Origin of the sequence: Desulfurococcus amylolyticus Z-533 (genome assembly GCF_000513855.1) — an archaeon.
Taxonomy (GTDB): Archaea; Thermoproteota; Thermoprotei_A; order Sulfolobales; family Desulfurococcaceae; genus Desulfurococcus; species Desulfurococcus amylolyticus.
This window is the reverse complement of the sequence record NZ_KI911318.1, coordinates 169,549-225,875: the sequence shown is the minus strand read 5'-3', so window position 1 is coordinate 225,875 and position 56,327 is coordinate 169,549. Positions and strand designations below refer to the sequence as shown.

Below are 56,327 nucleotides of genomic sequence, written 5' to 3'. Positions count from 1 at the left end.
TCCTAAGCTCAGGGCGTTTATAAAGCTCTACGCCTTCAATGTACTCTGTGACAATTACATGTCTATTATAGCCCAGGGGAACCGGTACAAGTGCATTTATCGAGGACAGGGTTTTCAATGCTTTGAACTCTCTCTCAGCAGCCAGCTTCGACTCCTCATACCATGTGGTTGAAACCTTGTTGCTACTCCAAGATCTTAGTAGCCTTGTGCGTTGAAAGCTGGTTCTCCCGATCCTAAGTACCTTGACCACTACCTTTAAACCGCCTGGTGCAAGCCCTATGTATATTTCACTCTCCTTGCCAACCCCTATTTTATTTCCTAGTGCCTCAAGTATGTTCTTGTTGACCAGGGTCCTGAAAGCCAGCATATCATAGCCTATATATGTCAACCTATACGCCTTATAGCCTGCTATAGTCTTCCTCCTAACTAACCCAAGCTCATGGAGCTTGCCAAGTACTAGGATTACCTCCCCTTCATGCAGGCCACTGATCCTCTCTATGGTCTCTAGGGCAACATATTCCATTCCCCTCGAAATCCCTTTTTCGATGGCCGCGAGAACCTTGAAGTCCTTGTCTGTGAGCGACTTATATATTTCACCGGGGAGCAAGATTAACCACTTCCATGGATTAATTTAAGTATATTAATAAACTTATCAAGGTGTTGCCGGCTCACATGCGGCATTACGACCACTCGTAAAGCATGTAGAGATGGCGACTTGTACACGTATACCCCTTTCTCAGCTAAAACCTTGAACAGCTCAATATAGCTGTATCTCAGGGACCTAAACACATTTATGGGTAGGATCGGCTTGAATACTACTAGCTCAGGGATATTTTTCAAGCCATTATACAGGTAATAAGAGTTCTCCATCATTTTAACTGCGTTCTCCTCATAACCCTTGATACCCATTGCCATGAAGACGGCTGCTGAAGCAACAACAGCTCCACCAGGCCTCGTGCCAAGGAGCCCGCATGATTTACCAAGCGGCATATACTCCATATCAAAGCAGGCCTGCTCAAGGAAACCACGATTGGAGAAGAAGAGAAGGCCTGAGGGTATCGGCGCACATCCATTCTTATGCATGTCGACGCTTAGGCTTGATACTCCTGGGAACATCCGTAAATCCACGGTAATATACCCCCTCCTATATAGGAATGGTATTAGGAGGCCACCATAAGCAGCGTCGACGTGTAGGTAGACACCATATTTTTCAGCTAACTCCCCGGCTTCTTTAACCGGGTCAATGACACCTGCCTCCGTAGTGCCAGCTGTTACGACTACCGCGAAAGGCTTATATAATCTGATATACTCCTCCAAGATTGCTGGGTCAACCGGTTTCAATGGATCAACTGGTATCTTTACCAGTTTACAACCCATTAAAAGGCATGCCTTATCTATGGATCTATGGATGCTTGACGGCACAACCACTGTATTCTCCTTGCCCTTGTTCACTCTTCTACCAACATATAGCGCCATGATATTTGATTCTGTGCCACCCGAGGTATACATACCGTGCTCAACATCAAATAACCCTCCGATTCCTTTAACAATGATCTCTTCAGCTTCTTTAACAATAGGGAAGACCATGTGATCATTACCATTTATATGAATAAATCTGAGAAAAGCCTCAACACCTAATTCATGCGGCATAGTCGTCATTGAACCAAGTATCGATCCATCCAAGTGGTTGGGGGTCTTAGAAAAAGCTTTCTCCAACCATTCTCTAGCCTTATTAATATCACCAATATACATTTATTACTCATCATCCCCAGTTCATTTACTTCATGAAGAGTCTCTCATATTGTTTTAGATACTCGGTACTTATGGATACATCTATAAAGAGCTTTCTAGCTCTCTCCACATCTTCGACCTCTATCCTGCTTGATCCCCTTTCCTCCGCAATTATTCTAGCTGGCTCAAGTAGTTGCACAGCGTATCTTAGACTTGTCTTACCACCTATTTCGACAAGTTTCTCTAGAGCCTCATTAGATAAAGCTATCTCTTCCTCGCTGGCACGTATCTTGATGATCTCCCTGATCTCATCAGGTGTGTAAGGCCGTGTAGGTATTATTAGTAATCTATCCAGTAAGTCCAATGGTATGCCATGAGGCGACTCTATGTCCGTACCCCGTATCCTTGCAATGCCTCTATTGGTTGCCAGGATAAGTATCGGGGCGAACTCGCTCTCCATAGCTCTTGTCAGGAAGCTGAATGATTCTATATCTAGCATATGTGCGTCATCTATGAAGAGTACACCGGGGAGTAATTCAGCTTTTTTCTCATCGATCCACTTCTTCACTGTTTCATCTACTTGACGCCTTACTTCTGAAGGTATCTCTCTTTCAAAGGTTAACCCGAAGAAGCTGATCACGCTTCTCTGTGCAGCGTATATCATGTCAAGATCATACAGGGTTAACACGTTTACTATTTCCTTTTCCTTCCTCACAGGCCCCTTGGGTATTTCAACGATCCTCTTAGTCTCAACATCATATGTTCTAGCACCCTCCACCTCCCTGGTGCGTCCAACCCTGTGGACCCTACCTGTTTCAGCATCAATCCATATCACGTCGCCTTTACGTATACCCATCTCGAGGAGCTGCTGGGTTACTTCCTCAGGCACTGTCAAAGTCAACTCTTCATCCTTCGTGGCTAGAACCACCCTTGCCTCTACTGGGACTGTTAGATAGGGCACCATGGGGTGTCTCGCTCTACGTATCTTCAACTCCTTTACAACGCCTTCATAGACTTTTCTAACCTCCCTGAGCTTTATTCCAAGCGACTTCCTTAAGGCCTCCATGAGTACTTCGGTCTTTTTCTTTTCCGTACTATATATCTCGCTACCACTCATTATGACAAATGGTGTTTCCTCACCGAGCTCCCTGGCTATTGCCACAGCTATGGCTGTCTTACCTGTGCCGGGTGGTCCCACCAACAGTATCCCTCTTCCAGCTATTCTCCCCTCCCTAATCATCTTGACAACTATGCCGGCAGCCTCCCTAGCCTCCGTCTGCCCTACTAAACCATCACCGATTATTTTAGCCCTACCTTTTTCATCCAAACCTAACCCGGTGATATGGCTGTGCGCACTTATCCTCCTACGAACAGGTGCTTCAACACGTATTCCACTCATCCCATACCACCTTGGCTGATCATCTAACTTAATCTGGTTAAACCTCTACGGGGCAGTATGGATTATCATAGTATAAATAATTATGTAAGAGGGATTTTTAACCAGCTTCCTTGGTATCATCTCTTCTCTACATATACTATCAATGGATTGACTCCTCGATACCACCGGCTACGGTGGATACGAGAGCCCGTTACACTACTTTACAACTGAAAGCCTTCAGGATGAGGAGGTCAGATAACCAAGTAGAACTAGGATATGATTATCTTAGATGAGCTAGGGTAGCGGTGGCTCAGCGCCGCTGAAGTCTTCATAGACCCCAGCCCCTAAGGCCTCGTTTTTCTTCCTCATCATCACTTATAGAATAATGATCCAAGGTACGGTTATTATATTCCACGATAAAAAATAAAATCAGAGCTGAACTAGTATGCCTCGGTATGCTGTTCCTGCTTTCATATAGGTTTGCCATCGAATTCTTTTATTGAAGAACGCAATCGCATGCATAAACCTATTCATAAAGTACTCAAGATGCGCGGGCTCCTTTATTGCTACTGGTTCTCTTGGAGCATCACTACACGTCTTACTGGACGCTCCATTATATAGCGATATAAAACCATTTATCCATTAATGGTAAACCCTTTATACAATCCTTTGTTTGCCTTGCTTGCCTCACATATATACTACATGTTCTTTAATGTTGATTATTGGACTAATATATTACATTGGGCTAGCTACGAAAACCGTGTTTACAAGGTGAAAAAGCAGTATCTATCATACTTTCTTTATGATAATAATGCCGACTAGCCATATTAAGAAGCTGGACCTTCATTCGTAGTTGACTTATATCCTGACCGGTGGATTAAGCTATTTAATCCCCTACTATATTTTGATCCCAAATAGTAAACACGTCTAAGTGAGCCAGAGTGAACCCGGTCTTTGAAACAGTTTCAAAGGAGATAAGTATTCTTGTAAATAGACTCAGAGATCTTAAGGTGCCTGAATACCGTATTTCAAGGATTGAGGAGATGATTAAAGCACTTAACTCCACTAGGACCCCGCAGATAGTTGCAAGAGATCTTTTTAACACGTATGCCGGCTTCATATCACTAGTGAAAGAGCTTGAATCCGGGTTAGATAAAGGGGTTGATGAATTAGAAATATATGTTTTCCTGGATAAAATCGAGGAAAAGCTGGCTGAGTTCATTAATATCACTAGAAAATCCTATGTCAGGGAGAAGATACAGCTTTCACTCCCATTATTAATGACCACGATTTCATTTGCCTTATTCATTTTGATAGACCCAGTTATCCCGGATATTATATCCCTAGGCTTCTCCATCTTGGGCATGTCCATCTTCTATTTCAATTCGACACTAGGCTTGTTAAGTGTTGTAGCTAATATAGTTTTAAACATTATGTTATCCCTCTACCTCAACGAGTTAAGGCTTGACATATTATTCCTAGAGGTAATAATCGCTTTTTCGGCAGTGCTCCACATATACATTATTAGGGAGTCCTCGAGTGTAGGATACATAGACCAGGTAGTTAAATCCCTTAAGGCCGTTGACACGCTTGTGGCATCCTATATTAAACCCATGGATGTCAGCGCCGTGGCAAGCCTATTAAGCACTATTCAGTCACATTATAGCACTGATAAAATAGCTGAATTATTCAGGTATAAGGCCGTCGTTATGCTAATGAATGGCTATAGTATTGAAGAGGTTGAGAAAAGCTTGTTCAGAGCCAGTCCTGAGAAACAAATAACCTGACTACTCAGTTAATGGTCCTTTGGAAACAAATCAGCTTTATATTGCTTTTTAACTAGTTAAAACATATTTGAGGCGATAATCGTTTATGGTGGTTTGAGGCATGCCAAAGGAGAAGAAGGATACTGGTCAACAATCAACTAGTGCTGAGAAAGGTAAGGAGATAAAAATAGTAACAAAACATGTGGTGACGCCAAGCGATCTTGAGAAGGATCCTAGGGCGGTTAAACTACTCTATATAATATCGCTAAGTAATGGAATAAGTGAGAAAGCCTTAATGAGCCTCCTATACTTAATGAAGCAGAATGGATATGATCTAGGCTACTCCTTTACCCTTTTAACTCAGTCACCAACCAGTAGAGACGTCTTGAACGAGTTGACGATGTTAAAGTATCTGGGTTTCGTGGAAGTAGGGGCGAATAAGAAGCTGATCATATCTAGTGCAGGCAAGGAGTTCCTGGAGGCGCATTTAAATATAGTGGGCGGTGACGCTGAAACCATTAAGAAGTTATTCAGTGATTTAAAGCCTAAGATACAACCCCTCGATGTCGAGGTAGATGTAAAAACCAAGAGAAGACTGTAACACAATTATATGGTTGGAGAAACGCCTCTCCTAGTTTCTTTTTCCTCTTTCTCGAATGCAAATAATGGATTCAGCGCGTTTTCCTCCGCTAGTTTTCTTAGATGCTCACTGAACTTGCTGGTGTGCTCGATATCTAGCTCTATTAACTCGTAGAGTATAATCCTTAGCTTAGACCATAGTTCAATCAGCATCTCCCTAGGCATATGGCTGGTTATCATGGGATCTTTTAACCACTGGTCGAATGCCTCAATAGTCTTCCCCATGTGTTGGAAAGCTAGCCTGGAAAGAGTGATCAACGCCAGTCTATCAAGCTCCTTATAATTCTGCTCAGCCTTCTCAAACATCTCTTTTACCATGTTCTGCCTTTTCACCCATGACTCTAAGTTGCTGAAAAACCCATCCATTCCAATTCACCCTTAACATTTTCAAGGTATTAATACTACTTTATATTTTACTATTCCATTATAATCAAGCAGATAATGCAAAAACAGGTTTAATTACTCATTAATACTTTTACAATCGAAAATCCCGTCCTTTAGGGCGGAGATTAAGTGCTTATCTCATAGCCATTAAAGGCATAGAAAGACCTAAACTGGTACAGAAAGCTACAAGCCAATGTTTCTGTCCCGTGATCCCTGTGATGATGAATTATGAAATCGGTGCAATTCTACTGGGAGCCACTTAATCTGAAAAATTAATTAAATATTAAGAGGATGGGGAATAATTAAAATCTCTTAAAGAGGATACAGCAGATAATGGGAAGGAGTAGTGGGTAAGCCTGAGACTATAGAAATAGGTGTTGATGAAGCCGGAAGAGGACCATTTATAGGGGACATGGTGATAGCTGGTGTAATTGGTTTAAGTAGCGCGTTTGAATCGCTGGTTTCTATAGGATTAAGGGATAGCAAGCTCCTCGAACCCTTGAAGAGACTTATGATATTAAATAACATGCTCTCACTGGACATAGATATTGTTGCAACCTATGTAAGCCCTATCCACATAGACAGAAGTAACATGAATATGCTTGAATACACCGTGATATGTAGTATCCTCAAGTATCTATCCTACAGCCATATCCTAAGACAACGCCAGGGTACCGGGGTAAGGATATATATTGATGAAGTGAAGGGCTACAATGATAAAATAGGGGAGTGTGCTAGAGGACTGTACAGGGGTAATGTAGAAATATTCATTGAATCCAGGGCAGATGCGAAATACCCGGCTGTTTCTGCTGCAAGCGTAGTAGCGAAAATACTCAGGGACAGTAATATTAAGGCACTACAAGTAATAGCGGGTGAAACGGGCTCCGGATACCCTAGCGATCCAGTCTCTAGGAGATGGCTTGCTAATATGTATAGAGATGATGGTGAACCCCCTGTATACATCAGGAAAAGTTGGGGCATAGTGAAGGATCTAGCCCCCAGCTGGTACGTTAGTAAACAAGTGAAGCATGGTAAAAAGGAGGGATCCTTACTAGACTATATTAGAAGGGGAGTAACCTATGGTAACCAACCTACCAGCGGAAGCAAAGGCTAAATGGCTAAAGGTAATGGAGGCTAAAACACCAGAGGAAAAGATGAAGGCACTAGAGGACTTCTTATCCAGTGTACCCAAGCATAAGGGCACAGAGAAACTAAGACTTTGGGCGACTAGAAGACTGGCTGAACTCAGGGAAGAGATTGAGGAGAAAAAGAAAAGAAAGACCGGTAGAGGCGTCTCCTTCTTCATCGAGAAGGAGGGGGATGTCCAAGTAGTTGTTGTGGGTCCCCCTAACACTGGTAAAAGCATGCTGGTTAATAGGTTAACCGGGGCTAGAACCATTATTGCTGACTACCCTTACTCCACTACGTATCCGGTACCAGGTATGCTTAAATATAGGGATATATACATACAATTAATTGACACCCCTCCATTAAGCAGGGACAGTGTTTTCACGAATAGGGTTATCGGCCTCGCTAGAAACGCTGATGGCCTTCTAATAATTCTGGATGCAACAATGGATCCCGGGGCTGAATTCAACGAGGTTAAGGAAATACTTAGGGAGTACGGTATAATACTTTCAAAGCCAGCCGGTAGAGTAGTTATCGAGGTATCCAGGAGTGGAAAACATGGGTTAAGGTTTACGTTGATGGGGAGATTACTCAATGCAACACTTGATGATGTACGCAAGCTACTCGAGGAGTACAGGATATATAATGCACATGTAAAGATATATGGAGAAGTCACATTAGATGATGTGGAGCAGGCATTATTCGAGAATACAGCCTATAAGCCCGCTATAGTATATATTAATAAAGCCGACCTGGCGAAAGACATCGATACCGTTATAAAGGCTTTCACGAGTTCATGTAATCTACCTATATTATACGGTTCCGCTATGACCGGGCTAGGCCTCGACAAAATAGGTGAAGCATTATTCAACCAGCTTGAACTAATCCGGGTATACACTAAGTCGCCTAATACACCTCCATCCGAGAAGCCGCTGGTACTTCGAAAAGGCGCTACTATACGCGATGTCGCTGAAAGCATACATAGGGACTTCGTGAAGAACTTTCTCTACGCAAAGATATGGGGTAAATCTGTCAAATACCCTGGTGAAAAAGTAGGTCTTGAACACATCGTTGAGGACGGGGATATCGTGGAAATACATATCCGCGGCTAACTAATCCTTAATTCGAGAGCTGAAGAACATCACTCATTAGCCATCGCATTCCCTAAGAGGTATGTTGAGCCTGGTAAGTAGCGTCGATAACGCATTGAGAGTACCCCTCTGATCACATATAAACGCCTCCACTGGGGTATATAGGGTTATCAGCCTTAGAGAATCCTCCTCGGGGCATCGTTTATTCATCACTATTAGTTCAATACCCCTCCACCTCTTTAAAACACCTGTTTCACGGAGGAGTTTAATGCTCTCCCTATCAGTTACTATTATTTTATCACCTCTTGCAATTGCATCTTCCACGAATTCGACCACCGGCTTACATGGCTTCTCAACGGATAAAACTATCATTGCCAGGGCTCCTCATGGAGTAGATGCAGAAACCAGGTTTTTATATTTTCAAGGAATACAGTTTATAGTAGGGCTAGTTTAACTATAGGGGTTTAAAATGATAAGCGATCTTGCCGAGTTTCTTAAGAGGTATGGCTTCACACCAGTTGTTTACGATAACATAATTCGCGTCTTTGACGAAGAGCTTCCAGTATACATTGAGATAAAACTAGACACCGGCAAAATCTATACATCTATAGGTTTTACGAATGAATTGAGAGAGGTTTTCGATGAAATGTCATCAAGCGGAGAGGACGTGGAGGAAGCCGTGGATGAGGCGTTAAGCCGTTTAAACGAGTGTGCCCTCCTAGTTAAGAAATGGGCTGAGTCGAGAAATCTTATAACTATCTTTGAGTTAAGAGAGGGTAGTGCCGAGTTATTATCTCTCGTAGAGGAATATATGGAGGGGTTAAATGAATGAGCGATCCCCGGAGACTTTTCGGAACCGATGGAGTCAGAGGGGTTGTAAACGAAGACTTAAACCCGGAATTTATACTGAGACTCGGGCTAGCAATAGGCTCCTATTTTGATAAAGGCTCCAGGGTACTTATTGGGATGGATTCAAGGGCTGGGGGCGAGATAATTAAGGGCATTGTTTCAGCAGCACTAATGTCAACAGGTGTAAAGGTATATGATGCTGGATTCACCCCCACACCAGCCCTTCAATACGTTGTCAAATCTAATGGCTTTGATGGAGGAGTTATGATTACAGCCAGCCATAACCCTCCCGAATATAACGGGATAAAGGTGATCGGCCCCTACGGAATCGAGATCGATAGGGATGAGGAAAGAAAGATAGAAGAGATATATTGGGAAAGCAATTTCAGGAGGGTTAACTGGAGTAGTCTACCGTATAGTGTAGAGAAACATAAGATGGTTAATGAGGAATACGTGAAAGCTGTGTTAAGCCATATAGATAAGGACCTTATTAGAGCCAAGAACTATAGGGTACTCATAGATCCAGCTAATAGTGTTGGCGCATTAACAACGCCGCTAATAGTTAAGGAACTAGGTGCAAAACCAGTTGTAATTAATGGAACACTAGATCCCTTATTCCCTGGGAGAAACCCTGAGCCAACAGTTGAAAACCTGGCTGAAACAGCGAAGGTAACAAGGGAGTTAGGAGTCGTATTAGGTATCGCACATGACGCTGATGCCGATAGAGCTATAATAATAGATGAAAAAGGCGTTGTCAACTGGGGGGATCGAACAGCAACGCTTCTAGCTAAATATCTGAAAGAGGAGAAGGGATTAAGTGGGAAGGTCTATACTGCTGTATCATCCAGCATAATGGTGGAGGAGGTTTTGAGACCCCTCAACATAGAGGTTGCCTGGCTTAAAGTGGGTAGTGTCGATATAGCTCACACCATGAGAAGGAATGGTGATGCCTTATGTGGATTCGAGGAGAACGGTGGATTCATGTATCCACCCCACCAATATGTACGTGATGGAGGAATGACCACTGCATTATTTCTCGAGATGATGGCCAGGTACAATGCATCAGCATCACAATTATTCGATAAGCTACCAAAGTATTATACCTTGAAAAAGAAGTATAAGATGGATCGTGAGAAGGCTTTAAGAGTGGTTGAACTAGTTAAAGAAGCGTTTAAGGATAAACGGTTAATAACGATCGATGGTGTAAAAGTCATCTCATCCGATTACTGGTTTCTAGTGCGGCCAAGCGGTACGGAACCCTTGCTCCGAGTAATGATCGAGGCTAAGGATATTGAACGATTGAATGAGATATCATCATTGATTGATTCGATAATAAGGGAGGTGGTAGGTAAGTGATGAGATATTGGGGGCTAGATGTCCTAGTATGCGTGCACTGTAAACATCACCCATTAGAGATTACAGTAATAGAATCCGAAACCCAAGAGATAAACACAGAAAATATTGAGGTACCAGTGTGCAAGGATTACTGTGGATACCTCAAGGAGAAAATAGATAGGAACAAGGTTTATCCTTGCCAGGAGTGCCTCAGGATAGGTATTAAGACAGCAGTACTATATTGCACCAGCTGTGGAAGATGGTATCCTGTTAAAAACGGGATAGTCTACATGCTGACAGACAATAGGAGAAATCTTTCAAGCGATAAAGAATTCCTAAAGCTCCACATGGACAAGATACCTGAACACATATTGAAACATGGTAAACCAGTAAACTTAGAAACGAATAGGGAAGAAGCAAATAAGTAAAAAGGTCTTTTGGTTAAAAACTCATTTCTGTCTAGGGCATACATAGTCTAATTGATATTTACCTCTCTCCATTAGTCGATCCCATAAACGCTCTACAACCCTGTGAACGTATTCCACTGCTTTTTCCTCATCAACCCTGGTTAGCCTGTGGTTCCTCAATATTATTCTACCATTAACTATCACGGTGTCAACGTCTTTACTGCCGAAAGCATTAATCATATGCCCTAGAACAGTCTGTGAGTTAACCGGTGTTGAAGGCGTTTCAGGTCTTAATAATACTATATCGGCTTTCTTCCCCTTCTCTATACTCCCTAATTCATCCTCTACGTGAAACATTTTCGCTACGTTTATGGTTGACATCTCGAATACCTGGAGAGGTGTGAGTATCCTAGGATCCCTGTTCCATAGTTTATGGATGAGGTATGCTGCCCTCATGTTCTCGAATTGATCAAAGACATAGCCATCATTACCTATTCCAACATTTATCCCCAGCCTAAGCATTTCAGGTACCCTGGCTACTCCAACAGCGTTCAACATATTGCTTAAGGGGTTGTGAGCCACATGCGCCCCTGTCTCCCTTATAATGTAGAGCTCATCCTCCGTGATGTTAACAGAGTGCACCAGGTGGACGTCGTCTCTGAGGAATCCGAGCTTCTTCATTCTCTCAACTGGCCTTACTCCGTACCTCTCTATATTATGGTAGACATCTACTAATCCCTCGGCTGTGTGTATCGCTATTAAGGCTCTATGATTATCCGCCATTTCACGGGCCATTCTAAATAATTCATCGGTGACGGTGAAGCTTGAATGAAGATAAATAGCTCCTTTCACCAGCTTGTTGGGATCACTATTATTTTTCATGATGAATCTCTCATTCTCCTTTAACCCCCTGATCCCTTCCTCTATACTTCTCCTCTGCGTTGCTTCATAGGATATTATCCCTCTTATCCCGACTTCACTAACCCCTTTCTCAATATAGTCTAAGACCCCGTTGATCGCGTTTGGACTACTAATGTTATCGAAGAAATTAGTTACACCCGACTTAGCGAACAATATTGAACCCATGAGGGCTGAAGCATATGCGTCTTCATACGTTAACTCGACATCTAGGGCCCACCATATTCTCTGGAGGTTCTGCTGGAAATCCGTGGGAGGTTCTATCCTAGAGAACCAGGGACTCCCCGTCAAAAGGAGTCCGTAGAAGTGGGTGTGTGCACACATTAACCCAGGTATGGCTATCATGCCACGACCATTTATTGTTTCCTCACTGATATACTTATCGGTCCCATCTCCTGCTCCAATATCAACTATTCGATCATCTCTAATAGCAATGTATCCATGGTCTATGATACGTCGCTCATCATTCATTGTTACAACCAGGACATTTGACACCAGTACGTCAACTTTTTCCCTCAAGGAATACCCTCCACTTCTTTGACTTAATATTACCTTAGCTAAGTAAATAAATTTAAGTCGAAACATCGGAATAGCTATACTTAGGTATCCCACTCTTTATTTCGACCAGTTAGAGGATAACTCGGCCATAGATGAGAGGTAGGTGGCTATTACTATTAATCCTCCCCCGATTACTTTATATGGTTCAATTCCCTCCAACCCCATCGCCAGCGAGAAGATTAGGGCAAAAACTGGTTCAAGCAGGAATATTAGTGCAGCTGTTAGAGGGGAAACATATCTCTGACCCCATACCTGGAAAAAAGTTGCCAGAACCGAGCAGGCTACGGCGAGATAAGTTATATAAATCAAAGCCTCAATGCCCACAGCTCCCCCGAGAATTAATGCAAAGGGATAGGTGAGCGCACCCGGTAAGAACATGCCGTACAATATCTCTATTATACTAGAGGATCCATAGCGGGAAACCAGGATTATCTGGGCTGCCCAGGCAATAGACCCCATGAAAATAAGGAGCACACCTATGGTTAACCCACCGCTCGGAGAGGTTAACACATATAGGCCGGAGAGTGCTAAAAGAAGGGCTATACCATCTATTAAACCATAGTTCCTTTCAACGAGTGCGATATATAGGTGGACATGTACAGAGTTAAGCCCGGTTATGAAGGCGCTGAGAGATGGTGTTGTATATACTGTTCCAGCTGCTTGAAGGAATAAGCCAAGGAAATATGCTATGCCCACGATGAACCCCTTATATAGGCTGTTAATGGATAGTACTCCCCTATACATTTTCAATAATATAATCGGTGTCAACAATATTACTGCGATAAATGATCTGAGAGATGAGTAAGTTAGAGGAGATACGTCTGTTACCGATAACTTAATGAATGAGAAGGACGAACCCCAAAGTATAGTCGCAACCACCAGCGATACCACGCCAGCAACTCTCTTATTCATGGAGACACCTATAAGTCTGCTCTAAGTTGATTAAGAGACATCGTGTTTTCACATAATAAATTATATGAAGCACATTTAATTTAAAGTATTAGTCAAGTAGGTAGAATGAGAGATAGGAGAAAAAGGATATAGGTTCTTTAAAACCAACTATGGACATGATTAGTCAGGTATTATTCTTGTACCAGCATTCCCTTTTAACGCTTCATAAGCCTGCTTCAAATGAGCTATTACAGCCATCTTACCCCCGTTTTGGACGAATCTCATCCCGGCAAGTATTTTTGGACCCATGCTCCCTGGCTTGAAGTGTCCTTCCCTATAATATTTTAATGCCTCGCTAACCTTTACCACGTCAAGAGGTTTAGCATTTGGTGTTCCATAGTTTAGAAATGCCTTCTCGATATCTGTCAATATTAATAATATATCCGCCTTCAACGCCGAAGCCATTCTCTCCGCGCCGAGATCCTTATCTATCACACCCTCTAATCCATGTAATAAGCCATTTTCATCTCTGTATACAGGTATTCCCCCGCCTCCATCAGCTATCACGATGAATCCCTGCTCAACTAGCATCTTAATGGCATCTATCTCAATCTGGCCTATGGGATCTGGGGATGGCACAACCCTCCTATACCCACCGCGTGGATCTGGTTTAAATACCCAGCCAAGTTCTCTCGATAATTTTTCAGCTTCCTCCTTGCTATACCATGGACCTATGTACTTTGTTGGATCATTGAAGGCTGGATCATTCCTATCTACAAGCGTCTGTGTGATAATGGTTAATACTCCCCTTACCTTGGAACCAAGTAGCTTCTTCTCGGCTAGCTTATTATATAAAGCCTGCTGTAGCATGTAGCCAAGCCATCCCTGACTCATGGCACCGGCTACATCAAGGGGCATCGGTGGTATGTTCTTCTCCTTTAACCCTAGACTCATCCATTCCGCGATTATACCTACTTGTGGGCCGTTACCATGCGTCACTACGACGCCATAGTTTTCCTCGATGAGTCTCGCTATAAGTTCTGCGACAGTATAGGCATTTCTCCAATAGTCCTCGGCCACGCCTCTGTCTCCTTTGGTCTGGAATGCGTTTCCTCCTAACGCTATTACTATTGTATCCAGTCCTTTCTTCATATGGCTCTTACCCTCCAATGATATGATTATATTAGTTTCGTAGGAAGCGTTTTAAATCTTGACAGTTAGTGGGATAATAACATTATAAAATTTATTTATTAAAATCGATGTATCCCACTAATTTTTAAGGCCTTGAAACATAAAAATAATAACAGGGATTGGAAATGCTCGAGGCATTGAACCTAGTGGTCGAGGTAAACAATAAAATAGTCATTAACGATGTAAGCATTAAGGTGGAAACAGGAAGCATCACTGCCCTAATGGGTCCTAATGGTAGTGGCAAAACATCCCTAGCATACGCGATAATGGGGCATCCATCCTATAGGATCCTTAAAGGGAGTATATTAATAGATGGCTTAGATTACACATTTAAGCCTACACACGAGAGAGCCCTAGCCGGCCTATTTCTCGTGTTTCAAAACCCAATTGAGCTCCCAGGTGTATCGCTTGAATCATTAATAAGGAGTGCAGTAAATAAGAGGCTGGGTAAAAACGACTTATTGGAGCACGTGCCAGGATTACCCGATAGAATACTCGGGGAGGCAAAGCTTATCGGGTTGAAAGAGGAGCTCGTCACTAGGGATTTAAACATTGGTTTCAGTGGTGGCGAGAGAAAAAGAAGCGAGATACTTCAAGCCAGGGTTCTAAAGCCGAAGTACTTGATCCTCGACGAGCCCGATAGCGGTCTTGATGTCGACGGGGTTCGAATAATTGCCGACTACATTAAGGAGGTAGCATACTCTAATGGCGGGGTGCTACTTGTAACACATAACCCTACCCTACTAAGTTACGTTGAACCCAGCATCATCTATGTCATGCTGAATGGAAGGATAGTTGCGGAGGGCGGGTTAGAAATAGCTGATAAAATAGCTAGGGAGGGATACAACTGGTTGAGGTAAAGTAGTATGGCTATTGAGCTATCTAAGAGTCTTGAACACCATGAGATCGAGCCTGTTGAATACAGAAAGGAGATAGAGATCAAGGGCAGACTATCTAGAAGTATTGTAGAGGAGATCTCAAGAGTGAAAAAAGAACCAGAATGGATGAGGCTTTATAGACTTAAGGCGCTGGAGGCATTTGAAAAATTCCCCTCGCCTAGATGGCTTCCTTGGATTGAGAGCATAGACCTCGATGAGATAGCTTCATACTATGTTAAACCAGCAGCTTCAACAGTAAGCAATTTCGATGAACTACCCAGCGAGATCCGTAGAATATATGAGAGGCTTGGATTACCTGAGACATACGCCAAGTACCTGGCTGGGCTTTTAACCGCGCTCGATAGTGAAAACATATATACTGCAATGAAGGACTTACTCAAGAAGCTCGGGGTAATAATGCTTCCTATGGAGGAGGCGATCCAGAAATACCCAGACATCGTTAAGAAATACTTCGGTAGGGTATTCCCGTACACAGACCACAAGTTTGCCGCGCTGCATCATGCCCTCTGGAGTGGCGGAGTATTCGTCTATGTCCCGAGAGGCGTTAAAGTACCCTACCCGGTTGAAGCATTTTTCTTCATTGGAAGCGAGCTAGAGGGGCAGTTCGAGCACACAATTGTAGTTGGCGATGAGGGGAGCGAGATAACGTTCATTGAGGGTTGTAGCGCGCCAAGGCTGAAGAGGCATAGCTTCCATGATGGTATGGTTGAGCTCTACGCTCATAAGGGATCCAGGATAAACTTTGTAACGGTTCAGAACTGGAGCAGGAACATAGTGAACTTCAATAATAAGAGAGGTATTGCAGAGGATGGAGCCATTATAGAATGGGTTGAGGGAAGTATAGGCAGTAAAATAACCGTGACATATCCGTCTACGATATTGAAGGGAAGGGGCTCGAAGACGACGAGCACCGTGATAGGTATAAGTAATGGTAATGTGGTTAAGGACGCCGGGTCGAAGATTATTCATGCCGCACCCTATACTAGTAGCAGGATAATATCTAAGAGTATTAGCAGTAACGGGGGAATAAATATATATAGAGGACTAGTACAGGTGAATAAGGGAGCCCTTAATGTAAAGAGCTATACGCAATGCGACAGCCTCATACTCGACGATAAGAGCTCTAGTAGTACATATCCGATAGAGCACATTATGGAGAAGGATGCTGAAGTCGCTCATGAAGCAACTACGTTCAGGATAACTGAGGATCAGTTATTCTACATGACTTCTAGGGGTCTAAGCGAGAAGGAAGCCGTCTCACTCATAGTACTCGGATTTGTTAAGGATATTTTTCCAAAGCTACCATTCGAGTATGCATCGATGTTGACGAAGGTTATACAGTTAGAATTCAAGGAGATCGGGGGGGTTGGATAATGGCTAAGACGGTTGCAAGAGGGGCAGGGGACTCACCAACCATTAAAAAATATATTGATAAATCCCCGCTTGAAGAACTTGTTCGGAGAGCATTAAACAGAGAAGCCCCCGTCGCTAACATATTAATTAAAGCCTTGAGCCCCAATGCATTTATTGATTCGCTTTCACCAAGTGGTAGCATAGGGTTTAAATCAATCCCGGTAATCACAGTGTCCCAGGGCTTCTACAGGGTTCGAAGCACTGGTGGAGTATTTGATGTAGGTGTAGAGGACTCTGGGGATGGCGTTATAGCTGTAGGGTATATAGAGCTGATCTTAGAGGGTTCAGGTCTCACGATTCTAAGAATACCGGAGAATCCCGTACATAGAATCATGGGTATAAAGGTAACTGTGGTTAAAGGAGTTGATCACGAGGTACTCTTGATTCATAAATCAGGTAAGAGGGCGGTGGATCTCAGCGAAATCATAGTTGAGCAAGGGGATGCAAGTAGGCTAGCCCTCGTAGCATTATTCAACACTGGCTCTATACTACAAGCCAGGGTGGAGTCCATTCAGGGTGCTGGCTCATCAATAGAGAAGACTATACTGGTTAACTCTACACAGGGATCACGTGTAGAGGTAGAGGATTACTCATATATAGATAATCCTAGTGTAAGCGCGGAGTCATATATAAGGTCTAGGCTGGAAGGGGGCTCTATAGCTGTTCTACGTGGCAGAGGCATGGCCTCCAGGAGGGCATCTGGCTCTAGAATAGTGTATGGCATTGAGTCATTGATTAATGATGCTGAGAGTACAGCGTTCATGCATCCATTTCTAGATATACATTCCAATAATATAGTGGAAGCCAGACATTACGCTAGAAACTATTTGTTAACCATGGATAAATTATTCTATATCGAGACAAGAGGACTGAAACCAGATGAGGCGGCCATGTTACTGGTACACGGCTTCCTAACAAGAGGACTGAGTAGAGCTGCGAGAGAAATTATTCTAAGCAATATCAGCTCTTCTTGAAAACATATATTATTCTATTATTCTCAACGGTTTTAACAGTTACTTTATAACCATATCTATTGCCAAGTAGTTGAGCCAAACCCTGGGGTATTATCTCGGGTGTTGTGGTAACCTCCACCTCATCATTTTCCTTTTCCTTTATGATGGATATCAGCCTTGACAATGGATTATCACTGCATCCACCAGCCTTGGTGAGATCGAGTTGTAAAACCACTGTAACCACTGTTATTCTTCTAATTTATTCGACCCTATTAAGAATTGCATTCAGTTGTGACAATGGATATCTAATGTATTTATGAGACGTTATTTACAGTGTAAATAATACAAACAATTTCAATATTAAATATTTATAAGCATCCTTATTGATACTACTCAATTGAACCCTCTACAGGGGATCTGCATGTCCAAGAAGGGTAAGAAGGAAGAGAAGAAACAGGAGCAAAAACCTGAACAAAAGAAGTAATATCCTGCTTGTTAAAACTCTTATTTCAATCACACTTTTTTACCTCACCAACCTTACTCGACGTGATACAGATTTCACCCATAACCTCAATGAACCTATTCTGTGATCTAGCAATGGTAAGCTGATTCATTATTGAATTAACCTCTTCATTTTTAACTAGCTCGGCTTGCTAGGGGGGTAAAATTTATAAATAGGGAGAGGGGGATTTGTTATTGAAGGGGAGGGGGTTGATATGGAAGCGCTTACCATTAAGAAAGTCATAGGGAAACATGTTTACGGCGAACTCTATGAGTGCGACCCAGGGATTTTAATGAATGAGAAGGATTTAGTAGAAATAGTTAAGAAGGCAGCTGAAATAGGTGGTTTCACATTACTTGATGTAAAGGCGTGGAAGATCAACCCTGGCGTAAGCGTTGTTGGCATAGTGTTGGAGAGCCATATAAGTATTCATACGTGGCCCGAATTCGCTTTTGCCACAGTGGATGTATATACCTGTGGCAATAAAGGCGACTCGGTTAAAGCATACAAGTATATTGTTCACGCTTTAAAAGCCAAAAGGCATACATTAAGAGTGGTGAATAGGGACTACGAGGATAATTAATGATTGAAACGGATATATGCGTGATTGGTGCTGGCCCAGCTGGGTTGAGCCCTCTTGTTTTTATTGGGAACAGGGATGCAGTTATTTTCGAGGAACATAGGCAACCCGGAATCCCTAAGCATTGTAGTGGGCTAATAGGGATTGAGACACTCAGGTTAATGAGGAGTTATGTGGGCGATATTACTGATGCATCCTATAATACAATACTATTCCACGCTTTTAACCGAGTATACGAGGTATCCTATAGGGATAAATTCGTATTCCACATTAACAGACCACTGCTAGAAGAGAAGCTTGCCTCACTCGTCGAGGGAAAGGGACATAGAATACTCTATGCTTCTACAGCTAAACCGGTAGGAATCAATACCATATCTATTGGAAGTGTTGAATACCAGTGTAATATGATACTTGTAGCCGAGGGGGCTAGCGGGAGGTTTAGACGCTTTTTCATAAATCCCTATCCTGGATTTATTGTTGGAATCCAGTACTTGTCTAGGATTGAAAATGTTGATGTTGATACTATATATATAAGTTATTCAGAATTCACACCTGGCTTTTTCTCATGGATTATACCATTGGATAAAGACACGGCTATAATAGGAGGAGGATTCGATGAACCCCGCGTAGAAATAATTGAGAAAGCACTTAACCGTATAGCCACTATCTACGGGGTAAAACCAGGGGGAGTGAACGAGAAATTCGGTGGGATAATACCGAGAGACAAGCCATTACTGGATCCAGTCTATGCTGGTAGAGTAGTGTTCCATGGGGATAGTGTCCCATTAACTAAACCATATACGGGAGGCGGGCTCCACTATATTTTTAAACTATCAAAACACCTGGGCGAAGCCATAGATAACAATAGTCTCAGTAGTTATAGGAGAATTTACCATAGTGCTGTCCATAAATTACTTCTAGAGCATCAAGCTTTAAGCATACTTAGAAAGATATCCATGGGGATACCAGTGCCCTTCATAACGGGTTTAAATAAGATGGGGTTCTTCACGCCAAGCGACTACGATAAACATTATGCGCTTATATTTAAAACAATACCACTAGTACTGGGGGGCTTATTCCACTTCCTAGCTAGTCCCCTAAGAGATCATTGGATACATAGAAATCATAAACAAGTGTTCCCAACCTAGGCAAGGTGTTCCAAGGTGATATAATCCACAATACCCGGGATGCTGCGAATTCTTCTGGCCTCCCTGAGTTTAATCTCCGCATAGTATTCCAGCAAGTCCCTTGGGAATATGGGCCTCAAGTACTCATTATCGCTGATAAGGTATTCAACAGCCTCCTCTAAACTCCTCGGAAGCCTCCTCAGTTTTCCCTCTAGGGACAAACGGTAAAGAGGAAAATAGATCCAGGGGACCCGATCAGCTATAATGTATATGAGAAACGGGAGGGTGTTCCAGGCCGCCTTTAGAGGCGTGCAGAGGGCAATAGAGGAGAAGGCGAGGGAGTACGGCGTGCCAGTAATCTATGTAGATCCCAAGAACACCTCTAGGCTCTGCCCGGTTCACGGCTCAAAAATAGTCTACGGGGATGAATCAAGGATAGGCAAGTGCGAGAGAGGCGGTGAAATATGGCACAGGGATGTGGCAGCTGTGTGGAACCTCCTCCTCAAAGCCTGTGCCTCAGCTGGCTGTCCCTTATCTTGGAGACCATCTTCTCACCGGGTCTCCTGCCGAGCTTCTCCATGACTATGGCGTAGCGCCTCTTGAAAGCCTCTCTCACAATAATGCTCGCGATCTTCCATCTTGCGTCGTCTTTCTTTTTCTTTTCCTTAAGCTTCCTCAGGATCCTCTTCTTTCTACTAAAATTAGTCCCGTAGACAACGTCGTACTTCTCCTGCACCCTCTTCCTGCGGTAGTAGTAACCCAGAACAACTTTCTTCACATTTGTCTCAAAGAGAAGCGCTACGCCGTCGAGTAGGACAGTCGTGTTGTTCTCGTTAACATCAACAGGTATGAAGCCGCGTGACCTATGCTCCTCAACATCCTTCACGAAGGTTAGGTAGACTAGCAACTTCCTGCTCTTCTTGTCCAGCTTTATCTTTGCCTCAGAAGCAAGCTTCCAGCCCTTATTCACGTACTTCCAGTACTGCTTGTGCGGTATAACTTCGAGGAGTACCCAGCCCCTATGGGTAGCTACTTCGATAGATGTCAAACTGTTTGCTCTCCACAGGTGGTCGTCCAGCCAAATAGAGACGCTGTTGACTTCTGGGTGCTCTCTTTCAACCAGCCCTTTCTTCTTCAGCCTGAGGAAGCTCTTGGCTCTAGCAGAGGCGTCCTGGCATGCTGTGTAAGCGTAGTGGGAGGGGAGATGGGGGTAGAGACTCCTTAGCTCGCGATACTTCAAAGCTTTCAGCCTTGTGAAAGATGCGACACCCTCCCTCACAGCGTATAACGTGAGTTGCTCGACCATGTTCCGGTACACGCCCTCGAGCTCGGCGAAGACCCTGAAGAGTCTCCTTGGAATGGGCGGCGTCTCGACTACAATGGTTCTAGCTACTCTCGCCAGCGCCCTTTTCGACCTCTTCCACTAGCTTTTTGAAGCCCTCAACGAGCCTCTTTTTTCTGTGGCTCCTCATACCGTAGAGCTTGCCAGCAAATGAGGTGACTATCGATAGTAGATCCTCCACAAGCTCTCGGTGCGCGTCCTTAGGCTCATCACCATAGATGACCTCTATCCTGACCCCGTACTGCCTGAAGAAGTACTCTAGGTACTCGAAGCCGAACCTAGTCAGCCTGTCCCTGTATGTAGTAACCACGACGTCTACCTGCCTGCTAACTACGTAGTTGAAGAGCTTGAGTAGTCCTCTGCGGTCAGTCTTCAGCCCGCTGGCGATGTCTGTTAGGACGTCGACTACTCTGTAGCCCCTAGCAGAGCAGTACTGGGTGAGGTACTGCACTTGCCTCTCGAGGTCGCTCCTCTGGTCGCTGGAGCTCACGCGAGCGTAGACGACAGCCCTCACTTCTTTGGCTTCCGGCCTCCCTCCAAGGATGCGCTCTACCTCAGAGTACGGTACTCTCATCCTGCCACTAGGCGTTCGCACGACGCTCACTCTGCCTTGAGAGACCCACCGCTTAAAAGTCCTGTAGCTAATCCCAACAATCTCGCAGAACTCCCTAGGCTTCAGCAACCTCTCCAACATTCGACCTCAACTGNCTATAAAATTTCCTCAATGACCTTAATAAACGTTTCTGCCCTCTTATAGGGTTTTCCAATATATCTTGGTGCCTGGATTCACCTTCCTTATATGTGATACCTTGTTTAATGACATCTTGAATCCGCAGGATTTATGAACTTTATAGTTTTATATATCTTTATATATCTAGTATATATATATATTTCAATAGGTATTCCATGGATATTCTAAGTGGAAACATTAATTAATGCTGGAACAAATATTTATATACTTGGTGTCGAAATGAATGTACCAATACCCCGGAAGCCCCGTCCTCTCAGGAAAACTGACCCATACAGGCTACTTAGAAGCGATGGTACCCCCAATTTTGATGACAATATCTTCAAGGTAGAGAAGGAGCTTTACTTTATTGCTAGAAGAGAGCCCAGGATAGTCTCTCCCTCAACCGTGATAAGGCGGGCCCTTGAGGAGATATCCACGTATGGGAGAAGCCTCCTTGTTTCACTAAGTGATAGGAGGCTTCACGGTTTACTCACCCTTGGAGACTTAATTAGTTATCTCGGTGGTGGAGAATACTTCAAGATCGTTGCCAACAGGCATAAATACAATATCTACTCAGCCCTTGAGAAGGAAATCGTTGAGACCATAATGGTGAAAAACCCTATTAGCTTATACGTTGACGATACATTAATCAACGTGCTTGAAGCAATGATCGTGCATGGCATAGGCGTTATCCCCATATTGAACAGGGATAACACTATCTACGGCATCATCACCGAACATGATCTCGTTAAATACCTCTACGGCATCATCAAGACCGGTTTAAAAGCCAGGGAAGCTATGTCAACGCCGGTTTTAACAATAAGTATCAATTCAACACTAGGAAAAGCACTGGAAACCATGAGTACCTATGGGTTTAGAAGACTGCCCGTGACAAGCGGCAACACTGTGGTAGGCATCCTGACTGCAATGGATATAGTCAAATACTTCGGGAGCCATAGAGTATACGGGGACACCAGCACCGGGGATATAAGGGAGGTGCACTCTAAGAAAATCGAGGATTTGATGACAAGTTCCCTAGTAACTGTGAAGCCCGATGATGATCTAGCAGTAGCGATACAGGAAATGGTAGATAAAGGGGTCAGCTCCGCACTCGTCGTTGACGATGAAGGAGTACTCCAGGGAATAATCACGGAGAGAGATGTATTATACGCCTTAACAATAACAGGGTACAGGGCTGGTTAGCATATGAGCCTAGACGAGTTTATTGAGAAGACACCGGCAACCCTGGATAAAAACGACTCGCTCATAAATTATGTAAGACTCCTTAAGAAAACAGGAAACGATAAGGTAGTAATACTGGAGAATAAGAGGATTAATGAAAAGTATGTTAAAAACATTGCAGGAGTGGTCTCAAGTAGAGACGTAGTGGGGAAAATAGCCACCGAGAGGCTTAGACTCTCATCACCTGGCAGGCTAAGAGTATCAGGCTTCATGAGTATACAGCCGTTGATAGCTAGGCTAGATACACCTTTAAGCGATATAGTGAAAACCATGGCCTCGAAATCCATCGGGATACTGCCCATTGTAGGCAACGAAGGACTAGAGGGAGCTATCTACAGGTGGAGTCTGTTAAAGCTAGCCGAATCCATTACAGACCCGGTTTCGAAAATTGTAAAGAAGGACTACTTGAAGATCAGGGTAGACGATAGTCTTTTAATGCTTAGGCAGGGCATGTTGAACCGTGATGAAAGCTTCGCGGTAGTAGTGGGCGAGGACGGAAAGCCTATTGGGTACATAACCATAATGGATCTAGCATATGCTTTCACAACATTCATTGAGAACATTCCTGAAAAGCATAGAAAGGAGAGGATAGAGGAGCTAGTGGTAAGGGACTACTATAAAAGAAACCTGCCAGTGGTGAGCGAGGAAGCCGAGATATATAAGGCGGCACGAATACTTTACGGGGAGAAGACACGTGGCGTATTAGTATTAAATAATGAGGGTAAGGTAAGCGGCGTAGTAAGAGAGCATGATTTAATAGGTTATCTAGCCTTAACAATCCTGGGTATAACAAGATGAGCAGTGAGCAGAAATTCATCGTAGACGCTATGCTAGGCTCCCTGGCGAGATGGCTTAGAATACTGGGCTATGATACCGTTTACGGGAATAAAATGGAGGATTGGTTGATACTTAGGAGGGCGGAGCTAGAGGGTAGGATAATACTTACAAGAGATAGAAGCTTACATCATAAAGCATTGAAGAGGGGGTTGAAAAGTATTCTTCTACAGGATGAGAACCTAGCTGCCATGCTGGCCAGGATAGCGGGATTAACAGGCATAAGACTCTACGTGGACTATGAGAAGACAAGATGCCCCGAAGACAATACACTCTTAAGGAAAACAGATAAGAGTGAAGTAAAGGATAAGGTTCCTCCAAGAGTATACAGTATACATGAAGACTTCTGGATTTGCCCGCGCTGTGGTAAAGTATATTGGGTAGGAAACCACTGGAGAATGATTGAGATGATACTGAGTGATGCAAGGAAGAAGCTGAGCATGTTTCAAAAACAATTTGAGAAGGGGATGATTAGTGAACACAGTGCACCCTTCAGAGTTAACCTTTGAAGAAGGGGTTCTCCTAGTTAAGATAGCGAGGAAAGCAATAGAGGCATATGTGACAAAGGGGGAGCACATAGATGCTGCAAATTACGCTGTAATTAGTGAAAAACTAAGAAGACCAGGCATGACCTTCACCACTATAGAGAGGATTAATGCAGCCGGGAGAACATCTCTCCGGGGATGCATAGGATTCCTGGCTCCTGTCTATAGTTTAATAGAGTCAACCATCGAATCAGCTATTGAGGCAGCCGTAAATGATCCACGCTTTCCCCCACTTAGCCCGGATGAGCTAGGGGAGATAATAGTAGAGGTGACAGTGCTTTCCAACCCTGAATCAGTAGTTGTAGAGGATAGGTGGCAAATACCATCAATGATCATTATCGGGAAACACGGATTGGTAGCAGAAAAAGGCTGGTTTAAGGGAACACTACTCCCAGTTGTACCGGTGGAGTACTGCTGGGATGAAGAAACATTCCTTGCAGAAACATGCCTGAAAGCAGGGCTGAGGCCTGACTGCTGGCTTGATAAATCCACGAAAATATATATTTACGAAGGCAGAGTATTCAGAGAGAAAGCACCAGGTGGAGAAATATACGAGAGAGACATACATAGCGAGTATGAGGCCTCATGCAAGAAACCCAGGGATGCCCGGCCGTCTTGATACCTTTGAAACAAGGATTCAGGCCGGAACGATTTTCATGAATACTTTCAAATACTCCAGAGAGAAGTATGAAGTACCCTAGACCAAGGATCACCGCTACAAATGCTAATAAGAGATCTGTTGAGTTTCTTCTATTGATAGTGCGCAGGACGTAAATGTAAAGTAGCGTTAACAGGAGAAGCAAAGCCGCGTAGTGTAGGTATATTAAGAGCCTCTCGTAAAGGGGGAGAGCTACACCTATCCGGGTTGCCCCCTCGAAAACCGAATAAGGAAGATAGAAGAACTCATTCAAAATAGTTTTAATCCATGATGAAGTATAGTTCCACATGAACAGGTTATACACTATGTAAATAAGGTTTGCTACAGCTAATAATAAAAGGTATTGCGTTAACTTGGAAATCTCGATTCCATTGGAGTAATTCTTTGAAAGAAGGTATCCTATGAGTGTTAAAGCCGATAAGATTGCTAATAGGTAAATATTTGTCGCATAATGTGAGAAAACCATTGCAATAGCAACTATTGGTAAAACTTTCAATAGAGTGGTACTTCTCGCAAAGAGGATGTTGTAGAAGACTAACACGGTTAGTGTGGCAAACGGTGCCGCATAGGCTTCGCGAACCATTGAAGACCAGTATTGGGCATGTAAGCCTGTAAATAGGTATGCTACATATGTAAGTAGCAGGGTTACAGTAGTGCTGTTGACACCATGCTTCAACATCTGGCTCCTTATTGTGCCATACATGTATAAAAACACGCATAGGTTCAATACTACTGGGAGTACCGTGAGTATCGGTATGAGTTCTATGGATGAAACCATGTTGAGGACGGCCACCATTATGTGGAGCAGGGGGTACTGCAGATACTCTACATTATGGCCATTAATCCTCTCAAACATCAAATGATTGTATTTGAGGACTATCTTACTGGCACTAAGATCGTAACCTTCATCTCCCACCGCTAAGGCGTATCCTGCAAACAAGTTTGAAAACCTGGGTATAAGCTTAAGTATCATAATCAGATTCACAGCTAAGAAGAGTATTCCAAAAGCGCTATCTCCTTGATAAACAGACGATAACGCCAGAAGCACGAAGATGACAATGTAGGATAAGTATAACACATAAGCATACGACTCGTCACCAAAAGTGTAGGTAGAGACAAAAACGATGAGTGCTAACGCGAAAGATATTGCCAGTATTTCAATGGGCGATTTGGAGTTAAGCAACTTAGCTCCCTACGCTGTGAACGTAGTTAAATGCACGAAGATAGGACTTCACAGTGGAGTCCCACGATGGAATATTTTCAACCGAAAATTGACCCTTATTCGCATCGTGAAGAGCTAAGTACATTGTGCTAGCTAAATCATAAGAGAAATCGTAGTTATTTACATTAACTATATATTCTCTTAGACCTGCTAATGAGAGATATTCGGGGTTTCCACCAACGTTTGTTGCTACCACGGGCGTTCCGCATGCCAGCGATTCTGGGGTGATTAGAGGGCCTCCCTCCGAGTACGAGGGTACTACTGTTAGGTCTGCCGCGTTGTAGAGTAGGGGTAGTTTATCCTGCTCTATGTAGCCCAGGAACCCCACGTTGCTCTCGAGCCCGAGGCTTTTAACCACCGCCTCAACGTACTCCCTGTAGCTTCTAGGGCCCACCCTACCGGCTACTAGGAGAGTTGTATCCCCTCCGTGAACCCTCTCCGCCATCGCAAGCGCTTTTATAAGCGTGTGGGTACCTTTTCCTCGGCCCGGGGTTCACGTGGCGGAGAGCTATCCGCCGGCGCGTCGAATATTGCGTAGTTCCAGGAAACGGCGTATGAAACGGCGACCGCTATCATGACGGCTGGGAGTAGCTGGACGCCGCCGGTCATCTCCACGGCCATGGCCACGGCCGACAGAGGGGTCTTCGTCGCGGCCGCCAGCATAGCCGCGACCCCTACGACCACGAGGGGCGTTACCTGGAGCGACGCACATGGGGCCGTGTAGTGTACTAGGAGCCACATGTCCACGCCGATGAACGCGCCGATGAAGATCGCCGGCGCGAACAGGCCGCCGCTCCCGCCGGACCCGACGGTAGCCGCCGTCGCCAGTATCTTGAGTACTGGGAGGAGAGCGAGGAGCGCTACAGTTGACAGACCCGGCGAATAGAGCTTGTCGAATTCGCCCGCCCCCGCCAGGCGCACCCACGCTAATGCCTCCCCGGCGACTTGAGGCGCCAGCAACGCTATCGAGCCGGCGACCGCCATACCGGCTACGGGCCTCACGTATCTCGCCCTCACCGCGCCGAACGCCCGGCGGGCCAGGCGGAGCGCCCCGACGTACGCTACCGCAGCAAGCCCGGCGACGAGGCCCAGAGCCGCGTAGACTGCGAAATCGGTAGGCCTAAGGGACCCCGCGTAGAGCCCCAGGAGGGGCGTGTAGCCGGTGAAGCCCCCGAAGACGGCGTAGCTTGCGGCCGACGCCACTAGGGCTGGGTACACCACTCTCGCCTCGAAGCCCCCTCTCCGGAGGACCTCCGCGGCCAGCAACGCGCCCCCTAGAGGCGTCTTGAAGATGGCCCCGATTCCGGCCCCCATGCCCGCGGCCACCATGACCTTCCGGTCCTCCGGCGATAGTTTGAGTATGTCGGAGATAAAGGAGCTGAGGCTAGCCGAGTACTGCGCGGCAGGCCCTTCGGCGCCCCCGCTACCTCCCGAGCCTAGAGTCAGCGCCGTCGCCACGATCTTGACAGGCGCGACTCTCCATCTGATCCTCCCCTGAAGCTCGTGGTAGGCTCTAATAACGAAATCCGTGCCGGAGCCCTCGGTCTCGGGGGCTAGGGAGTACATGACCAGGGAGGCCAGGGCGCCCCCCAGCGCGGCCGAGGCAGGCAGGAGGTAATACCTACTCGCGCTAGGCCAGGTGTCAGGTGTCGAGAAGCCGACGAGGCCCACTAGGAAAACCCCCTCGAAGAACTTCAACACGTAGTAGAAGGCCAAGTCGGCTAGGCCGGTCGCAACGCCGACCAACAGGCCTAGGACCAGCCACCTTACGAGGTAGCGCACGCCGCCTAGATAGGTAGCCAGGCGGGCCATCGGAGGTAGGGGGACCGATCTATTAAAGTATCTGCAACGATAACTCCATGGACGCCGGCATAGCTTGGTATGCAGGGGCCGTGCTTAACGTGGTAGTCCTTGCCTATGTAGACCCCGCACCAGTACTTCCCTAGGATTGGCAGTGGTTTCTCGAATAGCGGTCTTATTAAGTATCTATAGAGTTTCACGTGGGGGCTACCCTCTGGCATACGATACCGACGCTCTCCATCTCCATCCTCACTTTACTCGACACGCCCACGACGATATCATACATACCGTAAACAATCCTGCCGTAGAGCCTAGCCGGGGAAACTCCTCTTATACTCCGTGACGGCGTTACCGTGGTTCACAGAGATCTTAACAGCCCTAGAGATTAGCGGTATGGCCCCATCAGCGATAACCATATCAGCGCCTATGCCCCCTAAAATCCTAGGGCCCCCGATTAGATGCCTCACCGTCGTCTCTAGAGGGGTTTCGCGTGGCACGTAGTCCTGGATACCGTCTACGCTCCTTGACGTCGGTGTATGTTGGATCGCTAGAGAGTGGCAGCTCCGTGGTAGTATAGCTAGCCGCGTTAGGTGCTTCACGACTTCCTCTGCTTCCTCCACACTAGCTCCTTGGTCCAGAGGTTCCTTACCATCGCTACTACTAGGAAGGCTTGTGTCGCAACCCACGCCCTGTAGGGCTTGTAGAGGAGTAGCAGTGCCCCCAGCGCCAGCGCGGCCGCGGGGAGCACCATGCCCGCGGCCGCCGAGGCCGCGAGCAGCGCCGCTGCCAGGAGTAGCAGCCAGGGGTTCACCAGGTGGAGGTAGGCCTCCGCTAGGAGCACCGCCTTGAAGCGTCGCGGGGCCCTCGAGCCCCTCAGCCGCCTCAACGCCTTGGCGAAGCTCTGCACCAGGTGCTGGGCCCTCCTGGTCCTCCAGGCCGCGTAGCCCCTCCTCGGGACGTACTCCACGCAGGCGAGGCCCTCGGGGGTTATAGCCCTCAGCCCCATGAGGGCGGCCGCTACCGCCGTGTAGCTGTCGTCCGTGCCGACATCCGTGGAGAACCCGCCGATCTCCTCGAGGAACCCCCTCTTGAACGCCGCCAGCTCCCCGTGGAAGACGGGGGTTGACCAGGCCTTGCTCTCCGCGAGCCTGACGGTGTTGTAGAAGCCCCTGTAGGCCTCCTCCACCCCCGGCACCTTGAGGCAGGAAACCACGGCCACCCTCTCGTCCGATAGCCACTTCACGGCCTCGCTCAGAGCGCTCCTCGGCCAGAGGGAGTCCGCGTCCGTCACCACCACGACCTCGCCCCTCGCCCGCCTCAGAGCCTCGTTGAGGGCGGGGGCCTTCCCCCTCCTGGCGGGCTCGACTACCACCTCCACCCTCAGGTCCCCGTGCCTCCCAGCCCACTCCCTAGCTGCCTCCGCAGTCCCGTCGCCGCTAGCGCCGTCGACCACCAACACCTCCAGCAGCTCCCTCGGGTAGTCCTGCTCGTAGACGTTCTCCAGCTTGCCCTCTATCAGCTCCCTCTCCATGTACGTCGGGACGATGACCGTCACCCGGGGCCTGTAGCCCGGGTCGAGCCTCAGGTCCCAGGGGCGGCCGAGCCACCTCGCCTTCAGGTAGGCGTAGTAGGCCAGAGGGAAGGCGAAGTGAGCCAGGGAGAGGGTCAGGCCCGCCGCGCCGAGGGCGTCCACCAGCCCCATGGACTCCCGCGGGCTACCCCTCGCCCCCGCCTCCCTCAGCGTCCTCCCCGTGCTCCTCGTTGGGGGCCTCCAGCTCCACCACCTCCCCGCGCCTCACTGCCTCTGCCACCTCCTCGATCGACGGCAGCCTGCCGGTTGCCCGCCTCGGGGCTAGCACCCTGAAGCCCCTCTCCCTCAGGAGGCTGAATGCGCCGGGGCCCACCTCGCTGACTACGACCGCGTCGACGCCCCTCCTCGCCAGCTCCTCGACTATGGCCCTAGCCCTCCCGTACCCCTCCCTCCCCAGCCCAGGGTTCTCGAAGACCTCGACCACCCTGTAGCCCCCCTCGCCGACCTCCACCACCGCGAAGTGCCTCGCTCTCCCGAAGTGCGGGGACAGGAGCAGCCCCCTGCCTGTCTTGACTACAGGCGAGGCGAACCTCATACCCCTACCCGTAGAACCTGTAGACGGTGGGTAGGTTGAGGTAGAATATGCCCAGGGTGAGCAGCCTCGAGGCCTTGGACACCAGCTCCCCCAGCCTGCCCCAGCCCTCGGCCAGGGCGACTATGGCCCCGTAGAAGAGGGCCCTACCCCTGAGCGTGTAGAGCTCTATCTCGAGGAAGACCTCCCTCAGGACCGCCCTGAGCGTGGGGGACTTGACCACCCCCCACCTCCTCAGGGCTAGTAGGAGGCCCCGGCTAGCCGCCGGCAGCCTCCTCCAGGCGCCGTGGCGGAGGGCCTTCCTGAAGTACTTCTCGACCACGGAGCCGTCCACTCTCTCCGGCAGCAGCACCCTCGCCACCACCTCTCTAGCCCTATACTCGACCTCCCTACTGAGGCCCTCGACCGCCCTCTTCAGAAGGCCCTCCGCCACGAGTGTCATGAGGGACACCAGGCAAGATACCTTGATGGAGGCGGCGAGATAAAAAGCTTTCACTGGAAGCGGGGGCTCCCTTACTTTCGCCCCACCGGCCCCCTCAACAGCCGGCCCTAGGGTAGGGTGGTCTAGTGGAGGAGTTCGTCGCCGCCTCTCTAGCCCTCCTCGCTACGCTCGCGGGCTTCGGGCTCGTGCTGGCCTCGGTCATCAACGCCGAGGGGGCTCTCAGCGGGGTGGAGTACCAGTGCGGGAGGCTCGCCTACGTGGCCTACAGCGGCGGCTACGTGTACGCCTACTACCAGGGATGCCCAGTCGCGCTGAAGAGCGGGGTTGAGGCCTACGTCAACGGGTCGTGGACGCTCGTGGACAGGCTGGTGGACGGGGCGCTCGTGAGGGCCCCCAGTAGCGACGGGAGGCTCGTGCTCGAGACGAGTAGGGGGGCCCTGGTGGCGTCGCCTTGAGAGCGGTCAGCGCTGTGGTGGGCCTCTACCTCGCCCTCATAGCGATGGTGGTCGTGGGCCTGGCGGTGGCCGGTAAGCTGTGGGAGTTCTCGAACGCCTTCGACTACGCCGCCAGCAGAACGGGGGACGCGCTGGGGGAGGCCTCGAGCCCGCCCCTTATGACGCTCGCCCTGTCCGGGGACACCCTCTACCTGAACGTCACGCCCCTCAGGCCCTTCACCCTCAAGTACCTCTTACTGGAGTACCCGAACGGGACCGTGGACGTGAGGGAGCTGGACCTGCCGGTCCTCAACTCGACGCTGCTACCCCTTGTACGCGGCTACAGCGGGGAGGTTTTCAGGCCCGTCCTGGTGACGGGGAACGGCGTCACCTACGCCTACACGCCCGGTAGAGACCCCCTACTCGCCTCCCTCGACCCTGCCCTGGCGGGGAAGGCGTTCATAGACCGGGACGTCGTGGACTCCCTGAGGGGCGCGGCCCCCCTGGTGAGGGCCACCGCGGGCCTCAGAGAAGTCTACGACCCCCTGAGCAACTCGCCCCTGCTGGTACTCTCGGGCTCCAGCCCCCTCAACTACACGAGAGTTAAGCTCGGCACGGAGCTGACCTTGGAACTGACTATAAGAGGCCAGCCTAGCCGGCCCTACGCCTGCCCCGCAGTGTACTTCGACACCGGCGGCTGGGTAGTCATCCCCTGCTCCCTCCAGGAGGCCGGCTTCTTCGACAAGGTCTTCTACTACAAGAGGCTGGACCTGGGGGGCTACCCCGTCGACCTCTACATAGAGGTCTACGGCCTCAGCAAGGGCTACGTGTACTACTGGTACCCCAGCCTGGAGTCGGGCACAACAATACCCCTGGCGTCCTTCTACGTGGCCCTCAGGTTCAAGCCTGCCGGCCCCTACGCACTGCTACTCAACGGGACCGCCTCTGTCGAGGTCCGCTTACCCGGTATAGTCTTCCCTCCGAAACCCACTGTGACCGTCCCCTTCTACGTCCCCGGCACTAACGTCTGCGACGCTGTGCTAGACGACTACCTCGGCCCCTCCACCCTCGTCCCCCTAATACTAGCCCCCTACTCCACCTTCACCTCGAACGCCAGCTTCATCGCCTACGTGGTCAAGACAGGGGTTATTGGGGGCTTCAACTCCACCAGGATTTACTCCTTCACCAACGCGACCGTGGTATCCGCGCTCTCGGACGGGCCCTTCTACGCGGCTAACGCGGCGGGTGTCTTCACCACGAGCGACTACCTTGTAGTCCTAGCGGCGGGCACCTACTTGTTCCCACCGCTCACAGACCCGGTGTCCGTAGCCAGCGTAGCCGTGACCCTCGCGCTCGACACCCTCACCGTGGCCCCGCCCCCCTACGTCGCCGCCCCCGTCCCCGAGTCCTTCAACGCGACCTTAGAGAGGCTCGTCGACTACAACCCCCCACCCCTCCTCCAGAATAAAATAATGCCCCTATCTCCTATAAGCAATATCTTATAATCCACTATCTATGCGCTTGAGACAAAATAACTAAACCGAATAACAGGGTATTGCACATTTAACCCATGGACTTAAATGCTTTTGAATTTTCCATTGGCGATGAACCATAGTACAGTGGGGTATCTATCCACACACGAAAACCCCGCGGCGTTGGACTCAACAGGGCTCCATGAACCCATGGGGTGAGCTAGGGATCCCTCTAGGCGATGCAGAACCCCCTAGGCGCAACCATGAAATTATATAAAGTGATTGGAGTAAACACCTAGGAAGAAACGGTTAATGCTTCATCAATCAACCGGATAATCCAGGAGAAGCCCCTAAGAAATAATGCGAATCACTCGATAATTATAATATTGGTTAAATCCGCTTTGAACTCATACTCCTGGGTTCGCAAGTCTCTAGTCCGGGTGGGATTAATCGCGGTACCGGGTACCCGTCTTTGAATGCTACATGCTATGATGTTTTTCCAGCCATAAGGGAATACTGGTTTGAGTCAACAGTGTTTAAACCATGTGTCAAGATGGGTATCCACCACGATACTAATTGATCAGGTATATTTATGAAAATCAATCCTCAAATACACTGTTTACAAGCAAGTCCTTTTAAGCTTCGACGAGACAGATTATTTAAATGGTGCCGGATTTGAAGCGCATCTCCATTGAGGATTTATTAGCGATACCATTTGATGTCGTAGCTAGATCGATAGCAGATTTTATTGAGAAATATTTCAATGATTCTGGAGCAAAGAAAGCCATTATTGGTTTAAGCGGTGGACTTGACTCGTCTGTAACACTGAGGCTACTTGTTGACGCGGTTGGATCGGACCGGGTTATCGGAGTCATAATGCCTGATACAAGGGTGACACCTACCGAAGACGTAGATGATGCAGTGGAATTATCAAGAGATCTCGGCGTGGAATACATGATCATACCAATCGATGACGTGGTCAACTCTTATAGAGTTATACCAGGCTTCGATGTAAACGAAAAATTAAGCACCGGGAATCTGAGAGCCAGGATTAGGATGAATATTTTATACTATTTAGCAAACAAGTTGAATGGTGTGGTGATCGGCACAGGGGATAGAAGCGAGATTCTCCTAGGGTACTTCACAAAATACGGTGATGGAGGCGTGGACGTATTGCCCATTGCATGCCTATACAAGACACAGGTCAGGGAGATGAGTAGATATCTTGGGCTACCTGTAAGAATAACCAGTAAGCCGAGCTCACCGAGACTATGGAGGGATCATCTGGCTGAAGAGGAACTGGGTTTATCATATAACATGGTAGACCTAGTATTCTACTCGTTGATCGATAAGGGGTTAAGCACGGAAGAAGCCGTTGATGCGACCGGCCTACCCCTTAACGTGTTTGAAAAAGTTCTAACGCTACATAGGAGAAGCCGGCATAAGAGGAGGCTACCGCCCATACCTAGTCTACCATGGCTTCCCCAACCAATTAGAGAGATCTAACCTTAATGATTACATCGAGAAACGATTGTTTAACCTCTATGTAAGAGTTTTCAAACACTAGCCTTGCATTCAATGGATGAGTGCTTAGACTTATTATAGATCTAGTGTTCTCGAGCCTCACAACCACTTCGGAGCCACGGTATTTTCCAATGCCCGTAGATATTGCGATGTCCCGTTGCATTCCACGGATATCTATTGAGTTAACAGTCCCAGTTAATTCAACTCCATTGTCTACGAAAAGGATGTTTTCCTCTAATAAGACCCTTGGATCGGTATCAGCTGTGAGAACCCCTTCTATTTTATCCCTAGTTAAAACTATTTCCCCGGTGAAAACTCCCTTCAAAACTATCTGGGGGGCTGAGTAGGCTCTCCCATTTACATCAACAACATCGTTCCTGAGAATAATACGGGTAGTCATGCCACCTACACCTAAAATCCCGGGATAAACTACTAAGTTCTTAGGAGTATAGAGGCTTTTAATCATATATAAAACAGTAGTTTTCGGGGTTACACTTCGAGTTATCATTCCTCAGCCTTTAACCACCTTAGCCGCTAAGTATGATGCTGCACCGTATAATGCTCCACTTAACGCTATGGCCGCTATAACCACTACTGCCTCGTTAACTGGGTAGATATCACCGAATAACAGGGCGTCTAGAATAAATGCTGGTACCGCTGGTAAAGCCCCTGCTAGGCATGCCTGCAGCAAACCATATCTTCTATATATAAAGGCTGCATATGATGCCTCGCTAAATACTCCCTGCGCTATACCATATATAGCATTCGTTAACCCGCCTGGAGTAGGTATTATTGATTCTAGTAATGCTGGAAGGAACTCGCCTAGTAGCGCGCTCCCTGGTTTACGGATTAGAGATGCCGCCAGGGGGGCCGGCATAAACCATAATCCATATGTGATTAATCTAGCCACGATGGGCCCGCCAATGGCTTTTATAAGATAATATACATCCCACCATACGTAGAAGAGGACGCTATATATGGCTGCGATAACGCCGAGTAATAATACATCCACTATTGTATATTTTTTCACTACCTGATCCATCTATATCACCATGTATTAATATCTATATTTATATCATGGTTATTAAATATTCAATTACTATGTTATCAAAACCAATCATATAAAGCAACTACATGGGGTATTTAAATAATGATAACGCTATTGTAGGACACACGGGGCGTGTACAATGTTCTTCAGCGATGCACACCTACATTCGAACCCTGTTAAAGGCCTTGGGGCTGGCAGGATCTCAGCGAAGTTCCGCAAGGAGGGTGGCTGGTTTATAGCACTCGTAGCTCTTCCCCCACATTACTATGGCATAAAGGAGATCAATATAGAGTCATATAGAAGAGTACTTGAGATACTAAACAGGGAGGCGAAAGCAGCGGCTGAGAATGGGGTGAAAGTAGCTAGACTTATGGGTTTCCACCCTGCTGAAGTAGATGAATACTATAAGCAAGGCATTAAAGGTAGACGCCTCTACGAGCTTGCTGAGAAGGTTTTAAACCTGATAGAGGATGCCTTAAAGAATGGTCTTCTCGACGGGATTGGTGAAGTCGGTAGGCAACACTATGGGACAAGCGTGGAGAGAGTTGTTGTCTCCGAGGCAATAATGATTAAGGCACTGGAAATAGCTAGAAACTATGATGCAGTAGTGCATCTACACTTAGAGCAAGGTGGGTGGATCACAGCATACTCCATTAGGAAGCTGATGGACTTAACCGGGTTTAAACACGGTAAGATGATACTCCACCACTCAGCAATAGACACAGCTGTATCGGCTGAAGAACTCGGGCTAGGATACACTATACCCATAAAGAGCTTTAATAAGGAAGCTATCTCCCTGAAGCTTTCCAATGCCATGATAGAATCGGACTTTATAGATGATCCAGGAAGACCCGGTGTGGCATCATATCCCTGGGAAATACCTAGAGTCATAAGAAACTACTTGGAGGATAACCTGGTTGATGAAGAGTATGTTTATAGAGTAATGGTTGATAACATATCGAAATACTATGGTGTTTCACCGTAAGAGGAGACGAATATTTCAAGGGAAACTAGGTGAGGAAGATGAAGTGTGAGATATGTGGTGAGAAGGAGGCATTGTATAAATGTAATCTCTGTGGTAGAAGAGTGTGTGAGGACGACTTTGACTCGGCGAAGAAGACATGTAAAATATGCAGCGAGGCATTATGCGAGATTTGCGGTCAACAACTATCTATCGGGTACTGTAAGTATTGTGGAAGGATTGGCTGCGAGGACTGCCTTATACAGGTCTCTCCTGTAGAATACATCTGCAAAGACTGCGCCACAAAGTATCATTTAAAGCTTAAAATAGATAATTGAATACCATGTGGAGAAACTGAGGGGTGCTTATGGATAAGACCGGGAAGTTTTCATGGAGCATTATGAATAGGTTTCTCTCGCTGCTTCCCTCAATGGATCCAGACCTAGTAATAGGCCCGATGCAGGGCGAAGACGCTGCCGTCATCAGATTTAAAGATGGTTTTCTCGTGACACACGTAGACCCCATAACCACTGGAGTGAAAAAAGCCGGTTATCTAGCCGTGCACGTAGCAAGCAACGATATAGCTGTTAGAGGAGTGACCCCGAAATGGTTTATGCCAGTAGTATTAATCCCAAGGCATTATAGTGTTGAGGAGGCGGAGGAATTGTTCAGTGATATGGGGAAAGCACTAAGCGAGATACGTGGTGTAGCTATAGGGGGTCATACAGAGGTCACGCCGGGATTAGATAGACCGATAATAGCGATGACTGTGATAGGGTACACTAATGGAAGGGTAATTTCCACGAGAGACGCTGGGGAAGGAGACTACGTGGTTGTAATCGGGAGGATAGGGGGTGAGGGTGCAGGAGTTATTGCATGGGACTTCGGGGATAAATTACTGGGAAAAGTTCCGAGAGATGTTATCGAACATGCACGCAGCTTCATCTACGATGTAAGTATTGTTAAGACAGCTTTAGCTATAAAAGATTACGTGAACACTATGCATGATGCTACAGAGGGAGGTATATTACAAGCCCTTAGGGAAGTAGCATCCGCCAGCAAGAAAGACATCGTAGTCTTAGACAAGGCATTCTACATCGATGAGGAGGTTAAAAGAATAACGAGCGCTGTCAACGTAGACCCGCTTAGATTACTGAGTAGTGGATGTATCGTTGCAACAGTTGCCCCTGGCTACTTAGACAGCTTGTTAAATGAGTTAAAGAAGCATGGTATCAGGCACAGTGTGGTGGGACGGGTTACCAGAGGGGAAGGAAGGGTCATAATTAAGGGAGATAGCGGGGAAACCATTACTATTATAGACTCCGATATTACTGATGAAATTTATAAGCTGTGGAATAAATGAGTCTGAGACTTGGTGGATGCAATGAGTACTACACCGCCAACTATTGAAGGAGTAGTTAGAACACTTACAATGCTCTCACAAAACATTAAGTCCCAAGTTATTGAAAGACATGAGTTAGACTCGAAATCCATCACCCTAATCTCGAGGCTAAGGAAGATAGTTGACGATGTCGCTGTGTGGCTTGATCAAGTGGATAAAAGACTGAAAGCCGAGGATGTAAAGAGGGGGGTTACCAGGCTGGCATCATATACCTATCTTATAATAGGTAAAAGCGAAATAGTGGTTATGCGGAGTAAGCCAGAATATATTATTGTATCGGTAAACCTGGAGAAAAACTCGATAAGCATAAAGACAAGAAACACGATTCTATTAATAGAGCCTGGTAGAATATACATGCGTGTAAAGGGGGTAAGTGTTGAGATCGATCCATTAAAGGCAGAGGATTATATATCAAAGAGAGATGAACTAGTAAATGCCCTAAGAGTACTCGGAAAAAACATAGACCTTAAAGTATCACAGTTAATTGAACAGTATGTAAGTAAAAAAGCCAGCTAGCTGCTCTTTACGCTTTCTCCCTCTGGAACGATAGTCTTCGGTAGCTCCGCGAACTTCTCCTTCATCTTCTGCTCTGCTACGATCTTCGCCTCCTCTAATACCTTCTTCGCCTCGCTGTCCATACCTACTCCTATATCCGTGGTTAAGTCTACGATTCCAGCGCCTACGGCTGTCTCTAGTTCCCTCACAGCGTACTGTAGGTCGATCCATATATCTGGTGCCACACCCCTCAATATGTTCACCGCTTCCTTCATAACACCAAGTACCGGTGCAACCTCATTCACAGCGCCACCATATATTATGAATGTCTCAAGCTTTAACGCGGCATGCTCTAATGCGTACTGTACGGTGAGTAATTGCTTACTGACCTTCCTTATTTCAGCTACCTCCTTGGCGTACATTTTAGCCCTTAACTCGTCTTTCCTCGTAAGTGATTCAACTATCATTTCAAATAATTCACGGTCTCTTTCAGAGAGTTTTTCAAGGTAGTTGTTTATCCTACCTATCGCAGTCTTTATTCTGTACTGGGCGATTATAGCCTTCTTCTCAACTGGGTCCTTATCATTTGTGAACAATTTCCTTAATTTCTCCCCAACAGTTTCCTCTCTTCTATAGCTCATTAGATATCCCCATCACGCTTATGCACAATTATTTATTTTTAAACCCTGGGATCCCTTGTAACAAAAGAGGCATGTCCGATTTTCCCGGTGAAAACATTTATAAACAATGCATTCCTAGTGTTCTACTAGTTTCTATATTAGAGAGTGGTACCCGTGTCTACGGAAGAGTTGAAGAAATATATTACATGCCGGAGTAATTGTAGCCTAAGACACATAGAAGCACTCGCGATGATCGGGATTGTAATGAAGGCTGACATCCTGGACTGCGATAAAAAAGGTTTCAAGAAGCTCATCGCAACATTAATTGATGGAAGTAAAGTTGACTCTTCCTGCTTCTACAGTGAGGAAGTGGAACAATCACTTAGAATAATCAATATATATATAGGTTTCGCGAGATCCAGAGGTTCCTTAGGAAAGTTGACCATAGTTGATTCAACCATATATTCTTCATAGCCACCCCCACCAATCACCGAATTTAAGGATTTGAGGCTCGAACGAATTAATTTATCTCGTGATGAATGGTATTACCGGTGAGCCAAGCGATGAACGGGCCCCAGAGCTGATGACTTTAGAATCCTTCACCACGTTGAAACCCTCATCCCTGTATGATATGTAACCTCCCATCTACGACTCCATCAATTAGGAGTTGAAGCGCCTTAAAAGCATTCCTATACGCGTTACGGCCGATGGGAGACACCCCTACCCCAACAAACCCTATGCTTGATAACTCATTAACTAGGGACCCGAGTTCCTTACCTCCAACAATAGTTACTAATCCAGTTGTTTTCTCAATAAGTAGCCCCCCATACTTCTCTGCCGCCCTATGAATCGAGTTATATAGTGAGTTATACACTATGTATGCATCGTAGCTGCTGGAGAATAATGGTAGCTGTATTGATGCAACCCAGTACTCGTCTCTACTCCCTGCTTCCTCCTCAAACACGAACCTATGGCCTTTACTGAAATATATTGATGCACCCAGTAAAGCTGTTAACGGGTTCGAAGCCGTCACAGAGGCCATTTGAACCCCGTGCATGGTCTCCCTATCTAGTTCAATTAGTAATTCCCTATGTATGTCTTCACCTATTCCATTAGTTAACGCGATATATTCGCCAGTATCGAGGTTGAACACTATTCCCCCATAGGATTGGAGAACCCTATTAATAATGGAGTGAACATTGTAACCATATTCTAGTAGGTAACGGATTTTCTCGGAATACTTCTTATTGTTGAGGTATCTATTGAGCTCTCTGAGTTTTATAATAGTGTATCGAGGCATGACGCGTTCTCCCGTACTCTAGCTAAATTAATATAAATAGAGAATCGAATTATTAAAACGGTGCTTTAGTATGGGAGGCATATTCGGCGTAATATGTAGCACCACTATACCTAGAGGGCTCATAGTTACTGGGCTACGAAGGCTCCTTTATAGGGGATATAATGGCACCGGTGTTGTATTCCCCGTAGACAAGGGGCTTGAAATTAGGAAAGCCCCAGGACACTTGGACGATGTGGTTAAGCAAGTAGACCTGGAAAACATACCCTCCCGTATAGCGCTGGCCCATACCAGGTATGCAAGCCGTGGCTGGCCGGTTTATGAAAATACTCATCCATTAACCGATTGCAACGGGGGGATAGCTGTTGTTGGAGATGGCATAATAGACAACTATGAGGCATATAGGACAGAGCTTGAAAAAGAGGGGCATATATTAAGATCTAGAACCGATACAGAGATCGCGGCACACCTCCTCGAGAAATACTATACTATGGAGAAGGACCTACTAAGAGCTTTACTAAGGATAGGCAGTGAGTTGAAGGGTCTGTACTCATTAGCATTCCTCGTCTCCGGGGTGGATGGTATATTATTTATTCAGAATGGCCAACCCCTGGTCATAGGGATCGGTTCTCAATGCGTGTACCTCTCCAGTGATCTAACATCGCTTCACGGATTAGCGGACACAGCATACATCATTGAGGATGGAATGGCTGGATTAATCAGCTTAGAGAAACAAGTATTATATAGGATCTCGACAGGAGAACATGTGGATTTAGCTAGTCTACAGAGTAAGCGTGTTAAATATGGTATTGAATACGTGGAAAAAGCCGGCTTCCCACATTACATGCTGAAGGAGATATATGAGACCCCGGACGCTATCTATAGGACAACCATTGCAATAATGGATAAATACCTAAGGCTAGCCTCGATGATTATACATGGCGCTAGAGACGTCTATATAGTTGCGAACGGTTCAAGCCTCCATGCAGGATTGGTTGCCTCATACTATTTCGCCGAGCTAGCCGGTATCTCCATTACACCTGTCTCAGCGGCTGAGTTCCCCTACTCCATACTAGAGTCCATAACCACGGGCTCCGTTCTTATAGCAGTGAGCCAGAGCGGTGAGACGAGCGATGTAATAAATAGCGTTAAACTAGCTAAGCAACGGGGGGCCGTTATTATAGGGGTCACTAACAACGTTGGTTCACGCCTTGCGTTAGAATCAAACGTGTATCTACCAATAGGGGCAGGCCCCGAGATAGCTGTGCCGGCTACCAAGTCTTTCTCCTCAACAATAGCTGCATTATTACTACTGGCATCATACACTGGGATATTTAATGGAAGACAGAGCTTCAATGATTATAATACAATAATTAACGAGATTAGGAACACTAGTAAAGAGCTCAAGGAATTAATTACAAGGTTTGACTCTAGGATTACATCGATAGTGAATTCCCTCCCATTATTCTATAATGTATACGTTGCCGGAAGCGGTATCACATACCCTATAGCGCTGGAGGGCGCATTAAAGCTTAAAGAGGCAGCCCTAATACATGCAGAAGGAGTGCAGCTAGGCGAGTTGAGACACGGCCCTCTTACCCTGGTATCCCATGAATTCCCAGTGATACTAATCGAGCCCTTTGAAGAACCAGCGAAGCAACTCTATTTGAAAGTTGTAAAAGAGGTCCTCAACCGTGAAGCCATATTGTTCTCCATCAATATCAATGATGCCCCGTGTAAAAATATATGTGTAGAAGTGCCGGGTAAAAAATACCTATACCCTGTTATAGCGACAATACCACTTCAATTGTTCTCATACAGGATCGGTGTGAAGCTCGGAAGACCAATAGATCACCCACCAGGGCTGGCAAAGGCTATAACGACATAACTTTAATACTCCTTTCATTGCTCTCTCTTATTAATCGATGAAGGCAATGAGGTATCCTAGTCCAGGTTGAATAGTGATGAGGAATCTCCGGGACCGAGCCAGAATTTGAATAGGGTGGTTGAAATGGGTGCCAAGCTAGATCCATGGGGTCACTACGCTATAGAGGATTACAGGAAACTACTGGAGGAATTCGGTATTAGCCCGATCGATAAGATCCTGGGGCTACTGCCCCATAAACACAAGTACTTTGAGAGACTAGTCATATTCGGACACAGGGATTTCGACGTATGGCTTGAAGCACTTAAACGCGGTGAAAAAGTAGCTGTGCTCACCGGGTTCATGCCTAGTGGAAGACCCCACCTTGGGACAGCGATGGTTTATGAGGAATTAAAGTTCCTTCAATCCCTTGGAGCACATATAAAAATAGCTATAGCGGATGCCGAAGCATATATTGTGAGAAGAGAGGATAGGAGCGAGGTAATAAGAAGAGGAGTCGAATTTGTAGCTCACTCTATTGCATGGGGGATAAACCCGGATAACGCTGAATTCTACTATCAGACAGCTATGGATAATGAATACTATAGACTCATACAATTATTCTCCAGAAAGATCACTGCGGCTGAAATGGAGGCTATATACGGCGATATAAATCCTGGTAAAATTATGGCAGCGCTCACACAATCGGCAGATATACTGCATCTCCAATTAGATAAATATGGAGGTTACAAGTACATAGTGGTACCCGTTGGAGCCGATCAAGACCCACACCTGCGATTGACGAGGGATATAGCTGATAGATTTGAGCAGGAGTTTGGGTTGAAGAGGCCTAGCTCCATCTATCATAAGCTATTAAGGGGGTTGGATGGAAACAAAATGAGTAAAAGCCGTCCTGAATACGCTATACACCTCGACGATGATCCAGAGATAGCGGAAAAGAAGCTTGCGAACGCGTTAACCGGTGGAAGGGCTACAGCAGAGGAACAGAGAAGACTTGGGGGGGAGCCATGGAAGTGTAGCATATTCGAGCTCTACGTATATCATTTAATAGATGATGAAAAAGAATTGAAGGAGAGATATGATGAGTGTGTGAACGGTAAAATACTCTGTGGGCAATGTAAGAGAATAGCAGCTGAGAAGCTTAGAAAGCTACTTATAGAGCATCAGAAGAGATTCAAGGAAGTGATCACCAGTGGGATAGTGGAAAAAATATTGAAGAAGCCATCTTTTTAACCTACCTATAACTCCACCGCCTCATGTTATTGTGAAAGCTTACCGAGTATTTCATCCACTACTTCAAGGGGATTAGATGCCTTTGTTATAGCACCCCCCACCACTATGATGTCAACCCCTCTCGAAACCAGTTCTCTGACATCTCCAGGCTTTATCCCGCCGGCTACAGCTATTTTAGCCGAGATGCTTCTCCTTAGATTCTCTATTTCCTTAAGCATATGGGTTGCAGTTATACCCCTGGCTTTTTGAACACTTATACCTACATGATATAATACCACATCCACACCCAACCTATCCAACTCGATAGCCCTGTTAACAGGGGATGGATGACTTATGAGGTCGGCCACAACCAGCTTGCTACGGGACCTAGCAGTCTCAACCGCCTCCTTAACCACCTCGTCATCGGCTACACCTAGCACCGTGAAAGCGTCGCCGCCTGCATCAAGTACTATACCGCCCTCTATAGAGGGTACGTCAATGGTTTTAGTATCCACTAGTATGAAGCAGTTTGTCAGGTTCTTCAATGCTTTTACAGCTATCTTGCCCCACGCCTTCAATAGGGGTGTGCCTACTTCAAGCCATATATTTTTACACTGTACATGTGAAGCTATCTTGGTTGCTATGTCAACAGATTTCGTTAGCTCTGCTAGGTCAAGCGCGACTTGAAGTATTCTAGCCATATTGCATCACATGTCTTCTTATATCCCGGGTATAAATTATATTTTCGTAGATGATGCAGATGAGTCTGACCTCTTCCCTGCCCTGAAGGATGAGGCTTTCAAGGGAGAAATAGAAGCTGATGGGGGAGCAGGATATAACATTATCATATTTCAGGTTACCTGACTTCCTAGACCGGTTTATGGGAAAATACCCTGAGTATACTGGGAGCTACTTGATGATACAGGAGCCTAAGCTTATTATTGAAGTCCTTAATAAGAAATATGTGGGTGTATACATGGGCCAAATAAATTACGATGAGTTGCTGAAATATAGTGTGAAACTTGTTGAGGACAACTTGAAAACAGTATTTTCAAAACTAAGAGAAGAGGCATCCTCTGTTTCACCGCTTACATATGATATTATCGAGATAGCCTCGGATTACACTCTAAGAGGCGGTAAAAGGCTGAGGGCGTTTCTAGCTCTCGTGGGCTACTGGAGCAGGGAATGGGGAAGCGGTGATCTAGCAACTATAACAAATGTAATGAGTGGGATTGAGCTACTTCAAAGCTATCTCCTTATACACGATGATGTAATGGATAGGGATGAGCTCCGCCGGGGCGGTCCAACTGTACACGCATGGTTCAGGGATAAATGTCTAAAAGAGATGAAGGGAGACTGCGTACATTACGGTGATTCGCAAGCCATAACAGTTGGAGACTACTTGGAGGCGACAGCCGTTGAATATATTTCAAGAGCGAATTTACCTGGGGAAACATTAAGAAGGCTACTGGAAACATATAGTAGGGGGTTGAGGATGGTCGCCTATGGGCAATACCTAGACGTCCTGCTTTCCAATAAACCACTGGGCAACGTATCCGAGAGAGATGTACTATTAGTCCACACCCTTAAGACAGCCTCCTACACTATAGAACTACCCTTGCACTTAGGCGTGATAGCATCTGGGAAATACAGTGAGAAAATACTACGAGAGCTCACCTCCTACGCTATCCCAGCCGGTATAGCGTTCCAGCTGAGAGATGATATCATAGGCCTCTACGGTGACCCACGGCAGACAGGTAAACCCGTTGGAAGCGATGTCAGGGGTAAGAAAAAGACGCTCCTGGTAGTGAAGGCATACGAGCTCGGAGACCACGAGGTAAGGAGACGGCTAAGTGAGATATATGATGTGCTGAGAACAAATGAAGTAACCCAGGAACACGTAAAATTCATACAGGAGATAGTCCGTGAAACAGGCAGCCTGGAATATAATGAGGAGCTGATAAAGAAACATGTGGAAAACGCCCTGAAAGCACTCGAGGAATCCAAGGAAATATCAGCTCAAGCAGTCAACATATTAAAATGGCTCCTGGAAAAACTAGCGTACCGTGAAAAATAACACTACAACTCCACGGGTTTGTAAGTGTAAACATGTGGAACAACCAGCCGTCTCTCACTAGGTGCTTATTCCAAGTCATTTTATATAATTTCATGGATGCACCTAGGGGCTTCCACCTAGCCTAGAGAGCTCTTCAATCCCACCCCATAGGCTCATGGACGGATGCCGAGGTGAACTTAACACACTCCCTATCTAGATTTAGCCCGCCTAGGCCTGGAACAATGCCCCTATAGCCTCACCAAGCTGTTTCTGGTTTTATAATGGTTTGTAGTATTGGTGATAGTCTTCTGATATATTATTGCATACACACCTTTCCTATACTTTCTGTATATGATGTTTACACGGCGAACTATCGAAGGCTACAGGATCATCAAGAACCCGGAGCACTGGGTTCACGGAAAACAGGGATAGGGTAGCATGCATAAACCTATTCCTTAATTCAAGATGTGATGTCACCCTGAACGCCCTCAAGCCGTATGCAAGCCCAAAGGGGATACAGGGGGAACAAAAACGAGGGGATGAAACCAATTTAAATAAATTTATATAAACCTATGTGAGACCTGAACCCCCTGTATCCCTAGGCCTTCTCACTGGAAACAGTTTCTTCAACCTCCTCCGGAGGAAACACGTTTGTCCTCAGTAAGGTGTAACCGACTATAAATAGGGATGCTAGTAAAACGATTACAAAGAAATATACTGTGAGCTTTAATGTCAGAGCCTGGACTTGGTGTGTGGAGAAGAACAGTAAATAGGTGTAAATGACGCTGAAGACAAATGTGCTAAAAGTGATTATCAGCCCCATTATTTTCTTCCTACTCATAACTACCCCTCATACTAATTGAGACGCTGGTAGCATCACTTACCATGACTTTACCTGATAAATTATTAGAGAAGGAATTAAAAACCACTATCTCTTAAATCGAGGCCCACTTAACCAGGTTAAGCTATAAGTAGTCTCAAACGGATCACTTAGACCGGGTGCTTGAAGGTGGCTTAAGTAGATATGGGACGTAAGAGAGGAGAGTTAGAGAACTGGCTTAGGAGAATAGTTTTCGGCGGATTTAAAAACAATTATGTAATCTACATAAGATACCGGGCAGAGAGTGGTGAAATCCTGAAGCCTGTGCCCGGCGAGTTAATAATCGATTTACGGGCAGGATATATATACACACATAACGAGATCATACCATTGCACAGGGTTGAAGAGATCAGGGATAAAAATAACAGAGTTTTATACAAGAGGGGAAAAAACGAGGGTTAGATCCATCCCCTTAGCTTCATAGCCTTTACGACACGATCTACAGCTATAGCGTAGGCAGCAGTCCTCATTGGATATTCTGAGAACCTCTTTCTCCACTCATCGTACACCCTATTAAAGTTCAGCGTCATCATTTTATCCAGCCTCGATAATGCCTCCTCATCAGTGAGCCAGCACCCCATCTTGTTATGGCTCCACTCGATCCAGCTCATCGTTACTCCTCCTGAGTTCGCTAATATATCTGGCACTATGATTACACCTTTCTCATACAATACCTTCTCGGCTTCAGGCGTGGTTGGACCATTAGCGCCCTCAGCAATGACTTTAGCCTTTATTCTATTAACGTTTTCCTTTGTTATAACATCCTGTGTTGCAGCTGGTACTAGGATATCAACGGGTAATTCAAGTAGTTCCATATGGTTTCCAGAGACCTTTACATCCCCCTTCTTATAGTTTGTCACCTTGCCTGTTGTCTCCTTAACCCTTATTGCTTCCTCGATGTCTAATCCGTTCGGATCATATATGTATCCACTGCTATCACTTACAGCAACCACTCTTGCACCCCATTCAGTAAGATATTTCGCAGCATATATGCCAACGTTTCCGAAACCATGTATTGCAACTGTTTTACCCGCCAATCCACCTATCCATCTCTTAGCCGCCTCCCTTGCAGTGAGAGCTGTACCATACCCTGTTGATACAACCCTTGCATATAATCCACCAAGCTCCACGGGCTTCGCGGTAACAACTCCCCACGCCTGGTACCCTACTATCTTACTATATTCATCGAAGTACCATGCCATTGTTTGTGGATTAGTGTATACGTCTGGGGCAGGTATATCTACCTCGGGGCCTACGTCCTTGGCTATGCCGGCAAAGAACTTCCTGCTTAACTCTTCTAGCTCTCTCTGGCTTAAAGCCTTCGGGTTAACCCTTACACCCCCCTTTCCACCGCCATAAGGAATGCCAGCTAGGGAGGTCTTCCAGGTCATCCACATTGATAAAGCAACTACTTCACCAGGAGTCACGTCTTCACCGTATCTTACTCCTCCCTTATAAGGTCCCAGCGCACTATTGTGCTGGCTTCTCCAGCCTAGATACATCTCTAGCTTACCGTTATCCCTCCTAATAGTGATTTTAACCTGTACCAGTTTCTCCGGGTGTCTGAGTATCTCGACGATTTCATCGGATAATCCTAGAAGCGATGCTGATTCACGTAATTGCTTCACAGCCATCTGATATACTGGATCGTTTTCATATAGTGATGCATACTCATTCATATTTATCACCAAGTAACTATTATTCCTGGAATGCTTTAAAAAGACTACCTATCAATATATACGATATATATCTGGAATACGCTTCCAAGGTTGCATGGGACAACGTGTGATGTATATCCCGTTAATATCAGCCCTCACACGGGTCTTCATCGCTTTAACTCAGAACCGAAGTCGGTCATCACACTAACTTTTAATTCCCTCAACCACCTTATATCAATAACTGGTGTCGTTCTTGAGGCCGGCTCTACTAGTAGTGGACATGTTGAAAGAGTTTGTACATGGTAGACTAAGAAGTCCGGAGGCATCGAGAATAATCCCTGTGATAAAGGATCTAACGAGCACCATGCATAAAAGAGGATTCCCAGTTATATACCTAGCCGATCACCACTACCCATTCGATCATGAGTTATCCATATGGGGACCGCATGCAATGCATAATGATCCAGAGTCGGAGATAATAGAGGAGCTGAGGCCTGGACCAAGCGATATAGTATTATATAAGAGATCCTATAGCGGCTTCAGGGAAACAGGCCTAGACTACATACTCAGAGACCTAGGCGTAGACACCGTGATTATAACAGGTATACATACTCATATATGCGTACTCCACACGGCAATGGATGCATTCTATAACAGGTACCAGGTTATAGTGGTCGAGGATGCAGTGAGCGCTTTTAGTAGAAGCGACCACGAATGGGCATTAAACTATATGAAGACCATACTTGGATGCAGAATAATGAAGTCCAGGGAAGTAATAGAATTCATAAGCAGCAAATAGTGGTTAACAGTGATCAACTGCGGCTTACTGGAAACAATTAAGAATATTTCAAGGGAATCGGGATTCACTGTAGCAGAGCTATTAGTAGTCATGCTGGGAATGCATAAGGAGGGTCTTGGAAGAGTCTCGGTGTCAAGGAGAACCAGTATAGGAGAGAGAAGAATACGCCGGATAAATGAATACGTTAAATCACTTCAGAAAACACGCCCGGAACTATATGAATTCATAACAGAGGGTATTCATCAAGCATCGATAATTACGCAACCAGTTAAACAATACCTCCTCACAATATTTCACCCAGTTGATCCAGACCTCCTTAAAAAAGTTGAGTCAAAAATAGTAGAGATAAGAGATTGGATCATTGTTGAAACAAGGGATAGAGAATGTATAGAGGTTATTGGTATAGTACCAGATAGAATAGTATTCCCATTGGTCCCCGAAGAACTTAGTAGAAGATACATCGAACTTGTGCCTGCAACTCTCCTAGAAAACAACTCAGTATTAGTTTTATGGAGAAAGCACATACCATTACTATATGAGTCAGCTGTTCTCAACGCCCTTGTAAACATATGTACAGAATCAATGATCTGACTAAATCCCTTTAAGGGTTATCAACTCCGTCCAGATGCGTCCGCTACATAGTTATCCCCAGCAACATGGATCACTACATTACATTTCATCTAATTTGGTCTATCTCTTCCTGGAAATGTTTTTAAGATGCATAGCTTCTAGTATTGTTTGGTGTTGGACAAAATGTCCAAGCAGATTAAATACGGGTATATAATAATACTTGCCCTACTTATAGTTGCAAGTATCCCTGTAAAAGCCGGAATAGTAGTGCAGGATGCTACAGGGAGAACCATAAGTCTTAGTGAAACACCATCTAAAATAGTTTCCCTCAGCCCCTCCATCACGGAGATCCTTGCCTACCTGGATGAACTAGATAGAGTAGTGGGGGCTGATTCAATATCGTTGAGCGATACATGGTTTAACATCTCAAGCATTCTCAAGACACATGGTGTAATTGATGTCGGCGGGTACTGGTGGTCAACTGTAAGAGCCGAAGAAATACTCAGGATCAACCCTGATATAGTTTTAGCTGATAAAGGGGCTCATGTTCCATTATTAGATTTCTTCAAGAACTATAATATTACCGTAGTATACTTGGCTGGTGGTTCATCTAAAAGCATACAAGATGTTTTAAGCGACTTCTACACCATTGCTACGCTCTTAAATAAGACTAGCCTAGCCGACGACTTCACCATCAAACTAGAGAGTGAACTAGGTAAATACAGGGATCTAATAACTAGTAAATACAAGGGTGTCAAAGTATTAATCATAGTGGATTTAACAAGTGGTATATGGGTTGCTGGCAAAGGAACATACATAGATGACATACTTGAAAGACTGGGTTTATCGAATGCCTGTAGCAATATATATTCATGGTCATCCATAAGCCTCGAGAAGGTAGTCGAGTTGGATCCAGACATCATAGTAGTTACATACATCGGCCCCAACTCTAATACGTTAAAAGAGAGCGGGCTAACTAATCTGGGTAAACCAATTATTGTATTAAACCAGACGGAAACAGATATAATCTCGAGGCCGGGACCCCTTATAATATATGCGCCCCAGGTAATCTATAATGTTTTAACACGGTCAAATATTATTCGTGTAACCAGTAGTGAAGGGTCATCAACATACTCAGTCATGGCGATCATTGTACTCGTCGCTTCAGTAGCGTTGATTACCATGGTGCTTGCAAAGAGGTATTGGAGGAAATGAAGCAAAGAGATCTCTGGCTTCTAGGCCTACTACTTGTTTTTTCCATAATGCTAATATGCGATCTCAACGATGTTCAACACAATTCATTATTATTTAACTATAGATTAAGCAGGATTCTCTCAGTGATTTCAACCGGCATAATTATAGGTTTAACCGGAGTATATCTTCAGTCCTCACTACGTAATCCACTAGTAGACCACTACATACTCGGGATAGGAAGCGGCTCACTTGTGTTTACTTATCTAAGTATTTTAATAGCTGGAGGCTTCACTCTCGCTACCCCATTGTCCTCGATGCTTGGCGGGCTTTTAGCCTTATTTCTCACAATCACACTGGCGGAGAAGTTATCCGGCACAGCTACTTCATATGTGCTAGCCGGCATTGGCGTTAACTCTTTTTTCTCAGGCATATCGGCTCTCCTATCTTATCTAACGATCCGTGTTTACCCGTATGCGCAGCTTCTTCTCGTTGGAAGCTTCATAGTTGCCACCAATGATAAGTTATATATGTTATCTATTCCCCTAGTCATCTCAGCATCCATAATGCTCATTCTTGCAAAGCCCCTTAACACGCTGGAGGTAAGCGATGAATTCTCAGTAATAACCGGGTTTAACCCCCGAGTTATACGCTTGATCTCAATAATTGTCGCCGGTTTAACCAGCAGTATCGTTACCTCACTCTACGGTTTAATAGGTTTTATTGGATTGGCATCACCACATATAGCGAGGTACCTATCTGGTAGGAGTGATAACAGGGTTGTCGCGCCTTTAGCGGCCTTCACATCATCTATAATACTTTATGTAACCGACTTTACAAGCAGGAGGCTCTTCGCTGTAATATGGAGTGAAATACCGGCTGGAGCCATCGCCTCACTCATTGGGGCTCCGTTCTTCATATATTTACTGCTCTCGAGGCGGAGGATATATGGTGATTAAGGCCAGTAATGTAGTAGTCGAATATACAGGTGGATTAAAGGGATTAAACAATGCATCTCTCGAAATAATGGAGAATAAAGTCACATGCTTAATGGGTCCTAATGCATCAGGTAAAACTACCCTCTTACGTGCACTAGCCAGGCTAGTAGGCTACAGGGGCTCGATACTAATTGATGGAAGAGAGGTCTCAAAGACGCCGCTGACAGTTTTATCAAGGATCCTATCGTATGGGTCACAGCAAACCATATCTACGTCCCTACAGTTACAGGTTAGGGAGGTACTTGAAATGGCGCTTTACCCGCTTAAAAACATAGATGTCGAGGAGGCAATATATAATACATCAATAGAGCTAGGCATCACGGGTTTACTGGATAGACATATTAATGAATTAAGCAGCGGCGAGCTACAGAAAATAGTGATAGCCTCAGCACTGATAAAGAAACCACGGTACATATTACTTGATGAACCAGACGCCCATATCGACACAGGATTCAAACCAGTCCTCTCCAAAACACTTAGAAAGAAGTCCGGATCCTCGACAATAATTATCGCTACACACGACCCGATATTCGCATCGTACACCTGCGACTATATAGTAGTCCTAAGAAGCGGCTCCATAGCGTTCCATGGATGGCTGAATGAATTAATGGAGAACCTGGATGTCCTAAGAGAAGTATACGGTGTAGAGTTCATGGTCACTGAAATACCTGGAGGCATGAGAATCATTATACCATACTACTAAACTGACGTCACCAAGGATTAAGCCTGTTACAGGTTCTAAATTCTTTTTTAAATATTTTTGAACACGTTTTATTCTCTTGATGTCTTCACTAGTTTTCCTCGATGACCATTACTTTTACTTTTCTCCCGGTATTCTCTGGACGGGTATACGGGGTATTCCCCCGCTGTGAAGGGTGAAGCCGGACGGAGCGGGGGAATAAGAAATAAGGGGTGAAGCAGGCAATTACAGGTATTCACCAGACCCGAACCCCTCACCTTAGACACTATTTATTTTCTTCGTCACGCGGAGTTAACCCGTTATCGTGAGGCCAGCTATATACCTGAGACTCTCTAACTCTATTGGATGAAGCCTGGCAGCGATGATTAGTGAATGAGGGGGAGGAGGATAACTATATCTTTTTAACTCGACAAGCCTCCCAGCCCTAATTACCTCACTACTCCATCCAAGCCTAGCCACGCCAATGCTTATTTGATTCATTAATTGTTGTTTCTCGTCGAGCTCCGTAAGTATATCTATAGCCTCTGGAATACTCATCGCTAACCCCTCCTCTAACCTGAGATCGAGCAGTACGAGTGTATGGAGGTTTCTACCTAGATTATCATATATGGTTTCGATAACACTGTATGGTTTAAAGCTGTCAGGATATACTAGGGTGACTATTTTACCGAACCTATATGCTTGGAGGCCGATCCTGCTGTGAACTAGGTTCACCACCGATATACCGGTTACAACCTTAACGCTTACATTGCTCTTTAATGCTTCAACCCTAATAGCGTCATGTGTTGTTGCTGTAAATGGATCTCCGGCACAGAGTATCGCGATATTACCCTCCTTAGCCTCTTCTACTATTCTATTAATACCCTCCCCTTCTAAGTCCCTTCTTTTAGCAAACACTATCTCAGCTGATGGATTAACATCTCTAAGCCAGTTGAAGCCGTCCTCATACATTGATGTATAGGTGTCAACATATATCTTTTCAGCACTCTTCAAAGACTCCAATGCTTCCTGAGTTAAATGTCTGCGTGAATAACCAGCACCAATGAAGATAAGCAAGGGGGACACCAGCCCTACACTGTAAAACTACATATGGAAGATCTAAATAAAAATGCCTTCTACTATTGTTTTATTTTCATGCTGGTTTGTAGCTTTTTCAGAATGCTTTATGGATTTTCTTCTACATATCTATGTTGAGAGCGATATAGTGAACTCTATTAGTAGTTGCTAATGGAAGGATACTACTCGATGAAGCCAACTCATTTGCCCGGGAAGGGCATGTTCCCGGAAAACGGGTAATAAGGCAGGCGGCAACATCAACCGAATATGAACCATAATGATCAAAAACCCTTTGGAAAAGGATCAGGATAGATTTAAAAATATCTAGAAGCCCCTATACATGCTCCTGGGGGCACCACATACAGGACATCTCTCTGGGGGCTCCTCACCAATGTACGTGTGACCGCAGACCGGGCAGATCCATACCTTGCCCTTTATAGGCATATCCCTGCCTTGATCCACGTATTCCTTTGCCTCCCTGTATAGTTTCGCATGTATCTTCTCAGCTTCTAACGCGAATCTGAAGCTTTTCTCAGCCTCGCTAACTCCCTGGTATCTTGCCGCCTCGAGATACACTGGGTACATCTCGTTTACCTCGAATTCCTCACCCCTGATAGCTAGCTCCAGGTTTTTACTGGTTGAGCCAGGACCGATAGGGGTTCCGGCTGATACAGTTTCATCAGTGTTGTACTCCCTCAGTACATTATAGTGGTTTCTAGCATGAACCTGTTCAGCGAACGCTATTGCTTTAAATAATCTAGCTACATTAGGAAAGCCCTCTTTCTCTGCTATCTCAGCAAATACCAGGTATCTCATATGAGCCATTGATTCCCCGCCAAAGGCGTTTAATAGTAACTGCTTGGTCATGGCCTTTAGTTCACTCATTTCACTCATCATTTATTATTTACAACTTTAATACTTAAAAATTTTCTTCCCCACCTAGTAATACTTCTTCAAACATGTTTTAAACATTATTTAAAAATCTCACCAGAATATTTTAAGAATTTAGAGGGCTAAATTGATATGCTCGAGTTAAAATCAAGCCTCTTTGAGAAAATAGTCAAGAGAGAAGATAATACATTACACTTTAAAACTTATCTAGCTGGGGAATGGGTTGAGACAGAGGAATACTTCGACGTCTACACGCCTATAGATAACTCGTTAATAGCCAAAGTAGCTAAGGCTTCTTGGAATACCATGGATCCGGTACTCGAGCTCATTTATTCCAGAGGGCGGTGGAGGGTAAGGGACACACCCGGATGGAAGAGGCTTAAAATACTTGAGAAACTAGCCATCCTATTAGAGGAGCATAGAAGCGACATAGTCAACACGCTTATCATTAACTCGGGCAAAACAAGGAAGCAGGCTGAAGGGGAAGTCAATGCTTCAATAGAAAGAGTCAGGGCGGCATCACTAGATGTTAGAAAAATATTTGGAGAATACATGCCGGGGGACTGGGATGAAACAACAACTGAGACAGAGGCGGTGGTGCGCCGAGAGCCCTATGGAGTAGTGCTCGCCGTGGTACCATTCAACTATCCATTATTCGACACAGTGTCTAAAATCGTTTATAGCTTTGCAAGCGGCAACGCTATCATCATTAAGCCACCTTCAGCCAATCCAATACCGGTCCTCCTATTAGGTAGGCTACTGGAGGAGGCTGGGTTCCCGCGTGAGGGATTGGCCATAGCAACAATACCAGGCCGGGAGAGCTCGAGGCTTGTTTCGGATAGAAGGATTTCAGTAATAAGTTTCACAGGTAGTAGTGAAACCGGTAAGAAGATATTAGAGACGGCTGGAATTAAGCAATTCATAATGGAGCTGGGAGGCGGGGATCCAGCCATAGTACTTCCAGATGCTGATCTCGATGATACAGCAGTCAAAATAGCTACTGGGATATATAGTTATGCGGGTCAGAGATGCGATGCAATAAGATTAATCCTCGTTCATGAGAAGGTATATGATAAACTAAAGGATAGAATAGTTGGGGAACTTTCTAAGATACGTGTCGGCGATCCACGCAGAGAAGATGTTGACATGGGGCCCTTAATAGATGGGGCAACCGTTAAGCTATTAATGGAGGCTATTGAAGACGCTGTCAAGAAAGGTGGGAGAGTACTCTACGGGGGGAGAAGCCTCGGCGGAAACTATGTCGAACCAACACTGATAGAGTTCCCCGATAAGGAGAGGATTAAGGAGATAAAGCTATATCATGAGGAGGTCTTTGCACCAGTGGCAATTATAACTAGTTACAGGGATCTAAATGAAGCAGTAGACCTCGCGAACGGGAGAAGATACGGACTCGATGCAGCAATATTTGGACATGATATAGAATCCATTAGAAAGCTAATAAGACTTCTCGAATTCGGAGCCATATACGTAAATGATATGCCACGCCACGGCATAGGGTACTATCCTTATGGTGGTAGAAAGGACTCAGGCATAGGAAGAGAGGGCATAGGGTACTCTATAGAGTATGTTACAGCATATAAAACCATTATATATAATTATAGAGGAAAGGGTGTCTGGAAATATACCCTCTAAACCCGTTTTTTAGAGAATAACCCTCCACCACACATGATCCTGTAAATATTATGCTCATATTATGCTTATATGGAAAACATTAATGCTTAAACCACCGAGAATGATGTGTTACAAGGATCAACATATAGATCAGGTATGCATTATATATGATGGTTATCAATACAGCCGATATACTCCTCCCGTTATTGAGGATGCTGAATAAAGTATAGAAGGCAGGGGAGCTACGTATATAAATAATGAACTTATATATAATAGAGTCTATACCGACACTTAATGCAATAAGTTGCTCTGCTGAAACCCAGTTTGAATCCTCCACTATTAATATATCATCACCCACGATTGCAGCAGTAAACTCTATGAAGAAGCCAGCTATAAGCCCTATGAGTAGTGGGATGAATATGTAGAGGGATAGTAGTTTACTCGGCAACCTCGGGAAATAACTCGATAAATATATCGTGATAAACAGAGAAGCCCAGAGATAGTAGTTGACATTCCCGACTTTATTAAGTAAAAGTAGTAGTATTGATGTAGCAGTAAAATATATTAGCAGCATGTCGGGATCCTGAGGAGCCCCTTTACGATAGAAATCAACGTATACTATTAGTAATGCCAGTGTAAACGGTATTATCCATACCCAAGTAAGCCATGAAGGGAGTGAAGCCAGGTTGAACCAGCTCAGGTAAACCGGGAGGGTCCAGAGGCTATATTGCTGGGGGTAACGGGAGCCATGGAACAATACTACTTTATTAATAAACCCCCAGGGATCATATATGAGGAAAGGCAGGGTAAATAACGAAGCCGTCAAGACGGCTGCCCCTATTGATTTAGCCATATTTCTATAGTCCCT

Annotated in this window: 63 protein-coding genes and 1 pseudogene (2 of these 64 only partly in view); 35 read left to right on the top strand and 29 right to left on the bottom strand. The window is 45.7% G+C overall.

Going from position 1 to position 56,327, the window contains the following annotated elements; all coding sequences use genetic code 11:
* The 3 genes in view from SPHMEL_RS01310 to SPHMEL_RS01300 are tightly spaced (at most 25 nt apart) and all read right to left on the bottom strand, a layout consistent with a single transcriptional unit that may run on beyond the window.
* Nucleotides 1–607 carry the 5' portion of an RIO1 family regulatory kinase/ATPase domain-containing protein gene (locus SPHMEL_RS01310; RefSeq protein WP_042666928.1) on the bottom strand. 281 nt of this gene lie to the left of the window's left edge, so 607 of the gene's 888 nt are visible here — the first part of the coding sequence; its start codon is at nt 605–607; its stop codon lies off the left edge, out of view.
* A 2-nt stretch (nt 608–609) separates the two neighbouring features.
* Complete coding sequence (locus SPHMEL_RS01305) at nt 610–1,752, bottom strand: aminotransferase class V-fold PLP-dependent enzyme (protein ID WP_042666926.1); 1,143 nt, start codon at nt 1,750–1,752, stop codon at nt 610–612.
* Nucleotides 1,753–1,777: 25 nt separating this feature from the next.
* Nucleotides 1,778–3,130, bottom strand: coding sequence for a RuvB-like helicase (locus SPHMEL_RS01300; RefSeq protein ID WP_042666923.1), 1,353 nt, complete (start codon nt 3,128–3,130; stop codon nt 1,778–1,780).
* A 920-nt stretch (nt 3,131–4,050) separates the two neighbouring features.
* Here SPHMEL_RS01300 and SPHMEL_RS01295 point away from each other — a divergent pair.
* Together SPHMEL_RS01295 and SPHMEL_RS01290 are read left to right on the top strand one after the other, a co-directional pair.
* Nucleotides 4,051–4,896 carry a hypothetical protein gene (locus SPHMEL_RS01295; RefSeq protein WP_042666921.1) on the top strand — a complete coding sequence of 282 codons (846 nt, stop codon included), beginning with the start codon at nt 4,051–4,053 and terminating at the stop codon, nt 4,894–4,896.
* 100 nt (nt 4,897–4,996) lie between these two features.
* Nucleotides 4,997–5,476 carry a hypothetical protein gene (locus SPHMEL_RS01290; RefSeq protein ID WP_042666920.1) on the top strand — a complete coding sequence of 160 codons (480 nt, stop codon included), beginning with the start codon at nt 4,997–4,999 and terminating at the stop codon, nt 5,474–5,476.
* Nucleotides 5,477–5,481: 5 nt separating this feature from the next.
* Here the strand turns inward: SPHMEL_RS01290 and SPHMEL_RS01285 are convergent, their stop codons facing one another.
* Nucleotides 5,482–5,880 carry a DUF2153 domain-containing protein gene (locus tag SPHMEL_RS01285; RefSeq protein ID WP_042666918.1) on the bottom strand — a complete coding sequence of 133 codons (399 nt, stop codon included), beginning with the start codon at nt 5,878–5,880 and terminating at the stop codon, nt 5,482–5,484.
* Between the two features lie 364 nt (nt 5,881–6,244).
* On the opposite strand from SPHMEL_RS01285, the gene rnhB reads away from it, so the two are divergent.
* Together rnhB and SPHMEL_RS01275 are read left to right on the top strand one after the other, a co-directional pair.
* Nucleotides 6,245–7,012: a ribonuclease HII gene (gene rnhB, locus SPHMEL_RS01280; protein WP_042666916.1), complete on the top strand. Its 768-nt coding sequence runs from the start codon at nt 6,245–6,247 to the stop codon at nt 7,010–7,012.
* Nucleotides 6,978–8,138: an OBG GTPase family GTP-binding protein gene (locus SPHMEL_RS01275; RefSeq protein WP_042666915.1), complete on the top strand. Its 1,161-nt coding sequence runs from the start codon at nt 6,978–6,980 to the stop codon at nt 8,136–8,138. Before rnhB ends, SPHMEL_RS01275 begins: the two co-directional genes overlap by 35 nt.
* Before the next feature lie 36 nt (nt 8,139–8,174).
* Here the strand turns inward: SPHMEL_RS01275 and SPHMEL_RS01270 are convergent, their stop codons facing one another.
* Nucleotides 8,175–8,489, bottom strand: coding sequence for a hypothetical protein (locus SPHMEL_RS01270; RefSeq protein ID WP_012607685.1), 315 nt, complete (start codon nt 8,487–8,489; stop codon nt 8,175–8,177).
* Nucleotides 8,490–8,586: 97 nt separating this feature from the next.
* Between SPHMEL_RS01270 and SPHMEL_RS01265 the strand changes: the two genes are divergently transcribed.
* The 3 genes from SPHMEL_RS01265 to SPHMEL_RS01255 are packed head-to-tail and all read left to right on the top strand — an operon-like array spanning nt 8,587 to nt 10,729.
* Complete coding sequence (locus SPHMEL_RS01265) at nt 8,587–8,949, top strand: hypothetical protein (protein ID WP_042666913.1); 363 nt, start codon at nt 8,587–8,589, stop codon at nt 8,947–8,949.
* On the top strand, nt 8,946–10,322 hold the full coding sequence (gene glmM, locus SPHMEL_RS01260; RefSeq protein ID WP_042666912.1) for a phosphoglucosamine mutase: 1,377 nt from the start codon (nt 8,946–8,948) through the stop codon (nt 10,320–10,322). The genes SPHMEL_RS01265 and glmM overlap by 4 nt, the downstream gene beginning before the upstream one ends.
* The gene (locus SPHMEL_RS01255) at nt 10,322–10,729 is read left to right on the top strand and encodes a Trm112 family protein (RefSeq protein ID WP_042666911.1); all 408 of its coding nucleotides are present in this window, start codon (nt 10,322–10,324) and stop codon (nt 10,727–10,729) included. Before glmM ends, SPHMEL_RS01255 begins: the two co-directional genes overlap by 1 nt.
* A gap of 21 nt (nt 10,730–10,750) precedes the next feature.
* Here the strand turns inward: SPHMEL_RS01255 and SPHMEL_RS01250 are convergent, their stop codons facing one another.
* From SPHMEL_RS01250 to arcC, 3 genes are all read right to left on the bottom strand, one after another.
* A complete protein-coding gene (locus SPHMEL_RS01250) occupies nt 10,751–12,145 on the bottom strand; it encodes an amidohydrolase family protein (protein WP_042666909.1) in 1,395 nt (464 codons plus the stop codon).
* A gap of 96 nt (nt 12,146–12,241) precedes the next feature.
* Nucleotides 12,242–13,096 (bottom strand): DMT family transporter, encoded by an 855-nt coding sequence (locus tag SPHMEL_RS01245; protein WP_042666908.1) that lies wholly within the window; start codon nt 13,094–13,096, stop codon nt 12,242–12,244.
* 159 nt (nt 13,097–13,255) lie between these two features.
* The gene (arcC, locus tag SPHMEL_RS01240; protein ID WP_042666906.1) at nt 13,256–14,227 is read right to left on the bottom strand and encodes a carbamate kinase; all 972 of its coding nucleotides are present in this window, start codon (nt 14,225–14,227) and stop codon (nt 13,256–13,258) included.
* Nucleotides 14,228–14,391: 164 nt separating this feature from the next.
* Between arcC and sufC the strand changes: the two genes are divergently transcribed.
* Genes sufC through SPHMEL_RS01225 form a run of 3 tightly spaced genes read left to right on the top strand, consistent with a single transcriptional unit; the run spans nt 14,392 to nt 17,552 of the window.
* On the top strand, nt 14,392–15,126 hold the full coding sequence (gene sufC / locus SPHMEL_RS01235) for a Fe-S cluster assembly ATPase SufC (RefSeq protein ID WP_042666903.1): 735 nt from the start codon (nt 14,392–14,394) through the stop codon (nt 15,124–15,126).
* A gap of 6 nt (nt 15,127–15,132) precedes the next feature.
* The gene (gene sufB / locus SPHMEL_RS01230) at nt 15,133–16,539 is read left to right on the top strand and encodes a Fe-S cluster assembly protein SufB (RefSeq protein ID WP_012607677.1); all 1,407 of its coding nucleotides are present in this window, start codon (nt 15,133–15,135) and stop codon (nt 16,537–16,539) included.
* Nucleotides 16,539–17,552, top strand: coding sequence for a SufD family Fe-S cluster assembly protein (locus SPHMEL_RS01225; protein ID WP_042666901.1), 1,014 nt, complete (start codon nt 16,539–16,541; stop codon nt 17,550–17,552). The genes sufB and SPHMEL_RS01225 overlap by 1 nt, the downstream gene beginning before the upstream one ends.
* Here SPHMEL_RS01225 and SPHMEL_RS01220 read toward each other — a convergent pair.
* Nucleotides 17,539–17,766, bottom strand: a complete 228-nt coding sequence (locus SPHMEL_RS01220; RefSeq protein WP_042666900.1) for a hypothetical protein — start codon at nt 17,764–17,766, stop codon at nt 17,539–17,541. The genes SPHMEL_RS01225 and SPHMEL_RS01220 overlap by 14 nt on opposite strands.
* Nucleotides 17,767–18,247: 481 nt before the next feature.
* Here SPHMEL_RS01220 and speD point away from each other — a divergent pair, with 481 nt between their 5' ends.
* Together speD and SPHMEL_RS01210 are read left to right on the top strand one after the other, a co-directional pair.
* Nucleotides 18,248–18,616: an adenosylmethionine decarboxylase gene (speD, locus tag SPHMEL_RS01215; RefSeq protein WP_042666898.1), complete on the top strand. Its 369-nt coding sequence runs from the start codon at nt 18,248–18,250 to the stop codon at nt 18,614–18,616.
* 44 nt (nt 18,617–18,660) lie between these two features.
* Complete coding sequence (locus tag SPHMEL_RS01210; protein ID WP_232216702.1) at nt 18,661–19,761, top strand: NAD(P)/FAD-dependent oxidoreductase; 1,101 nt, start codon at nt 18,661–18,663, stop codon at nt 19,759–19,761.
* On the opposite strand, the gene SPHMEL_RS01205 is transcribed toward SPHMEL_RS01210, so the two are convergent.
* Entirely contained in the window at nt 19,758–19,961 is a 204-nt protein-coding gene (locus tag SPHMEL_RS01205; protein ID WP_042666896.1) for a hypothetical protein, read from the bottom strand. The two genes, SPHMEL_RS01210 and SPHMEL_RS01205, sit on opposite strands and share 4 nt — an antisense overlap.
* A 43-nt stretch (nt 19,962–20,004) precedes the next feature.
* Between SPHMEL_RS01205 and SPHMEL_RS07120 the strand changes: the two genes are divergently transcribed.
* Nucleotides 20,005–20,322, top strand: coding sequence for a zinc ribbon domain-containing protein (locus SPHMEL_RS07120; RefSeq protein WP_084322061.1), 318 nt, complete (start codon nt 20,005–20,007; stop codon nt 20,320–20,322).
* Here SPHMEL_RS07120 and SPHMEL_RS01200 read toward each other — a convergent pair.
* Both SPHMEL_RS01200 and SPHMEL_RS01195 read right to left on the bottom strand, forming a co-directional pair.
* Nucleotides 20,246–21,142 (bottom strand): annotated as a pseudogene (locus SPHMEL_RS01200) (nuclease/transposase family protein); the annotation flags it as partial. The gene SPHMEL_RS07120 and the pseudogene SPHMEL_RS01200 sit on opposite strands and share 77 nt — an antisense overlap.
* On the bottom strand, nt 21,126–21,776 hold the full coding sequence (locus SPHMEL_RS01195; RefSeq protein ID WP_042666894.1) for an IS607 family transposase: 651 nt from the start codon (nt 21,774–21,776) through the stop codon (nt 21,126–21,128). The pseudogene SPHMEL_RS01200 and the gene SPHMEL_RS01195, both read right to left, overlap by 17 nt.
* Nucleotides 21,777–22,052: 276 nt before the next feature.
* Here SPHMEL_RS01195 and SPHMEL_RS01190 point away from each other — a divergent pair, with 276 nt between their 5' ends.
* Genes SPHMEL_RS01190 through SPHMEL_RS01175 form a run of 4 tightly spaced genes read left to right on the top strand, consistent with a single transcriptional unit; the run spans nt 22,053 to nt 25,052 of the window.
* Nucleotides 22,053–23,015, top strand: coding sequence for a CBS domain-containing protein (locus tag SPHMEL_RS01190; protein ID WP_042666893.1), 963 nt, complete (start codon nt 22,053–22,055; stop codon nt 23,013–23,015).
* 3 nt (nt 23,016–23,018) lie between these two features.
* Entirely contained in the window at nt 23,019–23,852 is an 834-nt protein-coding gene (locus tag SPHMEL_RS01185) for a CBS domain-containing protein (RefSeq protein WP_012609138.1), read from the top strand.
* The gene (locus SPHMEL_RS01180; RefSeq protein WP_042666892.1) at nt 23,849–24,397 is read left to right on the top strand and encodes a Mut7-C RNAse domain-containing protein; all 549 of its coding nucleotides are present in this window, start codon (nt 23,849–23,851) and stop codon (nt 24,395–24,397) included. The genes SPHMEL_RS01185 and SPHMEL_RS01180 overlap by 4 nt, the downstream gene beginning before the upstream one ends.
* A complete protein-coding gene (locus tag SPHMEL_RS01175) occupies nt 24,363–25,052 on the top strand; it encodes a TIGR00296 family protein (RefSeq protein ID WP_042666891.1) in 690 nt (229 codons plus the stop codon). The genes SPHMEL_RS01180 and SPHMEL_RS01175 overlap by 35 nt, the downstream gene beginning before the upstream one ends.
* Here the strand turns inward: SPHMEL_RS01175 and SPHMEL_RS01170 are convergent.
* The 7 genes from SPHMEL_RS01170 to SPHMEL_RS01135 form a co-directional block, all read right to left on the bottom strand.
* A complete protein-coding gene (locus SPHMEL_RS01170) occupies nt 24,955–26,274 on the bottom strand; it encodes a hypothetical protein (protein WP_042666889.1) in 1,320 nt (439 codons plus the stop codon). The genes SPHMEL_RS01175 and SPHMEL_RS01170 overlap by 98 nt on opposite strands.
* Nucleotide 26,275: 1 nt before the next feature.
* Complete coding sequence (locus SPHMEL_RS01165; protein ID WP_042666887.1) at nt 26,276–26,758, bottom strand: glycosyltransferase; 483 nt, start codon at nt 26,756–26,758, stop codon at nt 26,276–26,278.
* An 11-nt stretch (nt 26,759–26,769) separates the two neighbouring features.
* The gene (locus SPHMEL_RS01160) at nt 26,770–28,059 is read right to left on the bottom strand and encodes a chloride channel protein (RefSeq protein ID WP_198011704.1); all 1,290 of its coding nucleotides are present in this window, start codon (nt 28,057–28,059) and stop codon (nt 26,770–26,772) included.
* 365 nt (nt 28,060–28,424) lie between these two features.
* Nucleotides 28,425–28,733 carry a hypothetical protein gene (locus SPHMEL_RS01150; RefSeq protein ID WP_042666883.1) on the bottom strand — a complete coding sequence of 103 codons (309 nt, stop codon included), beginning with the start codon at nt 28,731–28,733 and terminating at the stop codon, nt 28,425–28,427.
* Nucleotides 28,709–29,815 (bottom strand): glycosyltransferase, encoded by a 1,107-nt coding sequence (locus SPHMEL_RS01145; protein ID WP_042666881.1) that lies wholly within the window; start codon nt 29,813–29,815, stop codon nt 28,709–28,711. The genes SPHMEL_RS01150 and SPHMEL_RS01145 overlap by 25 nt, the downstream gene beginning before the upstream one ends.
* Nucleotides 29,816–29,828: 13 nt before the next feature.
* A complete protein-coding gene (locus tag SPHMEL_RS01140; protein WP_051400971.1) occupies nt 29,829–30,239 on the bottom strand; it encodes a NifB/NifX family molybdenum-iron cluster-binding protein in 411 nt (136 codons plus the stop codon).
* A 4-nt stretch (nt 30,240–30,243) separates the two neighbouring features.
* Nucleotides 30,244–30,678: a hypothetical protein gene (locus SPHMEL_RS01135; RefSeq protein WP_232216700.1), complete on the bottom strand. Its 435-nt coding sequence runs from the start codon at nt 30,676–30,678 to the stop codon at nt 30,244–30,246.
* A 125-nt stretch (nt 30,679–30,803) separates the two neighbouring features.
* Between SPHMEL_RS01135 and SPHMEL_RS01130 the strand changes: the two genes are divergently transcribed.
* The 3 genes from SPHMEL_RS01130 (at nt 30,804) to SPHMEL_RS01120 (ending at nt 34,090) form a co-directional block, all read left to right on the top strand.
* The gene (locus SPHMEL_RS01130; RefSeq protein WP_042666877.1) at nt 30,804–31,133 is read left to right on the top strand and encodes a hypothetical protein; all 330 of its coding nucleotides are present in this window, start codon (nt 30,804–30,806) and stop codon (nt 31,131–31,133) included.
* Nucleotides 31,130–32,617, top strand: coding sequence for a hypothetical protein (locus SPHMEL_RS01125; protein WP_042666875.1), 1,488 nt, complete (start codon nt 31,130–31,132; stop codon nt 32,615–32,617). Before SPHMEL_RS01130 ends, SPHMEL_RS01125 begins: the two co-directional genes overlap by 4 nt.
* 630 nt (nt 32,618–33,247) lie before the next feature.
* Entirely contained in the window at nt 33,248–34,090 is an 843-nt protein-coding gene (locus tag SPHMEL_RS01120) for an NAD+ synthase (RefSeq protein WP_042666874.1), read from the top strand.
* On the opposite strand, the gene SPHMEL_RS01115 is transcribed toward SPHMEL_RS01120, so the two are convergent.
* Together SPHMEL_RS01115 and SPHMEL_RS01110 are read right to left on the bottom strand one after the other, a co-directional pair.
* Nucleotides 34,077–34,508, bottom strand: coding sequence for a hypothetical protein (locus SPHMEL_RS01115; RefSeq protein ID WP_012609133.1), 432 nt, complete (start codon nt 34,506–34,508; stop codon nt 34,077–34,079). The genes SPHMEL_RS01120 and SPHMEL_RS01115 overlap by 14 nt on opposite strands.
* Nucleotides 34,509–34,619: 111 nt before the next feature.
* Complete coding sequence (locus SPHMEL_RS01110) at nt 34,620–35,150, bottom strand: ECF transporter S component (protein WP_012609132.1); 531 nt, start codon at nt 35,148–35,150, stop codon at nt 34,620–34,622.
* A gap of 145 nt (nt 35,151–35,295) precedes the next feature.
* Here SPHMEL_RS01110 and SPHMEL_RS01105 point away from each other — a divergent pair, with 145 nt between their 5' ends.
* Genes SPHMEL_RS01105 through SPHMEL_RS01090 form a run of 4 tightly spaced genes read left to right on the top strand, consistent with a single transcriptional unit; the run spans nt 35,296 to nt 38,035 of the window.
* Nucleotides 35,296–36,141 carry a TatD family hydrolase gene (locus SPHMEL_RS01105; RefSeq protein ID WP_042666872.1) on the top strand — a complete coding sequence of 282 codons (846 nt, stop codon included), beginning with the start codon at nt 35,296–35,298 and terminating at the stop codon, nt 36,139–36,141.
* A gap of 38 nt (nt 36,142–36,179) precedes the next feature.
* On the top strand, nt 36,180–36,455 hold the full coding sequence (locus SPHMEL_RS01100) for a hypothetical protein (protein ID WP_042666871.1): 276 nt from the start codon (nt 36,180–36,182) through the stop codon (nt 36,453–36,455).
* Between the two features lie 29 nt (nt 36,456–36,484).
* A complete protein-coding gene (locus tag SPHMEL_RS01095; protein ID WP_042666870.1) occupies nt 36,485–37,480 on the top strand; it encodes an AIR synthase family protein in 996 nt (331 codons plus the stop codon).
* 21 nt (nt 37,481–37,501) lie between these two features.
* Nucleotides 37,502–38,035, top strand: a complete 534-nt coding sequence (locus SPHMEL_RS01090; RefSeq protein ID WP_042666869.1) for a hypothetical protein — start codon at nt 37,502–37,504, stop codon at nt 38,033–38,035.
* Here the strand turns inward: SPHMEL_RS01090 and SPHMEL_RS01085 are convergent.
* Entirely contained in the window at nt 38,032–38,655 is a 624-nt protein-coding gene (locus SPHMEL_RS01085) for a Snf7 family protein (protein ID WP_012609128.1), read from the bottom strand. The genes SPHMEL_RS01090 and SPHMEL_RS01085 overlap by 4 nt on opposite strands.
* Before the next feature lie 153 nt (nt 38,656–38,808).
* Between SPHMEL_RS01085 and SPHMEL_RS01080 the strand changes: the two genes are divergently transcribed.
* Nucleotides 38,809–39,108: a hypothetical protein gene (locus SPHMEL_RS01080; RefSeq protein ID WP_042666868.1), complete on the top strand. Its 300-nt coding sequence runs from the start codon at nt 38,809–38,811 to the stop codon at nt 39,106–39,108.
* A gap of 142 nt (nt 39,109–39,250) precedes the next feature.
* On the opposite strand, the gene SPHMEL_RS01075 is transcribed toward SPHMEL_RS01080, so the two are convergent.
* On the bottom strand, nt 39,251–39,934 hold the full coding sequence (locus tag SPHMEL_RS01075) for a GTP cyclohydrolase (protein WP_042666867.1): 684 nt from the start codon (nt 39,932–39,934) through the stop codon (nt 39,251–39,253).
* Nucleotides 39,935–40,004: 70 nt separating this feature from the next.
* On the opposite strand from SPHMEL_RS01075, the gene glmS reads away from it, so the two are divergent.
* Both glmS and SPHMEL_RS01065 read left to right on the top strand, forming a co-directional pair.
* The gene (gene glmS / locus SPHMEL_RS01070) at nt 40,005–41,819 is read left to right on the top strand and encodes a glutamine--fructose-6-phosphate transaminase (isomerizing) (RefSeq protein WP_042666865.1); all 1,815 of its coding nucleotides are present in this window, start codon (nt 40,005–40,007) and stop codon (nt 41,817–41,819) included.
* A 123-nt stretch (nt 41,820–41,942) separates the two neighbouring features.
* Complete coding sequence (locus tag SPHMEL_RS01065) at nt 41,943–43,049, top strand: tryptophan--tRNA ligase (protein WP_042666863.1); 1,107 nt, start codon at nt 41,943–41,945, stop codon at nt 43,047–43,049.
* Between the two features lie 26 nt (nt 43,050–43,075).
* Here the strand turns inward: SPHMEL_RS01065 and SPHMEL_RS01060 are convergent, their stop codons facing one another.
* Nucleotides 43,076–43,729: an orotidine 5'-phosphate decarboxylase / HUMPS family protein gene (locus SPHMEL_RS01060; RefSeq protein WP_042666861.1), complete on the bottom strand. Its 654-nt coding sequence runs from the start codon at nt 43,727–43,729 to the stop codon at nt 43,076–43,078.
* Between the two features lie 275 nt (nt 43,730–44,004).
* Here SPHMEL_RS01060 and SPHMEL_RS01055 point away from each other — a divergent pair, with 275 nt between their 5' ends.
* Nucleotides 44,005–45,105, top strand: coding sequence for a polyprenyl synthetase family protein (locus SPHMEL_RS01055; RefSeq protein WP_042667889.1), 1,101 nt, complete (start codon nt 44,005–44,007; stop codon nt 45,103–45,105).
* Nucleotides 45,106–45,682: 577 nt separating this feature from the next.
* Here SPHMEL_RS01055 and SPHMEL_RS07470 read toward each other — a convergent pair.
* A complete protein-coding gene (locus tag SPHMEL_RS07470) occupies nt 45,683–45,925 on the bottom strand; it encodes a hypothetical protein (RefSeq protein WP_042666859.1) in 243 nt (80 codons plus the stop codon).
* A 183-nt stretch (nt 45,926–46,108) separates the two neighbouring features.
* On the opposite strand from SPHMEL_RS07470, the gene SPHMEL_RS01045 reads away from it, so the two are divergent.
* Nucleotides 46,109–46,366, top strand: a complete 258-nt coding sequence (locus tag SPHMEL_RS01045) for a DUF504 domain-containing protein (protein WP_012609119.1) — start codon at nt 46,109–46,111, stop codon at nt 46,364–46,366.
* Here the strand turns inward: SPHMEL_RS01045 and SPHMEL_RS01040 are convergent.
* Nucleotides 46,363–47,643, bottom strand: a complete 1,281-nt coding sequence (locus SPHMEL_RS01040) for a Glu/Leu/Phe/Val family dehydrogenase (RefSeq protein ID WP_042666858.1) — start codon at nt 47,641–47,643, stop codon at nt 46,363–46,365. The two genes, SPHMEL_RS01045 and SPHMEL_RS01040, sit on opposite strands and share 4 nt — an antisense overlap.
* 232 nt (nt 47,644–47,875) lie before the next feature.
* Here SPHMEL_RS01040 and SPHMEL_RS01035 point away from each other — a divergent pair, with 232 nt between their 5' ends.
* The 5 genes from SPHMEL_RS01035 to SPHMEL_RS01015 all read left to right on the top strand — a co-directional run bounded on the left by SPHMEL_RS01035 (nt 47,876) and on the right by SPHMEL_RS01015 (nt 51,883).
* Nucleotides 47,876–48,421, top strand: coding sequence for a cysteine hydrolase family protein (locus SPHMEL_RS01035; RefSeq protein WP_042666856.1), 546 nt, complete (start codon nt 47,876–47,878; stop codon nt 48,419–48,421).
* Between the two features lie 9 nt (nt 48,422–48,430).
* The gene (locus tag SPHMEL_RS01030) at nt 48,431–49,012 is read left to right on the top strand and encodes a hypothetical protein (RefSeq protein WP_042666854.1); all 582 of its coding nucleotides are present in this window, start codon (nt 48,431–48,433) and stop codon (nt 49,010–49,012) included.
* 162 nt (nt 49,013–49,174) lie between these two features.
* Complete coding sequence (locus SPHMEL_RS01025; RefSeq protein WP_042666853.1) at nt 49,175–50,206, top strand: ABC transporter substrate-binding protein; 1,032 nt, start codon at nt 49,175–49,177, stop codon at nt 50,204–50,206.
* The gene (locus SPHMEL_RS01020; RefSeq protein WP_042667888.1) at nt 50,203–51,141 is read left to right on the top strand and encodes a FecCD family ABC transporter permease; all 939 of its coding nucleotides are present in this window, start codon (nt 50,203–50,205) and stop codon (nt 51,139–51,141) included. The genes SPHMEL_RS01025 and SPHMEL_RS01020 overlap by 4 nt, the downstream gene beginning before the upstream one ends.
* Entirely contained in the window at nt 51,131–51,883 is a 753-nt protein-coding gene (locus SPHMEL_RS01015; RefSeq protein ID WP_042666851.1) for an ABC transporter ATP-binding protein, read from the top strand. Before SPHMEL_RS01020 ends, SPHMEL_RS01015 begins: the two co-directional genes overlap by 11 nt.
* A 288-nt stretch (nt 51,884–52,171) precedes the next feature.
* Here the strand turns inward: SPHMEL_RS01015 and dph5 are convergent, their stop codons facing one another.
* Nucleotides 52,172–52,936 carry a diphthine synthase gene (gene dph5 / locus SPHMEL_RS01010; RefSeq protein ID WP_042666849.1) on the bottom strand — a complete coding sequence of 255 codons (765 nt, stop codon included), beginning with the start codon at nt 52,934–52,936 and terminating at the stop codon, nt 52,172–52,174.
* 324 nt (nt 52,937–53,260) lie between these two features.
* Complete coding sequence (locus SPHMEL_RS01005) at nt 53,261–53,821, bottom strand: rubrerythrin family protein (protein WP_042666848.1); 561 nt, start codon at nt 53,819–53,821, stop codon at nt 53,261–53,263.
* Between the two features lie 138 nt (nt 53,822–53,959).
* Between SPHMEL_RS01005 and gapN the strand changes: the two genes are divergently transcribed.
* Nucleotides 53,960–55,480: an NADP-dependent glyceraldehyde-3-phosphate dehydrogenase gene (gene gapN / locus SPHMEL_RS01000; protein WP_042666847.1), complete on the top strand. Its 1,521-nt coding sequence runs from the start codon at nt 53,960–53,962 to the stop codon at nt 55,478–55,480.
* A gap of 79 nt (nt 55,481–55,559) precedes the next feature.
* On the opposite strand, the gene SPHMEL_RS00995 is transcribed toward gapN, so the two are convergent.
* Nucleotides 55,560–56,327, bottom strand: partial view of a glycosyltransferase family 87 protein gene (locus SPHMEL_RS00995; RefSeq protein ID WP_042666846.1) — the 3' portion only. The gene runs 561 nt beyond the window's last position; only the last 768 of its 1,329 coding nucleotides appear in the window; the start codon falls outside the window, past its right edge — the gene reads right to left on this strand; it ends in the stop codon at nt 55,560–55,562.

Coding starts and splice junctions, on each gene's coding strand:
- SPHMEL_RS01305 (WP_042666926.1), bottom strand. CDS start 1,752: ATGTATATTGGTGATATTAATAAGGCTAGAGAATGGTTGGAGAAAGCT.
- SPHMEL_RS01300 (WP_042666923.1), bottom strand. CDS start 3,130: ATGAGTGGAATACGTGTTGAAGCACCTGTTCGTAGGAGGATAAGTGCG.
- SPHMEL_RS01290 (WP_042666920.1), top strand. CDS start 4,997: ATGCCAAAGGAGAAGAAGGATACTGGTCAACAATCAACTAGTGCTGAG.
- SPHMEL_RS01285 (WP_042666918.1), bottom strand. CDS start 5,880: ATGGATGGGTTTTTCAGCAACTTAGAGTCATGGGTGAAAAGGCAGAAC.
- SPHMEL_RS01275 (WP_042666915.1), top strand. CDS start 6,978: ATGGTAACCAACCTACCAGCGGAAGCAAAGGCTAAATGGCTAAAGGTA.
- SPHMEL_RS01270 (WP_012607685.1), bottom strand. CDS start 8,489: ATGATAGTTTTATCCGTTGAGAAGCCATGTAAGCCGGTGGTCGAATTC.
- SPHMEL_RS01265 (WP_042666913.1), top strand. CDS start 8,587: ATGATAAGCGATCTTGCCGAGTTTCTTAAGAGGTATGGCTTCACACCA.
- glmM (WP_042666912.1), top strand. CDS start 8,946: ATGAGCGATCCCCGGAGACTTTTCGGAACCGATGGAGTCAGAGGGGTT.
- SPHMEL_RS01255 (WP_042666911.1), top strand. CDS start 10,322: ATGAGATATTGGGGGCTAGATGTCCTAGTATGCGTGCACTGTAAACAT.
- SPHMEL_RS01245 (WP_042666908.1), bottom strand. CDS start 13,096: ATGAATAAGAGAGTTGCTGGCGTGGTATCGCTGGTGGTTGCGACTATA.
- arcC (WP_042666906.1), bottom strand. CDS start 14,227: ATGAAGAAAGGACTGGATACAATAGTAATAGCGTTAGGAGGAAACGCA.
- sufC (WP_042666903.1), top strand. CDS start 14,392: ATGCTCGAGGCATTGAACCTAGTGGTCGAGGTAAACAATAAAATAGTC.
- sufB (WP_012607677.1), top strand. CDS start 15,133: ATGGCTATTGAGCTATCTAAGAGTCTTGAACACCATGAGATCGAGCCT.
- SPHMEL_RS01225 (WP_042666901.1), top strand. CDS start 16,539: ATGGCTAAGACGGTTGCAAGAGGGGCAGGGGACTCACCAACCATTAAA.
- speD (WP_042666898.1), top strand. CDS start 18,248: ATGGAAGCGCTTACCATTAAGAAAGTCATAGGGAAACATGTTTACGGC.
- SPHMEL_RS07120 (WP_084322061.1), top strand. CDS start 20,005: ATGTATATGAGAAACGGGAGGGTGTTCCAGGCCGCCTTTAGAGGCGTG.
- SPHMEL_RS01195 (WP_042666894.1), bottom strand. CDS start 21,776: ATGTTGGAGAGGTTGCTGAAGCCTAGGGAGTTCTGCGAGATTGTTGGG.
- SPHMEL_RS01190 (WP_042666893.1), top strand. CDS start 22,053: ATGAATGTACCAATACCCCGGAAGCCCCGTCCTCTCAGGAAAACTGAC.
- SPHMEL_RS01185 (WP_012609138.1), top strand. CDS start 23,019: ATGAGCCTAGACGAGTTTATTGAGAAGACACCGGCAACCCTGGATAAA.
- SPHMEL_RS01180 (WP_042666892.1), top strand. CDS start 23,849: ATGAGCAGTGAGCAGAAATTCATCGTAGACGCTATGCTAGGCTCCCTG.
- SPHMEL_RS01165 (WP_042666887.1), bottom strand. CDS start 26,758: ATGGCGGAGAGGGTTCACGGAGGGGATACAACTCTCCTAGTAGCCGGT.
- SPHMEL_RS01145 (WP_042666881.1), bottom strand. CDS start 29,815: ATGGGGCTGGTGGACGCCCTCGGCGCGGCGGGCCTGACCCTCTCCCTG.
- SPHMEL_RS01140 (WP_051400971.1), bottom strand. CDS start 30,239: ATGAGGTTCGCCTCGCCTGTAGTCAAGACAGGCAGGGGGCTGCTCCTG.
- SPHMEL_RS01135 (WP_232216700.1), bottom strand. CDS start 30,678: ATGACACTCGTGGCGGAGGGCCTTCTGAAGAGGGCGGTCGAGGGCCTC.
- SPHMEL_RS01120 (WP_042666874.1), top strand. CDS start 33,248: ATGGTGCCGGATTTGAAGCGCATCTCCATTGAGGATTTATTAGCGATA.
- SPHMEL_RS01115 (WP_012609133.1), bottom strand. CDS start 34,508: ATGACTACCCGTATTATTCTCAGGAACGATGTTGTTGATGTAAATGGG.
- SPHMEL_RS01110 (WP_012609132.1), bottom strand. CDS start 35,150: ATGGATCAGGTAGTGAAAAAATATACAATAGTGGATGTATTATTACTC.
- SPHMEL_RS01105 (WP_042666872.1), top strand. CDS start 35,296: ATGTTCTTCAGCGATGCACACCTACATTCGAACCCTGTTAAAGGCCTT.
- SPHMEL_RS01100 (WP_042666871.1), top strand. CDS start 36,180: ATGAAGTGTGAGATATGTGGTGAGAAGGAGGCATTGTATAAATGTAAT.
- SPHMEL_RS01095 (WP_042666870.1), top strand. CDS start 36,485: ATGGATAAGACCGGGAAGTTTTCATGGAGCATTATGAATAGGTTTCTC.
- SPHMEL_RS01090 (WP_042666869.1), top strand. CDS start 37,502: ATGAGTACTACACCGCCAACTATTGAAGGAGTAGTTAGAACACTTACA.
- SPHMEL_RS01085 (WP_012609128.1), bottom strand. CDS start 38,655: ATGAGCTATAGAAGAGAGGAAACTGTTGGGGAGAAATTAAGGAAATTG.
- SPHMEL_RS01075 (WP_042666867.1), bottom strand. CDS start 39,934: ATGCCTCGATACACTATTATAAAACTCAGAGAGCTCAATAGATACCTC.
- glmS (WP_042666865.1), top strand. CDS start 40,005: ATGGGAGGCATATTCGGCGTAATATGTAGCACCACTATACCTAGAGGG.
- SPHMEL_RS01065 (WP_042666863.1), top strand. CDS start 41,943: ATGGGTGCCAAGCTAGATCCATGGGGTCACTACGCTATAGAGGATTAC.
- SPHMEL_RS01060 (WP_042666861.1), bottom strand. CDS start 43,729: ATGGCTAGAATACTTCAAGTCGCGCTTGACCTAGCAGAGCTAACGAAA.
- SPHMEL_RS01055 (WP_042667889.1), top strand. CDS start 44,005: ATGGGCCAAATAAATTACGATGAGTTGCTGAAATATAGTGTGAAACTT.
- SPHMEL_RS07470 (WP_042666859.1), bottom strand. CDS start 45,925: ATGAGTAGGAAGAAAATAATGGGGCTGATAATCACTTTTAGCACATTT.
- SPHMEL_RS01045 (WP_012609119.1), top strand. CDS start 46,109: ATGGGACGTAAGAGAGGAGAGTTAGAGAACTGGCTTAGGAGAATAGTT.
- SPHMEL_RS01040 (WP_042666858.1), bottom strand. CDS start 47,643: ATGAATGAGTATGCATCACTATATGAAAACGATCCAGTATATCAGATG.
- SPHMEL_RS01025 (WP_042666853.1), top strand. CDS start 49,175: ATGTCCAAGCAGATTAAATACGGGTATATAATAATACTTGCCCTACTT.
- SPHMEL_RS01020 (WP_042667888.1), top strand. CDS start 50,203: ATGAAGCAAAGAGATCTCTGGCTTCTAGGCCTACTACTTGTTTTTTCC.
- SPHMEL_RS01015 (WP_042666851.1), top strand. CDS start 51,131: ATGGTGATTAAGGCCAGTAATGTAGTAGTCGAATATACAGGTGGATTA.
- SPHMEL_RS01005 (WP_042666848.1), bottom strand. CDS start 53,821: ATGAGTGAACTAAAGGCCATGACCAAGCAGTTACTATTAAACGCCTTT.
- gapN (WP_042666847.1), top strand. CDS start 53,960: ATGCTCGAGTTAAAATCAAGCCTCTTTGAGAAAATAGTCAAGAGAGAA.